The 54,676-nt window shown below is 45.5% G+C and carries 62 protein-coding genes (2 of these 62 running past the window's edge); 34 read left to right on the top strand and 28 right to left on the bottom strand.

What is annotated here, in order from left to right:
• On the top strand, positions 1–530 hold the 3' portion of the coding sequence (locus tag B5444_RS02760; protein ID WP_079654638.1) for a 3'-5' exonuclease. 46 nt of this gene lie to the left of the window's left edge; 530 of the gene's 576 nt are visible here — the last part of the coding sequence; the start codon falls outside the window, past its left edge; its stop codon occupies positions 528–530.
• On the opposite strand, the gene B5444_RS02755 is transcribed toward B5444_RS02760, so the two are convergent.
• From B5444_RS02755 to groES, 5 genes are read right to left on the bottom strand one after another with little or no spacing between them, the layout of a single operon-like run.
• A complete protein-coding gene (locus B5444_RS02755) occupies positions 520–1,584 on the bottom strand; it encodes a DnaJ C-terminal domain-containing protein (protein ID WP_079653720.1) in 1,065 nt (354 codons plus the stop codon). The genes B5444_RS02760 and B5444_RS02755 overlap by 11 nt on opposite strands.
• Entirely contained in the window at positions 1,581–2,255 is a 675-nt protein-coding gene (locus B5444_RS02750) for an N-glycosylase/DNA lyase (RefSeq protein WP_079653719.1), read from the bottom strand. The genes B5444_RS02755 and B5444_RS02750 overlap by 4 nt, the downstream gene beginning before the upstream one ends.
• Positions 2,248–3,813 (bottom strand): AAA family ATPase, encoded by a 1,566-nt coding sequence (locus tag B5444_RS02745; RefSeq protein ID WP_079653718.1) that lies wholly within the window; start codon positions 3,811–3,813, stop codon positions 2,248–2,250. The genes B5444_RS02750 and B5444_RS02745 overlap by 8 nt, the downstream gene beginning before the upstream one ends.
• Before the next feature lie 39 nt (positions 3,814–3,852).
• Positions 3,853–5,490, bottom strand: coding sequence for a chaperonin GroEL (gene groL / locus B5444_RS02740; protein WP_079653717.1), 1,638 nt, complete (start codon positions 5,488–5,490; stop codon positions 3,853–3,855).
• A 26-nt stretch (positions 5,491–5,516) separates the two neighbouring features.
• Positions 5,517–5,810, bottom strand: coding sequence for a co-chaperone GroES (gene groES / locus B5444_RS02735; protein ID WP_079653716.1), 294 nt, complete (start codon positions 5,808–5,810; stop codon positions 5,517–5,519).
• Positions 5,811–5,990: 180 nt separating this feature from the next.
• Between groES and dnaJ the strand changes: the two genes are divergently transcribed.
• From dnaJ to B5444_RS02715, 4 genes are read left to right on the top strand one after another with little or no spacing between them, the layout of a single operon-like run.
• On the top strand, positions 5,991–7,121 hold the full coding sequence (gene dnaJ, locus B5444_RS02730; RefSeq protein WP_079653715.1) for a molecular chaperone DnaJ: 1,131 nt from the start codon (positions 5,991–5,993) through the stop codon (positions 7,119–7,121).
• Complete coding sequence (locus B5444_RS02725; RefSeq protein ID WP_079653714.1) at positions 7,118–7,531, top strand: heat shock protein transcriptional repressor HspR; 414 nt, start codon at positions 7,118–7,120, stop codon at positions 7,529–7,531. The genes dnaJ and B5444_RS02725 overlap by 4 nt, the downstream gene beginning before the upstream one ends.
• A complete protein-coding gene (locus B5444_RS02720; protein ID WP_079653713.1) occupies positions 7,494–7,979 on the top strand; it encodes a cation:proton antiporter regulatory subunit in 486 nt (161 codons plus the stop codon). Before B5444_RS02725 ends, B5444_RS02720 begins: the two co-directional genes overlap by 38 nt.
• Positions 7,979–9,142 carry a cation:proton antiporter gene (locus B5444_RS02715; protein ID WP_079653712.1) on the top strand — a complete coding sequence of 388 codons (1,164 nt, stop codon included), beginning with the start codon at positions 7,979–7,981 and terminating at the stop codon, positions 9,140–9,142. Before B5444_RS02720 ends, B5444_RS02715 begins: the two co-directional genes overlap by 1 nt.
• Here the strand turns inward: B5444_RS02715 and B5444_RS02710 are convergent.
• Positions 9,039–9,725: a lysophospholipid acyltransferase family protein gene (locus B5444_RS02710; RefSeq protein WP_079654637.1), complete on the bottom strand. Its 687-nt coding sequence runs from the start codon at positions 9,723–9,725 to the stop codon at positions 9,039–9,041. The two genes, B5444_RS02715 and B5444_RS02710, sit on opposite strands and share 104 nt — an antisense overlap.
• Before the next feature lie 20 nt (positions 9,726–9,745).
• On the opposite strand from B5444_RS02710, the gene B5444_RS02705 reads away from it, so the two are divergent.
• The gene (locus tag B5444_RS02705) at positions 9,746–10,645 is read left to right on the top strand and encodes a protoglobin domain-containing protein (protein WP_079653711.1); all 900 of its coding nucleotides are present in this window, start codon (positions 9,746–9,748) and stop codon (positions 10,643–10,645) included.
• The gene (locus B5444_RS02700; RefSeq protein ID WP_079653710.1) at positions 10,642–11,370 is read left to right on the top strand and encodes a YihY/virulence factor BrkB family protein; all 729 of its coding nucleotides are present in this window, start codon (positions 10,642–10,644) and stop codon (positions 11,368–11,370) included. The genes B5444_RS02705 and B5444_RS02700 overlap by 4 nt, the downstream gene beginning before the upstream one ends.
• Here the strand turns inward: B5444_RS02700 and B5444_RS02695 are convergent.
• Positions 11,341–11,772: a phosphatidylglycerophosphatase A family protein gene (locus tag B5444_RS02695; protein ID WP_079653709.1), complete on the bottom strand. Its 432-nt coding sequence runs from the start codon at positions 11,770–11,772 to the stop codon at positions 11,341–11,343. The two genes, B5444_RS02700 and B5444_RS02695, sit on opposite strands and share 30 nt — an antisense overlap.
• Positions 11,773–11,795: 23 nt before the next feature.
• On the opposite strand from B5444_RS02695, the gene B5444_RS02690 reads away from it, so the two are divergent.
• Genes B5444_RS02690 through gcvH form a run of 3 tightly spaced genes read left to right on the top strand, consistent with a single transcriptional unit; the run spans position 11,796 to position 14,736 of the window.
• Positions 11,796–13,763, top strand: a complete 1,968-nt coding sequence (locus B5444_RS02690; protein WP_079653708.1) for an ATP-dependent helicase — start codon at positions 11,796–11,798, stop codon at positions 13,761–13,763.
• A gap of 8 nt (positions 13,764–13,771) precedes the next feature.
• Complete coding sequence (locus tag B5444_RS02685) at positions 13,772–14,296, top strand: class II aldolase/adducin family protein (RefSeq protein ID WP_231967149.1); 525 nt, start codon at positions 13,772–13,774, stop codon at positions 14,294–14,296.
• Positions 14,293–14,736, top strand: coding sequence for a glycine cleavage system protein H (gene gcvH / locus B5444_RS02680; RefSeq protein ID WP_079653706.1), 444 nt, complete (start codon positions 14,293–14,295; stop codon positions 14,734–14,736). The genes B5444_RS02685 and gcvH overlap by 4 nt, the downstream gene beginning before the upstream one ends.
• Here gcvH and coaD read toward each other — a convergent pair.
• A complete protein-coding gene (gene coaD / locus B5444_RS02675) occupies positions 14,730–15,209 on the bottom strand; it encodes a pantetheine-phosphate adenylyltransferase (protein ID WP_079653705.1) in 480 nt (159 codons plus the stop codon). The two genes, gcvH and coaD, sit on opposite strands and share 7 nt — an antisense overlap.
• Positions 15,202–15,663: an RsmD family RNA methyltransferase gene (locus tag B5444_RS02670; RefSeq protein WP_079653704.1), complete on the bottom strand. Its 462-nt coding sequence runs from the start codon at positions 15,661–15,663 to the stop codon at positions 15,202–15,204. The genes coaD and B5444_RS02670 overlap by 8 nt, the downstream gene beginning before the upstream one ends.
• Positions 15,664–15,736: 73 nt before the next feature.
• On the opposite strand from B5444_RS02670, the gene speD reads away from it, so the two are divergent.
• A complete protein-coding gene (gene speD / locus B5444_RS02665; RefSeq protein WP_079653703.1) occupies positions 15,737–16,135 on the top strand; it encodes an adenosylmethionine decarboxylase in 399 nt (132 codons plus the stop codon).
• A gap of 38 nt (positions 16,136–16,173) precedes the next feature.
• On the opposite strand, the gene glnA is transcribed toward speD, so the two are convergent.
• The 6 genes from glnA to B5444_RS02635 form a co-directional block, all read right to left on the bottom strand.
• Positions 16,174–17,583, bottom strand: a complete 1,410-nt coding sequence (glnA, locus tag B5444_RS02660; RefSeq protein WP_079653702.1) for a type I glutamate--ammonia ligase — start codon at positions 17,581–17,583, stop codon at positions 16,174–16,176.
• A gap of 26 nt (positions 17,584–17,609) precedes the next feature.
• A complete protein-coding gene (glnB, locus tag B5444_RS02655; RefSeq protein ID WP_079653701.1) occupies positions 17,610–17,948 on the bottom strand; it encodes a nitrogen regulator P-II GlnB in 339 nt (112 codons plus the stop codon).
• A gap of 57 nt (positions 17,949–18,005) precedes the next feature.
• Positions 18,006–19,280: an ammonium transporter gene (locus B5444_RS02650; RefSeq protein ID WP_154021759.1), complete on the bottom strand. Its 1,275-nt coding sequence runs from the start codon at positions 19,278–19,280 to the stop codon at positions 18,006–18,008.
• Between the two features lie 236 nt (positions 19,281–19,516).
• Positions 19,517–21,469, bottom strand: coding sequence for a 2-oxoglutarate carboxylase large subunit (cfiA, locus tag B5444_RS02645; protein WP_079654636.1), 1,953 nt, complete (start codon positions 21,467–21,469; stop codon positions 19,517–19,519).
• Positions 21,470–21,505: 36 nt separating this feature from the next.
• Positions 21,506–22,924, bottom strand: a complete 1,419-nt coding sequence (accC, locus tag B5444_RS02640; RefSeq protein ID WP_079653699.1) for an acetyl-CoA carboxylase biotin carboxylase subunit — start codon at positions 22,922–22,924, stop codon at positions 21,506–21,508.
• Positions 22,925–22,934: 10 nt separating this feature from the next.
• Positions 22,935–23,354: an OsmC family protein gene (locus B5444_RS02635; protein ID WP_079653698.1), complete on the bottom strand. Its 420-nt coding sequence runs from the start codon at positions 23,352–23,354 to the stop codon at positions 22,935–22,937.
• A 122-nt stretch (positions 23,355–23,476) separates the two neighbouring features.
• Between B5444_RS02635 and obgE the strand changes: the two genes are divergently transcribed.
• The 8 genes from obgE to pyrG are packed head-to-tail and all read left to right on the top strand — an operon-like array spanning position 23,477 to position 30,483.
• Positions 23,477–24,484: a GTPase ObgE gene (gene obgE, locus B5444_RS02630; protein ID WP_079653697.1), complete on the top strand. Its 1,008-nt coding sequence runs from the start codon at positions 23,477–23,479 to the stop codon at positions 24,482–24,484.
• Complete coding sequence (locus B5444_RS02625) at positions 24,465–25,406, top strand: DNA double-strand break repair nuclease NurA (protein WP_231967148.1); 942 nt, start codon at positions 24,465–24,467, stop codon at positions 25,404–25,406. Before obgE ends, B5444_RS02625 begins: the two co-directional genes overlap by 20 nt.
• 41 nt (positions 25,407–25,447) lie before the next feature.
• A complete protein-coding gene (locus B5444_RS02620; protein WP_079653696.1) occupies positions 25,448–25,903 on the top strand; it encodes a Fur family transcriptional regulator in 456 nt (151 codons plus the stop codon).
• A complete protein-coding gene (locus B5444_RS02615; RefSeq protein ID WP_079653695.1) occupies positions 25,887–26,393 on the top strand; it encodes a lytic transglycosylase domain-containing protein in 507 nt (168 codons plus the stop codon). Before B5444_RS02620 ends, B5444_RS02615 begins: the two co-directional genes overlap by 17 nt.
• A complete protein-coding gene (uvrC, locus tag B5444_RS02610; RefSeq protein ID WP_079653694.1) occupies positions 26,387–28,075 on the top strand; it encodes an excinuclease ABC subunit UvrC in 1,689 nt (562 codons plus the stop codon). Before B5444_RS02615 ends, uvrC begins: the two co-directional genes overlap by 7 nt.
• Positions 28,068–28,358 carry a DUF2103 domain-containing protein gene (locus B5444_RS02605; RefSeq protein ID WP_079653693.1) on the top strand — a complete coding sequence of 97 codons (291 nt, stop codon included), beginning with the start codon at positions 28,068–28,070 and terminating at the stop codon, positions 28,356–28,358. The genes uvrC and B5444_RS02605 overlap by 8 nt, the downstream gene beginning before the upstream one ends.
• Positions 28,355–28,876: an ATP-dependent protease subunit HslV gene (hslV, locus tag B5444_RS02600; protein ID WP_079653692.1), complete on the top strand. Its 522-nt coding sequence runs from the start codon at positions 28,355–28,357 to the stop codon at positions 28,874–28,876. Before B5444_RS02605 ends, hslV begins: the two co-directional genes overlap by 4 nt.
• A gap of 23 nt (positions 28,877–28,899) precedes the next feature.
• Positions 28,900–30,483 (top strand): CTP synthase, encoded by a 1,584-nt coding sequence (gene pyrG / locus B5444_RS02595; RefSeq protein WP_079653691.1) that lies wholly within the window; start codon positions 28,900–28,902, stop codon positions 30,481–30,483.
• Here pyrG and B5444_RS02590 read toward each other — a convergent pair.
• A complete protein-coding gene (locus B5444_RS02590) occupies positions 30,455–31,564 on the bottom strand; it encodes a metallophosphoesterase (protein ID WP_079653690.1) in 1,110 nt (369 codons plus the stop codon). The two genes, pyrG and B5444_RS02590, sit on opposite strands and share 29 nt — an antisense overlap.
• Before the next feature lie 16 nt (positions 31,565–31,580).
• Here B5444_RS02590 and B5444_RS02585 point away from each other — a divergent pair, with 16 nt between their 5' ends.
• From B5444_RS02585 to B5444_RS02575, 3 genes are read left to right on the top strand one after another with little or no spacing between them, the layout of a single operon-like run.
• Positions 31,581–31,784, top strand: coding sequence for a MoaD/ThiS family protein (locus tag B5444_RS02585; RefSeq protein ID WP_079653689.1), 204 nt, complete (start codon positions 31,581–31,583; stop codon positions 31,782–31,784).
• Positions 31,781–32,878 carry a KamA family radical SAM protein gene (locus tag B5444_RS02580; RefSeq protein WP_079653688.1) on the top strand — a complete coding sequence of 366 codons (1,098 nt, stop codon included), beginning with the start codon at positions 31,781–31,783 and terminating at the stop codon, positions 32,876–32,878. Before B5444_RS02585 ends, B5444_RS02580 begins: the two co-directional genes overlap by 4 nt.
• Positions 32,875–34,395, top strand: a complete 1,521-nt coding sequence (locus tag B5444_RS02575) for a DHA2 family efflux MFS transporter permease subunit (protein ID WP_079653687.1) — start codon at positions 32,875–32,877, stop codon at positions 34,393–34,395. Before B5444_RS02580 ends, B5444_RS02575 begins: the two co-directional genes overlap by 4 nt.
• On the opposite strand, the gene B5444_RS02570 is transcribed toward B5444_RS02575, so the two are convergent.
• Positions 34,342–35,187, bottom strand: a complete 846-nt coding sequence (locus B5444_RS02570) for a prephenate dehydrogenase (protein WP_079653686.1) — start codon at positions 35,185–35,187, stop codon at positions 34,342–34,344. The two genes, B5444_RS02575 and B5444_RS02570, sit on opposite strands and share 54 nt — an antisense overlap.
• A 74-nt stretch (positions 35,188–35,261) precedes the next feature.
• On the opposite strand from B5444_RS02570, the gene B5444_RS02565 reads away from it, so the two are divergent.
• Genes B5444_RS02565 through B5444_RS02555 form a run of 4 tightly spaced genes read left to right on the top strand, consistent with a single transcriptional unit; the run spans position 35,262 to position 40,978 of the window.
• Entirely contained in the window at positions 35,262–36,431 is a 1,170-nt protein-coding gene (locus tag B5444_RS02565; protein ID WP_079653685.1) for a TolC family protein, read from the top strand.
• Entirely contained in the window at positions 36,428–37,819 is a 1,392-nt protein-coding gene (locus B5444_RS02560) for a FixH family protein (protein ID WP_079653684.1), read from the top strand. Before B5444_RS02565 ends, B5444_RS02560 begins: the two co-directional genes overlap by 4 nt.
• Entirely contained in the window at positions 37,800–37,946 is a 147-nt protein-coding gene (locus B5444_RS07645; RefSeq protein WP_154021724.1) for a hypothetical protein, read from the top strand. The genes B5444_RS02560 and B5444_RS07645 overlap by 20 nt, the downstream gene beginning before the upstream one ends.
• On the top strand, positions 37,943–40,978 hold the full coding sequence (locus B5444_RS02555; protein WP_079653683.1) for an efflux RND transporter permease subunit: 3,036 nt from the start codon (positions 37,943–37,945) through the stop codon (positions 40,976–40,978). Before B5444_RS07645 ends, B5444_RS02555 begins: the two co-directional genes overlap by 4 nt.
• Here the strand turns inward: B5444_RS02555 and B5444_RS02550 are convergent.
• Positions 40,970–42,121 (bottom strand): hypothetical protein, encoded by a 1,152-nt coding sequence (locus tag B5444_RS02550; RefSeq protein ID WP_079653682.1) that lies wholly within the window; start codon positions 42,119–42,121, stop codon positions 40,970–40,972. The genes B5444_RS02555 and B5444_RS02550 overlap by 9 nt on opposite strands.
• Positions 42,118–42,546 carry a hemerythrin domain-containing protein gene (locus B5444_RS02545; protein ID WP_079653681.1) on the bottom strand — a complete coding sequence of 143 codons (429 nt, stop codon included), beginning with the start codon at positions 42,544–42,546 and terminating at the stop codon, positions 42,118–42,120. Before B5444_RS02545 ends, B5444_RS02550 begins: the two co-directional genes overlap by 4 nt.
• Before the next feature lie 77 nt (positions 42,547–42,623).
• Between B5444_RS02545 and B5444_RS02540 the strand changes: the two genes are divergently transcribed.
• Complete coding sequence (locus tag B5444_RS02540) at positions 42,624–43,295, top strand: PP2C family protein-serine/threonine phosphatase (RefSeq protein ID WP_079653680.1); 672 nt, start codon at positions 42,624–42,626, stop codon at positions 43,293–43,295.
• Here B5444_RS02540 and B5444_RS02535 read toward each other — a convergent pair.
• On the bottom strand, positions 43,292–44,092 hold the full coding sequence (locus B5444_RS02535) for a radical SAM protein (RefSeq protein WP_079653679.1): 801 nt from the start codon (positions 44,090–44,092) through the stop codon (positions 43,292–43,294). The two genes, B5444_RS02540 and B5444_RS02535, sit on opposite strands and share 4 nt — an antisense overlap.
• Positions 44,076–44,924 (bottom strand): PSP1 domain-containing protein, encoded by an 849-nt coding sequence (locus B5444_RS02530; protein WP_079653678.1) that lies wholly within the window; start codon positions 44,922–44,924, stop codon positions 44,076–44,078. Before B5444_RS02530 ends, B5444_RS02535 begins: the two co-directional genes overlap by 17 nt.
• A 67-nt stretch (positions 44,925–44,991) precedes the next feature.
• Here B5444_RS02530 and B5444_RS02525 point away from each other — a divergent pair, with 67 nt between their 5' ends.
• The gene (locus tag B5444_RS02525; protein ID WP_079653677.1) at positions 44,992–46,089 is read left to right on the top strand and encodes an RNA ligase; all 1,098 of its coding nucleotides are present in this window, start codon (positions 44,992–44,994) and stop codon (positions 46,087–46,089) included.
• On the opposite strand, the gene B5444_RS02520 is transcribed toward B5444_RS02525, so the two are convergent.
• Complete coding sequence (locus tag B5444_RS02520; protein WP_079653676.1) at positions 46,075–46,653, bottom strand: RNA ligase partner protein; 579 nt, start codon at positions 46,651–46,653, stop codon at positions 46,075–46,077. The genes B5444_RS02525 and B5444_RS02520 overlap by 15 nt on opposite strands.
• A 60-nt stretch (positions 46,654–46,713) precedes the next feature.
• Here B5444_RS02520 and nth point away from each other — a divergent pair, with 60 nt between their 5' ends.
• Genes nth through rnhC form a run of 3 tightly spaced genes read left to right on the top strand, consistent with a single transcriptional unit; the run spans position 46,714 to position 48,846 of the window.
• On the top strand, positions 46,714–47,343 hold the full coding sequence (gene nth / locus B5444_RS02515; RefSeq protein ID WP_079653675.1) for an endonuclease III: 630 nt from the start codon (positions 46,714–46,716) through the stop codon (positions 47,341–47,343).
• On the top strand, positions 47,322–48,068 hold the full coding sequence (gene rsmA, locus B5444_RS02510; RefSeq protein WP_079653674.1) for a 16S rRNA (adenine(1518)-N(6)/adenine(1519)-N(6))-dimethyltransferase RsmA: 747 nt from the start codon (positions 47,322–47,324) through the stop codon (positions 48,066–48,068). The genes nth and rsmA overlap by 22 nt, the downstream gene beginning before the upstream one ends.
• Positions 48,052–48,846, top strand: coding sequence for a ribonuclease HIII (gene rnhC, locus B5444_RS02505; RefSeq protein ID WP_079653673.1), 795 nt, complete (start codon positions 48,052–48,054; stop codon positions 48,844–48,846). The genes rsmA and rnhC overlap by 17 nt, the downstream gene beginning before the upstream one ends.
• On the opposite strand, the gene B5444_RS02500 is transcribed toward rnhC, so the two are convergent.
• The 4 genes from B5444_RS02500 to rpmB are packed head-to-tail and all read right to left on the bottom strand — an operon-like array spanning position 48,786 to position 51,407.
• Positions 48,786–49,325, bottom strand: coding sequence for a phosphatase PAP2 family protein (locus B5444_RS02500; protein WP_231967147.1), 540 nt, complete (start codon positions 49,323–49,325; stop codon positions 48,786–48,788). The genes rnhC and B5444_RS02500 overlap by 61 nt on opposite strands.
• On the bottom strand, positions 49,319–50,056 hold the full coding sequence (locus B5444_RS02495; RefSeq protein WP_079653672.1) for an MlaE family ABC transporter permease: 738 nt from the start codon (positions 50,054–50,056) through the stop codon (positions 49,319–49,321). Before B5444_RS02495 ends, B5444_RS02500 begins: the two co-directional genes overlap by 7 nt.
• Positions 50,040–51,197 (bottom strand): chorismate synthase, encoded by a 1,158-nt coding sequence (gene aroC / locus B5444_RS02490; protein ID WP_079653671.1) that lies wholly within the window; start codon positions 51,195–51,197, stop codon positions 50,040–50,042. The genes B5444_RS02495 and aroC overlap by 17 nt, the downstream gene beginning before the upstream one ends.
• Before the next feature lie 3 nt (positions 51,198–51,200).
• Positions 51,201–51,407 (bottom strand): 50S ribosomal protein L28, encoded by a 207-nt coding sequence (gene rpmB, locus B5444_RS02485; RefSeq protein ID WP_079654633.1) that lies wholly within the window; start codon positions 51,405–51,407, stop codon positions 51,201–51,203.
• A gap of 148 nt (positions 51,408–51,555) precedes the next feature.
• Between rpmB and B5444_RS07800 the strand changes: the two genes are divergently transcribed.
• Both B5444_RS07800 and B5444_RS07815 read left to right on the top strand, forming a co-directional pair.
• Positions 51,556–52,098, top strand: a complete 543-nt coding sequence (locus tag B5444_RS07800; RefSeq protein WP_079653670.1) for a type IV pilin protein — start codon at positions 51,556–51,558, stop codon at positions 52,096–52,098.
• A gap of 39 nt (positions 52,099–52,137) precedes the next feature.
• Complete coding sequence (locus B5444_RS07815; protein WP_079653669.1) at positions 52,138–52,539, top strand: prepilin-type N-terminal cleavage/methylation domain-containing protein; 402 nt, start codon at positions 52,138–52,140, stop codon at positions 52,537–52,539.
• On the opposite strand, the gene B5444_RS02470 is transcribed toward B5444_RS07815, so the two are convergent.
• A complete protein-coding gene (locus B5444_RS02470; protein ID WP_079653668.1) occupies positions 52,520–53,167 on the bottom strand; it encodes a hypothetical protein in 648 nt (215 codons plus the stop codon). The genes B5444_RS07815 and B5444_RS02470 overlap by 20 nt on opposite strands.
• A 12-nt stretch (positions 53,168–53,179) precedes the next feature.
• A complete protein-coding gene (locus B5444_RS02465) occupies positions 53,180–54,523 on the bottom strand; it encodes an MFS transporter (RefSeq protein WP_079653667.1) in 1,344 nt (447 codons plus the stop codon).
• Between the two features lie 18 nt (positions 54,524–54,541).
• On the opposite strand from B5444_RS02465, the gene B5444_RS02460 reads away from it, so the two are divergent.
• Positions 54,542–54,676 carry the beginning of an HAD family hydrolase gene (locus tag B5444_RS02460; protein ID WP_079653666.1) on the top strand. It continues 513 nt past the right edge of the window, so 135 of the gene's 648 nt are visible here — the first part of the coding sequence; it begins with the start codon at positions 54,542–54,544; its stop codon lies off the right edge, out of view.

The raw sequence follows: 54,676 nt of genomic DNA, 5'->3' as shown, positions 1-54,676 counted from the left end.
AGACCACAGGCATAAACATGGAAAAGTCTCACATAATAGAGATAGCGTGCGTGAGAGTGGAGGGCGGAGTCATAACAGAATCTTTCTCCACGCTCGTATACCCCGGTGAGTTCATTCCAGAAAGGATAAAAAAGCTGACTGGTATCACAAACGCTATGCTAGTAGGTAAGCCATCCTTTGAGGAGGTTTTACCTAGATTCTTAAGGTTCATAGGAAACTCCGTGATAGTGGGGCACAACGTAAAGAGAGATATAGGCTTCATAGACAAGTACCATAGGACTGTCTACGGAAAGCCCTTTAAGCACCCTCATGTCTGCACCCTCGAACTTGCCAGAAAGCTGCTACCAGGATTGAAAAGCTACAGACTTTATGATCTTGCAAACTACTTTGGTATAGAGCACAGTAAGGAACACAGGGCGTTAAGCGATGCTCAAACAACAGCGCTTGTATTCTTGAAGCTTCTAAACATCCTTTGGTCTAACTTTAGGATAGGAAGCTACTTGGAGGTTAAAAGGTTTTCTAAAGCTTGAAGATGCTCTTTATCCTCTCCTTCAAACTGTCCTCCACTTGCAGACCTTCTTCGCCCAGCTCCTTGGCAAGCTTTACAAGGAGCTGCCTTACTTTTTTACTCGGGTCTTTGGGTACTTCTATCTTTAGAAGTACATGTAGGTTGCCTCTTCCCTTATCGTGAGGAAAACCAAGCCCTGGGATGGTCTTCGTGGCGCCGTGTTCTGTGCCTGGCTGTATGAAGATCTCCACTTCATGTCCTTCAAGGGTTCTTACCTTGGTCACGCCCCCTAAGACAGCGAGAGGAAAGGATATGAACTTCTCCGTATAAAGGTCTTTACCCACCTTCTTAAAATGTGGATGAGGTTTTAGGATCACTCTGAGGTATAGGTCTCCAGGCTCTCCACCCCTCTCGCCAAAGTGTCCAAAACCGGTTACCTTCAAAACTTCATCCTCGTCTGTGCCCGGTGGTATGGTGACCTTTACCGCGCTCCTTCTAGCAATCCTTCCTCTTCCACCACATACGGGACATGGGTTTTTAACTATGAATCCTCTTCCCTTACATACGGAACACGGTCTTGGAAAAGAGAATATACCACTTACCCTCCTACCAGTACCACCGCATGCGTGGCAAGTCTCCTTCTGGAGCTCTCCTATGTAACCTTTAGAGTCGCACTCTTTGCAGTCTGTCCATCTTTCGTACTCTATCTCCTTTTCGCAGCCGAAGGCTGCCTCCTCTAGGGTTAGTTCTAGTTTAAGCCTTATGTCCTGTCCCCTCTTCGGTCTTGGCTGTCTTCTCATGCCCTGCCATATGCTCTCCAAAAACTCCTGGATGTACTCCATAAAGTCCCTGTACTTCTTTTCGTCCCCACTCTCTAGTATACGGTCGTACTCCCTTCTCCTTTCGTCATCAGACAGCACGTGGTAAGCCTCGTTTATCTCCCTGAATATCTCAGAAGCTTTTGGATCTGGGTTAACATCTGGATGGTACTGTTTGGCCAGTACTCTGAAGGCTTTCTTTATCTCTTCTTTAGTGGCCTTTTTGTCAACTCCAAGTATTTTGTAGTAGTCCTTCACTTTAACACCTTTCCGGTCTTTATATAGAAAATATAGAGATCCAGCTCAGCCAAAGACAACTTCATATCTCTTGCTATACTCTCTAACACTTTCTCGGCAGTAAAATACAGATTTCTTGTGATGGTCTTGTACTCTGGAATGAGTCTTTTTTCCATCAGGAATCTGAATATATGTCTGTCTATGATGGCAACGTCTTCATAACCTATGTTCCTCAAGAAATGGGATGCTTCTTTGAGACCAAATCCTTCCACCTTGTACCTAGAGTTTGCGTTGCTTAACAGATCCCTTATCTCCTTACTGTTTTTAGTGGATCTAATCAGGGATAATGTTCTCTCAAAGTTCTGCCTTGCCTTTACTATCCTTTCTGCCCTCTGTCTTGCAAATCGGTGTCCCATCGAAGCTATAGCCTTCTCTAAAGCTTCAACATCGTCAAGAAGTTGTGGGTTTTCCATCATAAGCTTTTGTATCCTTATACCAAGCCTGGCTGACGAGTTTGCAGTTAGTATGCAGAAGGCTAGCTCTGAAAAGAGATCGGCGTCAAACTCCACTTCCAAGAAGGGAGAAAAGTCGTAGTGGGTTTTCCCTGTACTTCCAAGTTCCTTAAAGGACTCTAACCTCTGCTGGACATACCTTCCAACCTTCTCCTTAGCACGGGATATGTCCTCAAACATGGCTAAGCTCCCTAATCAACTCCTTTGCACTCTGAATAGTGCTCTCAGATACTTTACCCATAAGCCTTGCTATCTCCTTCAATCTTTCCTCACCCTCGAGTTCCTCCACCATCATAATGGGCATATCTCCTATGTACTCCTTACGTACTCTTATGTGTCTGTCTGCTGCGCTCGCTAATAGAGGGGAGTGGGATATAACGATCACTTGGGTGTTCTTTGAAAGCTTCTTTAAAAGCTTTGTGAACTTAAGCAAGGATTGTCCGCTTAGACCTGTGTCTACCTCGTCCAGGATGTAGGTCTCCGCCGGTGGGGATATGAGGAAGAGACTAAGGGCAAGCCTTGACAGCTCTCCACCTGAGGGCACTTCATCCAAAGGTCCAGCGTCCCCACCGTAAGAGGAGAACTTAAACACAACCCGTTCTTTTCCGTATCTTCCTTCCTCAAGAAGCATGTCCACTGTAAAAACTGACCTCTCCAGTCCAAGCTCTCTTAAAAACCCCATCACTGCATCCTCGAAGGTCTTTTTACCTTTCAACCTCTTCTCAGTCAGGACTTTACCTAGTTCCTGGAGAGTGCGGCGAAGCTCTTCAAGAGTTTTTAAAGACTCTTCAATCTTCTCTTCACTACTCCTTAGTCTCTTCAGCTCCTCCTTAAGATCCTGTACGTATTCTAGTATCTCCTTATAGGTCTTTCTGTACCTTCTTTCAAGGATCTGAACCTGAAAGACAAGCTCGTTTAGTCTGTCTATTTCCTCCTGGCTGAGGTCTAGACGTTTGTTCTGAACTTCTCTTTGAAAACTTGTAAGGAGATCTAAAACATGTGAAAGATTTTCTGTCCAAGCTTCAAACTCTGGGTATAGCTTACTTAGATCTTCTGAAAGTTTCTTGACTTTACTCAAGCTTTCTAGCACTCCGCCTTCCTTTAGTAGCAAATCTAGTATCTTTTCCACCAACCTGTTTACTTTATCTGCCTCTGAGAGGACTTCAAGCCTGCTTTTAACTTGTAGGTACTCATCCCAAGATAAACCTATACGTTCTATGCTTTTTATTTCTTCCTCAAGAAGCTTTATACGTGTCTCTTCCTTTTCCTTACTTTGTAGGTAACTTGCTATTTCCTCTTCCAAAGACTTTACCTTCAGGTAGATCTCTTCGTAGCTCTTCCTTAACTCCAAGGCACCCACGAATCTATCAAAGAGATCCCTTTGGAAGTCTTGCCTGGTTATCTTGAGCTTCTCATCCTGACCCTGCAGGAGTATGACCTGAGAGAGAAGATCCTTCACAGTCTTCTGAGAGCTTCCTCTACCGTTTATGTAGTACCTGCTCCTGGAGTTTTTTACCTCTCGCCTTATGACAGTCTCCTCCTGGCCAAGCTGGAAATAAGCTTCTACTGCGGTCCCTTCCTGATAGTCACCATCATCACCCATCAGGAAAAGGAGGGATTTTAAAAGTAGAGACTTTCCAGCTCCAGATTCTCCTGTGATGACGTTTAAACCTGTAGAGAATTCTACCTCTTCAGCTTTAAAAAAAGCGAAGTTCTCTAAGAGGATCCTGTGAAGCATAAAAAGATAGTATAAGCCCCCAGAAGGGGGCTTAGGAATTTAGTCTAGCTCGGGCATATCGGGTGTGGGTGTCTTCTCCTTCTTGTCTTCTGGTATTTCAGCTACCAAGGCTTCTGCAGTGAGCATAGTACCAGCAACGGATGCAGCGTTCATTATGGCTGTCCTTACCACCTTGGTTGGGTCTATTATTCCAGCTTCTATCATGTCCTTGTATTCACCCGTTGCAGCATCAAAGCCCCAGTTCTTACCCTTTTCCCTGCCAAGTTGTATGACCTTTTCAAGCACCACATATCCTTCAAAGCCGGCGTTTGCAGCTATCTGTCTGAGTGGTGTCCTACAAGCCTTCTTTATGATGTCAACTCCTATCTGTTGATCTGGGTTGTCCAGCTTTAGGTTTTCTAGAGCTTCGGATGCTCTTACGAGTGCTACACCACCACCTGGGACTATACCCTCTTCTACAGCTGCCTTTGTAGCATGTACGGCGTCTTCTACCCTTGCCTTCTTCTCTTTGAGTTCAGCTTCTGTTGCAGCACCTACCCTTATTATGGCTACACCACCAGATAGCTTTGCCAACCTCTCTTGTAGCTTTTCCCTATCGTAGTCGGAGGTGGTTTCAAGGATTTGCTTCTTGATTTGTTCTATCCTTGCCTGTATTTGCTCTTTGGAACCCTTTCCACCTATTATGGTAGTGTTGTCTTTGTCTACTACTACCTTGTCTGCCCTACCTAGCATATCAAGGGTTACGCTTTCAAGCTTGATACCAAGTTCTTCAGTTATAGCTGTACCACCTGTGAGTATGGCTATGTCTTGCAGGTAGTCCTTTCTTCTTTGACCAAAACCAGGAGCTTTTACTGCACAAGCCCTTATTACTCCCTTTATGTGGTTCACAACCAGAGTAGCCAATGCTTCAGCCTCTACATCCTCAGCTATTACGAGTAGAGGCTTACCAGCCCTTACTACTTGTTCTAGCACTGGTAACAAGTCTTTTACACTGGATATCTTCTTTTCGTATATGAGTATGTAAGGATCTTCTAAAACTGCTTCCATCCTGTCAGGATTTGTCACGAAGTAAGGAGACAGGTATCCTCTATCAAATTGCATACCTTGAACAGTTTCAAGGGTAGTTTCAGCAGACTTGGACTCTTCTACGGTTATGACTCCATCTTTACCTACGGCTTCCATTGCGTCTGCGATGATCTTACCTATGGTAGGATCGTTGTTTGCAGAGATGGTAGCCACCTGTTCTATCTCCTTCCTTCCTGTTACGCTGATGGATAGCTTCTTGACTTCTTCCACCACCACCTCTACAGCCTTATCTATTCCCCTCTTGACGTCCATGGGATTGGCTCCAGAAGCTATGGCCTTAAGACCTTCGTTGAATATAGCCTGTGCGAGTACTGTTGCTGTGGTTGTTCCATCACCAGCCACGTCAGCGGTCTTGGATGCTACTTCTTTAACAAGTTGAGCACCCATATTTTCATATGGATCCTTTAACTCTATCTCCTTAGCAACGGTAACTCCATCCTTAGTAACTAATGGAGTTCCCCACTTCTTTTCTATGATCACTTCCCTTCCTTTTGGACCAAGGGTTACCTTAACGGCGTTGGCAAGCTTGTCAACTCCAGCTTTTAGTCTAGCCCTAGCATCTTCTCCGTAGATAACCTTCTTTGCAGCCATGCTTCTCACCTCCTTAACTTTAGTTTTTATTCAATCACTGCAAGAACTTCATCTTCAGACATGATCAGGTACTTTTCACCATCTAACTCTACTTCTGTACCTGCATACTTGTTAAAGACTACCTTATCCCCAACCTTAACCTTGGGGGGTACAACTTGACCGTTGTTGAGAAGCTTACCATCACCTACAGCTACTACTTCACCCACTTGTGGCTTTTCCTTTGCTGTGTCTGGTATGATTATGCCAGAGGCTGTCCTCTGCTCCTGCTCCTCAAACCTCTTGACCACTATCTTGTCGTAAAGCGGTCTTAGTTTAGCCATCCCTTTCACCTCCTTTTACGGGTTTTTCTAGTGGAATATTATATTAACATTCCTCATACTTGTCAAGAGGTTTCTTTAGTCAAGTAGGCTAAAAGTTATTTTATAGCATTACTGTAAAACTGTAGCCTAGGTAGGTTAAAAACTTGACAAAACTATACTAAAGTTTTATCATATTAAGCTATGGCGTCTGGTAAGAAGGACTATTATGAAATACTGGGTGTGAGCAGGAACGCAACCCAGGAGGAGATAAAAAAGGCATACCGGCGTTTGGCAAGACAGTACCACCCAGACTTTAACAAAGATCCTGAAGCACAGGAAAAATTTAAAGAGATAAACGAAGCTTACCAAGTCCTTTCTGATCCAGAAAAGAGAAGACTATATGACCAATACGGTCATGCAGCCTTCAGTGGTACTCAAGAGCAGTACACATCTACTGTCGAAGATATAGAAAGTATCTTTGAAGATATACTGAGAGGTTTTGGCTTTGAAGACATACTTAGCAGAGCAACAGGAAGGAGGAAACAGACAAAAAGACCAGTTAAAGGTGAAGACATATACTTACAGGTAAACATAAGCTTTGAAGAAGCTTACAAGGGTACCTCTGTAAAGGTAAGCTACACAAGGTATGTAAGCTGTGATGTATGCAAAGGCCTTGGATACGATCCGAACAAAGGAGAAAGGGTATGTCCTACATGTGGTGGAAGGGGAGAAGTTTATCAAAGACAGTTCTTTATAACCATAAGTCAGACGTGTCCCACATGTGGTGGTGAGGGAGTCATTAGAGAAATCTGTTCCAAATGTGGTGGCAGAGGAGTAATACCTGTAAAAGAGGAAAAAACCCTTAAAATACCCCCGGGTGTAGACAACGGCTCGAAGATACTCTTTGAAGGTTTGGGTCATGCTGGTAAATACGGTGGACCTTATGGAGATCTTTACCTTGTTGTAAACGTACAACCCCATCCAATTTTTGAAAGGAGAGGGGACAACCTCTATGTGGATGTAAACATAAAGCTCACGGAGGCTGTGCTTGGTACTACAGTAGAAGTACCAACACCAAGCGGAGAAACTCTAAAGGTAGAAATACCACCAGGAATCAAGGAAGGTGGTACAGTGAGAGTTCCGGGTAAAGGTATGCCAAAGTTACGCGGTTCTGGTTATGGTGATCTCATAGTACGAGTGCATATAGATATACCCAAGATAAGCTTTCTTAGCAAGATATTCGGAGATGGTTCAAAGATAGAAAAGCTCTTGAAAGAGTTAGACAAACTTCTCCCAGAACCAGAACGTATCTTGAGGAGGGATAACTCATGAAGAAGAAAAAGGTCTACTTCACCATAGGAAGCGTGGCTGAGATGTTTAACATACATCCACAAACTCTAAGGCTTTACGAAAGGGAAGGACTCATAAAACCTCAAAGGACGGCAGGAGGTACCAGAAGGTACACGGAAGAAGACATAAAGAGGATTGAGATAATAGTGACCCTTACGAGGGAGTTTGGAGTTAATCTTGCAGGTGTTGACATAATACTGCGCATGAAGGAACAAATAGAAGAACTAGAAAGTCAGATAGAAAAGCTTTTGACCTTCATAAAGGAAGAGCTAAAGAAGGGGAAAGAGGATGAAAAGTCCCTTGCCGTCCTTGAAGTTAAAAAGGTGGCAAAGTTATGGGATATAATTAAGGAGTATGAAGATAAAAGAAACAGATCTACCTGGAGTAGGTAAAAAGTACAGTATAGAGTTAAAAAACAAAAGATCCTTAGTGTTAGTTATATACCATACGGGCAAGAGAGAGCTGTTCATCATGGAGGAAGAGGAACCTTTATGCTTTTTTGAACTTACAGACGAAGAAGCTAAGGAGCTTGGTTTTTTGATAGCAGGTGCCCTTTACGAACCTGTAAGAACTGAAAGAATGGAAATGATCCTCAAACAGATGGTCATGGAGTGGATAAGAGTAGGTAAAAACTCTAATCTCGTGGGGAAGACAATCGCTGAGCTTCAGATAAGAAGCAAAACAGGAGCTTCTGTGATAGCCATATCAAGAGATGACCAGTTCATACCTACACCAGATCCTTACAAGGAAATAATAAAAGAAGGTGATCTTCTCATTGTTGTAGGTACAAGACAACAGATAAACAACTTCCTAGAACTTTGCGGACACTGTGAAATCTGATGCTATCGGACTTATTCTACGTAGGTATCATACTGTTATCCCTCTTCTTTTTTCCATTACTGCTTAGATACCTCAAGGTTCCCACGATACTTTCCTTTATGTTCCTAGGTTTACTCGCCAAACTATTTATGACGGATATACCAAAGGAGCTTTCCTTTTTTGAAAGAATAGCCATAGCTGTACTCTTTTTCTTTATAGGCCTTGAGTACTCTTTTGAGAAATTAAAAGAGAATCTGAAAAAGATCCTTTTACCAGGACTACTAGATTTTGGTCTGAACTTCATACCAATATTCCTTATATCTTACGGCTTTACTAGGAACCTAATTCTTTCTGTAGCATTAGCCTCTGCTCTGTACCCCACTAGTACTGCTATAACCTCTAAGCTTCTCATGGACTATATGAGACTCGCCAACCCAGAAATAGATCTTCTCTTAGGAATACTAATCTTTGAGGACGTAGTGAGTATAACACTTCTGTCTGCTATCATACCACTTTCCGCAGGAGATGAAATAAACCCTATTAGGCTAGGTTGGTTTATACTACTCATGGCCCTTATAACGATAAGCTTTTACATTCTAGATTACTTTCTTTCACATAAGCTGATAAAACTCTACGATGTATTGGCTGAAGATAATCTTTTGATCTTCTTATTCCTGGGAACTATAAGTCTTACTGTCTACATTGCCCACAGTTTTAACCTATCTGAAGCTTTAGTTGCCTTTCTACTTGGAGTCATAGTATCGACAGAATCTAGACTATATGAACGTATAGAGAGATACATGGTTGATATAAGGGAGCTCTCCATAGGCATATTTTTCTTCTCCTTTACCCACAAAATTGAGTTAAAAGCGTACGACAATATCCTTCTTTATGTGCTACTCGTCTTTGCAATGGTTTTCTTCAAGATACTATCTACGTACCTGGCAAGCCTGTACTACGGTCTTAGTAGAAGGGCTTCCCTCAGGGCTAGTCTATCTTTTGTTCAGAGGGGTGAGTTTTCTGTAATTTTTGCTTCTGTGTACCCCCCCATGCAGGCCATAGTAGTTCCACTGGTCATGCTTAGCATTTTCCTTGGAATACTTCTCTTTGCGAAAGCCCCTTACGTAGCGGAAAGGTTTTTCCCACGGAGGATATCCTCAAGAGTTCCTCCTCCACCTCCTTAACCTTTTCCTCCACAGAGTCCTCCTCCGACACACAGATAGGATTTCCCACGAAGATCCTACCCTTAGTAAAGGGTAGGGGGATTAAAAATCTGTCCCATGTGTTTAGCAGGATGAACCTGTCAAAATCGGCGTAGGCGGGCAGTATACATGCTTTCGTCTTCTGAGCCAGAAAGACTACGCCCTCTTTAACCTCAAAGGCTGGACCCTTCGGTCCGTCCACGGTTATAGCCACGTTGTTGCCTTCTTTTACAGCTTGTATGAGTTTGAGCAGTGCCACTCTTCCACCTTTGTGAGTCTTCCCTTCCTCGGAAGAACCCCTTACCACCTTGTAACCCAGCTTTTCCAGTATGTAAGATGCCACGTCTCCATCCCTAAAGCGGCTAACCATGGTGTATATTCCCCTGTCCATACCAAACAGAGCTATGCCTAAGGCATTCCCGTGCCATATGGCATAGATCTTTCCCCTATCCCTCTCAAAGTCGTACCTTCTTTCCCACCTTATGGTCCTACCTAAAAGTCTCACAAGAAAGGCAAGCAGTGGCAGGCTTAACCTTATCACAAACCAAAGAAGTTTTTTCTTCATCAGAGTTATCATTTTACTCCGTGGAGTCCATAGAGGAACTGAAGGTTCACTACAGGTGGACGGCCGAAGATGAAGAAAACCTAAGGAAGGTCTCTAAGTACTTTGAAGAGCATGCTGAAGAGTTTATGGATGAGTTCTACAGGTACTTGGAAAACTTCCCAGACACCAGCAAATACCTTCCCAGCCAGGAAGTGAGAAAGAGACACAGGGAAAAGGTAAAAGACTGGTTTATAAGCCTCTTTAGTTCAAGGTACGATGCGAGCTACCTTAGAAGGCTCTACCGTATAGGAGAAACCCACGTGAAGATAGGGTTGCCTCCCCATTACGTCAACGCTTCTATGAACTTTGTCAGGGAGTATATAGGCAAAAAGCTTACCGAGCTATATGGGTGTTCGGAAGAAAGGGACAGGATACTCTCGTCCGTAAACAAAGCCTTGGACTTAAACCTAGACGTGATGGTAAGCTCCTTCAGGGAAGAGGAACTAAAACTTTACTTGGGTAGCGGAAAGTACACCAGGGTAGTCATAGAGACCTTGAGGAGGATCTCCTGGTTCTTTGATGCCTTCATAGTGCTCAGCCTTACAGTTGTAGGTATGTTCTTGATATACTGGGTGGTCTATGAGATCCTTCTTGCTTTTTCAGGAACGTACACTTTGGAAAAGCTTGGCATAAGTATACTAGGCTCTCTGCTTGTACTGTACGCCGTATCGGAGCTCCTGTACGAGGAGATAAAACACATAAGGGGAGGAAGTATAAGCATAAGCGTCTTTGTGGGAGTTGCCCTCGCGGCCATAATAAGGAAGATCCTTATAGTGTCTTTAACTCCCGAAAAGGTGTACGAGCTGATTACTTTAGGTTTTGTTGTACTGGCCCTTGGCCTTGTGTACCTCATAGTGCGTAAGGTAGAGACAAAAACATGAACTACCTTAGAGACATCTTCTCAAGGGACTATCTGTATCATGCGGGTGCACTCACCTACAACTTTCTCATGGTTATGAGTTCTTTGATCTTCTTGCTGCTAACTTTAGCTTCTTATCTACCTTTTTTGGACTACGAGAGAGTTCAAACATTAATCCTTGAGCTGTCTCCAAAATATGCAGACCGAATTCTAAAAGAACTATCTAAGATATACAAAAACAGACATTATATTTCCATACTGTCTGTAATCATAGCCTTTTATTATTCAGTAGGCTTTTCTAAAAGCCTATACTCAGCCTTCTGCTACATTATTGGTACTGATAAAAAACATAAAATGTGGGACTTTTGGATAAAAACAGCTGTTTTTATAGTTTTATTATCCTTTTTTATCTTTACCGCCTTTTCCATTACACATTTGATACACCACTCGGAGATACTTCCCTACTTATCCTTGTTTATGGTTTACCTTCTCCTTTACAGGATATTCTTCCCCAATAAGCCTAGTTATAAAAATCTTGCGATTGTAAGCCTACTGCTGGCGGGTGTAAGCTTTTTAGTAAACAAGCTCTTCTCCGCTTTCATGGTAAAGCTTATAAAGTTGAATCCCCTTTACGGCACTTTTGGCTCCGCCCTCGTGTTCTTAGTGTTAGTGTACTACTCTTTTGTACTCATCTTATTCTTCGGCCATGTGCTGTACCTATTGGATCAGAAAGAAAAGGAGACCTGATACCAAAAAACCAGCTGCAAGATCATCTGCTATGACCCCATGAGCTCCGGGAAACCTTTCAAAGAGGTTTATAGGGAAGGGCTTTAGCACGTCAAAGATCCTAAAAAGGACAAAGGCTAAAACCATGCTCCTCAAAGACGGTTCAACGAAGGTAAAACAGGCTAAATATCCTAAGATTTCGTCCACTACTACCTCTTCGGGGTCCTTTTCTCTTGTTCTATTTAGCATATCCTGAACGCTCGTGTAGGCTATGGGGTAAAAGAGTACTATAAACACCAGTAGAAGGTATGTCTTGTAGCCAAATAAGTACGCTAAAGGGGTGCCCAAGAGGGTACCAAGGGTACCAGGTGCATACCCAAGTTTTCCTATACCAAAACCTGTAGCTATAAGCTCCTTGAACACTTAGGTTATTTTAAACTATATGCATGCTAGACCCATCTCAAAAGAAAGCTGTAGAACACTACGGCAAACCCTTGCTTCTGGTAGCGGGTGCAGGTTCAGGAAAGACAAGAACTTTAGTACACAAGATAGAGCATCTTATAAGTGTGAGGGGTCTAAACCCTAGTAGGATACTTGTGGTCACCTTTACGAGGAAGGCTGCCAACGAGATAAGGGAGAGGATTCTAAAGACTGTGGGGGCAAGCTTGGAATGGGTGGAGACCTTCCATTCCTTCGGGCTTAAGGTTATAAAGCAGGACCATAAACTCCTTGGGATTTCAAAGGACTTTACACTCCTTGAGGATGACGACAGGGATAATCTTCTCAAGAAGATACTAAGGTTTAAAGGAAGCGATGAGGTATCCCTAGAAAGGTTAAAGAGCTACATCTCTAAGAAAAGAGAAGACTTGATTGAGGAGACAGACCCGTTACTAGAAGAGCTATACATGGAGTACGAAAAACTGCTTATATCTCAAAATCTTCTTGACTTTAGTAGCATTCTCTACCTAACGCTAAAAGCCTTTAGAGAAAACCCAAGATGGCGTGAGAGCTTTGACTTCATACTGGTGGACGAGTTTCAGGACACAAACACAGTACAGTACGAGATGCTAAAGTCTATAGCCAAGGATAAGATATGCGTGGTGGGTGACCCGAACCAGTGTATATACGAGTGGAGGTACGCAAGACCTGACAACATTCTCAGGTTTGTGGAAGACTTTAGACCAGACGTGATAAAGCTTGAATACAACTACAGATCTCAAGCATACATCATAAGGATAGCCAACGCTATCCTTTCAGCTTCTAAAGCAGCTTGGAAAGATCTGGTACCTGTGCTAAAACCCACAAGAAGCGAAAGTCACAGACCTGTGGTAAGGAGGTTTTTAAAAGAAGAAGAAGAGGCCAAATGGATATCACAAGAGATAAAAAAACTAAGAGCATATTATCCATACGAACAGATGGCCATACTTGTAAGGGTAACCTACGTAACAGATTACATAGAGAAGGCCCTCTTCCAAGAGGGAATACCCTACAGGGTGGTGGGTGCTGTAAAGTTCTTTGAAAGAGCTGAGATAAAGGATGCTCTAAGCTTTTTAAGATTTCTGGCAAACCCAAAGGACTCTCTCTCTTTCGAGAGGTTGCTTAAGGTTTCAAGACTAAAGCTAACGCAGAGGCAGATGGACCTTATCCTAGGTATGTCAGGTAACAACCTTCTTGAAAAGTCTTTGATGGCCCTCAAGCACTTGCCACAAGAAAAAGCCATAGGCTTACACAACCTCCTTAAGACTCTCTCAAAGCATCGTGGAGATAACTACCACCAAACCTTAGAGGCTATACTCCAAGAAGTAGGCTTTGAAACATACCTAGAGGAGAACTACACAAACTTTACAGAGAGGCTGGAAAACATCAAAGAGCTTATGAGGTTCTTGAAAGAAAGATGGGAAAGAGGCATATCTCTAGAGGACCTTTTGGCTGAAGTAGACCTCCTTGCAGATGTAGACGATAAGGGAAGAGGAGTTAGCATAATGACAGTACATTCAAGCAAGGGACTTGAGTTCCCTGTAGTGTTTCTACCAAGGCTAGAAGAAGGAATCTTTCCGCACGAGAAGGCTCTTGAGGATGAAAGACAGTTGGAAGAAGAAAGAAGACTCTTCTACGTTGCTATAACCAGGGCAAAAGATATGCTCTACCTGACTTACACGAGAGGTTCAAACAGAAAACCTAGCTCCTTCCTGTCCGACATACCCAAGGATCTTCTAGACCTTTCTGCCTTTAAGAGGAAAACTTCCTACATGCCAGAGCTAAGATCCGTAAAAACCTTAAAAGAAGGACAGCTTGTAAAACACAAAGAATTTGGATTAGGAAGGATAATAAGCCTGCAAGAAGAGAAAGCTCGTGTAGACTTTGGAAGCTTTGTAAAGACCATCTACCTCGGCTTTTTGGAGCCTGTGGAATGAGGTACCATTTGAGAAAGCTTATACATGTAGGAAGGTTAATGTTCCAAGAAGGGCTTGTGGACGCGAGGGCTGGAAATCTATCAGTCAAGGTATGCAACGGAATGCTTATAAGCAGAAGGGGTTCTCACCTGGGGAACCTTGGTGAAGAAGACTTCGTGTTTGTTAGTTTTGAGGGTGGTGTCCTATGGGAAAGGGCTTCTTCTGAGCTTTTGGTTCATAGGGCTGTGTACCTTCATACAGAGAAGAGCGCTGTAGTACATGCCCATCCTATTCATACAGTAGCCTTATCTCTAAAGGTGGACGTAATAAGACCTGTAGACTCGGAAGGTATGGACCTGCTGTGTGAGGTACGCGTGATAGGACCTTACAAACCTGGAAGCGAGGAGCTGGCTCAAGCTGTAGCAGAAGCACTCAAGGATAGCCACATTGTGGTAGTCAGGGGTCATGGTGTTTTTTCGGCGGACAGGGACCCCTTTTATGCTTACAGTCATATATCTGTCCTTGAGCATTCCTGTAAAATACTTATGCTATGAAGTATAAGGGGTGTAACATACCTGAGGATCTTTACTACGATATAGAAAACCAGGTCTGGTATAGGATAGAACCAGATGGAACCGTAACAGTCGGTGCTACAGATGTAGGCCAGACGAGGGCAGGTAGAATGGTAAACGTCAGGATAAAGCAGGCTGGTAGGCATGTGCCCAAGGGCAAGCCCTATGCGAGCTTGGAGAGTGGCAAGTGGACGGGTCCAGTACCGGCTGTCATAGAGGGTACAGTCGTAGAAAGAAACGAAGAGCTCTTTGACACTCCTGACCTTATAAACGATGATCCATATGGGAGAGGATGGATAGTGAGAATAAAGCCGGACAACCTAGAAAGGGATATAAAGGACCTAGTTACAGGGCAGGAGGCCATCCAAAAGATGAAGGAGTACATAGACAGAGAAGGAGTGGAGTGTAAGGGAGATCAGTAGCAACCAAACTTTTCCCTAAGCTTCTTTCCTACGTATGGATGAACTAGGTTTTCCAGATTTCCACAGTACGAGGCTATGTCCTTTACTATGCTAGAGCTTATATGTATGTACTCCTGAGAAGGCATCATAAAAACCGTTTCTACTCCCATTAGTCTATGGTTGTTCATAGCTATAAGAAGCTCGTACTCAAAGTCTGTAAAGAGTCTTACGCCTCTCACTATCACCCATATATTCTTCTGCTTCATGAAATCTACAAGCAGACATTCAAAACCCTCCACACTGACCCTTTCCATTCCTTCAACCATCTTTTGAAACATGTCTACCCTCTCCTCAAGGGTGAAGAGGGTCTTCTTCTGAGGATTCTTAGCGACAGCCACTAGGACTTCATCAAAGAGTCTTAGGCTTCTCTTTACTATGTCCAGGTGGCCAAGGTGTGGTGGGTCAAAAGTACCCGGGTAGACTACCCTAACCATCTTCCTTCCTCCACAGAGATAGGACCGTATCACCGTACGTTTTCATCTTATCTGCACCGAAGTTCAACTTTTTTGAGTGTTCTAGTACAAATATTCCTCCATTTTTGAGCTTTTTTAATGCCAGATGTATTAATTTATCGTAACTTTCAAAGGAATAAGGTGGGTCTGCAAAGATGATGTCGTAGTAGGACTCAGAGGTTTCTAAGAATCTAATGGCATCCATACAGACCACCTGTCCACAGGAAAGATGTTTTATTTTTTCTGCTAAAGTCCGGTTTTTTTCCACAAAAGTTACCTTTGCTCCCCTTTTACATGCCTCCAGGCCCACCTGTCCAGTACCGGCAAAAAGATCCAGGAAGCTTAAGCCTTCTATGTCTCCTAGCATGTTGAAGAGTGCTCCTTTTACCAGGGAAGAAGTGGGACGAAGTTTTTGTTTTCCTCTTGAGTTTTTCATAAAAGCTATTATAATTTAGTATTCTGTGTTTTAGGAGGTGTATCATGCTAAAACTTGTGAAGGAGGAGAGAAGATGGCAAAGACCCTCGGACTGCATATCTTAGCGGACCTGTACGGTGTCAACCCGGAGCTTATAGACCGGGTTGAAGACGTGAGGCACCTGCTTGAGACCGCCGTCAAGGTGGCCGGCCTGACCAAGATATCTTCCCACTACTACCAGTTCCAACCCCATGGGGCCACCGGTGTAGTCCTGCTGGCCGAGTCTCACATATCCATCCACACGTGGCCCGAGCACGGACTTGCCACAGTGGATGTCTATACATGTGGGGATCCGGCCAAGGCTTACAAGGCCATGGACTACATCATCTCTACCCTTGAACCCACAAGGGTAGACAAGCAGGTGCACGAGCGAGGTTATGTAGAAGAAGGTATGCAGTCTGAGGAGTTTCGAAGTACACTGCTTAAAGTCTAAAAAAATGGGGGGGCGCAAGCCCCCATCTTATAAATCAGTTATATATCAAAGTAGAGTTCAAACTCTTTGGGGTGAGGGATAAACCTTATTTGGTCTATCTCCTTCCTCTTGTAGCTTATCCAGGTTTCTATAAGTTCTTCAGTGAAGACTCCACCTTTGAGGAGGAACTCGTAGTCGTTCTCTAAGGCTTTCAGGGCTTCTTCAAGAGAACCAGGTAGCTGTGGTATGTCTTTGAGTTCTTCAGGTGGTAGGGAGTAGATGTCTTTGTCAAGAGGTTCTCCTGGATGTATTTTGTTTTCTATTCCGTCTATGGCAGCCATAAGTATTGCTGCGAAAGCGAGGTATGGGTTGCACGTGGGGTCTGGAAATCTTATCTCTATCCTCTTTGCCTTTGGAGACTGGGAGTACATAGGTATTCTTATGGCGGCGGATCTGTTCCTTGCAGAGTAGGCAAGTCTTACAGGTGCCTCAAAGCCAGGAACCAGCCTGTGGTAGGAGTTGATAGTTGGGTTTGTGAAAGCTGTAAGCGCAGGACCATGCTTGAGTATACCACCTATGGCGTAGAGGCACAGTTCAGATACTCCAGCGTACTCAGAACCGGCAAAGAGGTTCTTTCCATCCTTCCATATGGAGAAGTGAGTATGCATACCTGAACCGTTATCGTCAGGGAGTACCTTGGGCATGAAGGTGGCATACTTACCATACTTGTAAGCAACCATACGTACCACGTACTTGTATACAAAGAGCTTATCCGCTTGGTTTAAGAGGGAGTCATACCTTATGTCTATCTCTCCTTGACCTGCTGTTGCTACCTCATGGTGATGAAGCTCTACGATTATACCGAGCTGAGACATTATAGAAACCATTTCGTTCCTTAGGTCGCTCATTTTATCCAACGGTGGTACTGGGAAGTATCCTCTCTTGTTGGGTATTTTGTAACCAGATGAGGCTATCTCTCTGTTCCACCATCCCTCTTCAGAGTCTACCCGCCAGAAAGCGTAGTTGGAGCCTGTACCAAACTCTACAGAGTCAAATATAAAAAACTCAGCCTCCGGACCAAAGTAGGCGGTATCTCCTATCCCCGTTTGCCTTAGGTACTGCTCTGCTTTCTGGGCTACGTACCTTGTGTCTCTCCCGTACCTTTCCCTGGTTACGGGATCATAAATATCGCATATCATTACCAGGGTTTTAGGTTCCATAAAGGGGTCTATGAAGGCTGTAGAGGGGTCTGGAATGGCTATCATGTCAGACTCGTGTATGGACTGCCAGCCCCTCACAGAAGACCCGTCAAAGCCTCTTCCCCCTTCGAAGGTCTCAAGGGAGATCTCGTAGGCTGGTATGGTAAGGTGCTGCCACTGACCCAAAAGGTCAGAGAACCTAAGGTCCACAAACTGAACGCCCTCCTGTTCTATGAGGGTTAGTACTTCTTCTGGTGTGCGTTTGTGCATCTTTAAACCTCCTTTATAAAGATTTTTTAGATTGCTTGTTCACCTCTTTCTCCTGTCCTTATCCTTATTACATCTTCTACAGGTATTATGAAAATCTTCCCATCCCCCACTCTGCCCGTTTGAGCTGTCTTTATTATCGTCTCTACCACCTTTTCCACATCTTCATCCTTTACCACCACCTCAATTTTTACCTTGGGCAGGAAATCTATCACGTATTCTGTGCCTCTGTATATCTCCGTATGTCCTTTCTGCTGTCCAAAACCTCTGACTTCCGTTACTGTCATACCACCTATGCCTATCTCTACGAGAGCATCCTTTACCTCATCCAGTTTGAAAGGCTTTATTATGGCTTCCACCTTCTTCATAGTTTACCTCCTCCTACAAGTTTTGGAACATGATGCCAGAGTGGCACAAGTCCCCATTTACAGATTATATGCTTTCTCACCATGCTGGCTCTCATCAAGTCCTTCCATTTCATTTTCAACATCAACCCTAAGACCTAGAAGCGCTTTTACGATCATAAAGATTATAAGGGTAGTAATCGCTACATACACTATAGTCACGGCAACTGCTAGAAGCTGGATCAAGAGTTGTTTGGGATTACCGTAAAGCAGGCCCTTTCCTGCCTCGTTTATGGAAGGATCCGCGAATATGCCAGTAAGTATTGCACCGAGTATTCCTGCAATACCGTGAATTCCAAAGGCATCAAGTGCATCATCATAGCCAAGCTTTGGTTTGAGTACTGCCACCGAAAAGAAAGAAACTATACCTGCCAGGAGTCCTATGATGACAGCACCTAGAACGTTTACAAAACCTGCTGCTGGAGTTATGGCGACAAGTCCAGCAACTGCTCCTGATGCAAGGCCAAGAACAGTTGGTTTTTTGAAGAGCAACCATTCGGTAGTCATCCATGCAATCGCTGCGATTGCTGCGGCAGTGTTGGTGTTTATAAAGGCTACACCTGCAAGTCCGTTTGCAGCCAGAGCAGAGCCCGCATTAAAGCCAAACCATCCGAACCACAGAAGACCCACACCAGTAACCACCATCGTCAGGTTGTTTGGTATAAGAGTCATCTCGCGCCTTTTGCCTAAAATCAATGCCCCAACAAGCGCTGCGATACCAGAATTAATATGAACAACTGTACCGCCTGCAAAATCGAGTGCACCCAAACTTGCTAAGAAGCCTCCACCCCATACCCAGTGTGCAACAGGCAGATAGACAAAAGTCATCCACAGTATTGAAAAGAGCACCCATGCAGAGAACTTCATCCTCTCAATATACGCACCGCTTATAAGGGCGACGGTGATGGCAGCAAAAGTTAGCTGGTATGCAACGAATATGTATTCTGGGATTGTTTTAGCAGCATCTGCAACACTGTTAACACCAACACCACGGAGGAAAAACTTCGCAGGGCTACCAATGACTCCTCCAATATCAGCTCCAAAGGCAAGCGTATATCCGTAGACAATCCATAGCACGCTTACAATACAGAATGCCACAAAGGACATAGCTATGGTATTGAGAGTATCTTTGCGTTTTGAAAGACCTCCATAAAAGAGAGCTAGCCCCGGAAGGGTCATTAACATAACGAGAGCAGTAGCCGTTATCATCCACGCCGTATCACCCGTGTCAATTTTAGGTGGGGTTTTTTCTTCTGCAAACGCAAGTCCTGTAGATTCCAGAAGTCCAATCAGCATTAACAGATTTAAGGCCTTTGATAGTCTTCCCACGGTTTTAAACCTCCTATTCACGGTTTTCTATCAGTTTGTTTTGCAAACTTGATGCCAAGTGGTCCCCTTCTTCCGATGCACGTTTATTACTCATCTGTGGTAGGTAGACGATGAGTGGCTTGGTAAGTTTGTTAACAAAAGTGTAAATTTGTTAACCTTATTTTGTTGAAAAAAGAAAAAGGGGCCCCTCCCCCAGAGAGGCTTTATCCGTAACTAACTTCTTCTACCTTTGGTTCTATTCTCATTATGGCATCGTCGGGTGTTACATTATCACCGGGCTTGGCGAATATCTTCTTTACCACACCGCTTATGGGTGCGTGTATCTCGTTTTCCATCTTCATTGCTTCTACTATGGCTACCGTTTGACCTTCCTTTACTTCTTGGCCTTCTTCCACAAGGATCCTTACAACCCTACCGGGCATAGGTGGGGTAACGTCCCCGGGTTGTGTTGCCTTTGGTATGCCTCCCTGTGCTGCAGCAGGAGCCTGTGTCTGTACTCCACCCACTGGTATGGCTTCTACTATGGGTGTTAGTTGAACTTCCTCCAGCCTACCATCCACTCTTACGTAGTACTTCCTGGGCTTGCCCGGTTCCTGGTGTGCGCTTACACCTTCTATCTTTACCTTGAACTTCTCTCCGTGGTAGACTATTTCAAACTCTACAGGTGCAGCTCCTGGGACTGTGCCAGGCTTTACCTCTGCTGCCTCTTGGAGCTCCTCTATAGGTTCTGGTACGAGTTCTCCTTTTTCCCTGGCTATGAAGAAGTCTTTTGCCTGCATGGGGAATAGAGCATACAAGAGCACTTCTTCGTCGGTGGGTTCTCTTCCAAGCAAGGCCTTAGTCTCTTCGTAGGCCTTGTCCCAATCGTTGGGGTCTGCCAGGTCTGCGGCCCTAATGGAGAAGTCCGGTTCCTTTCCAGGACCGAGGATCTTCTCGGCGAGCTCTTTGGATATAGGGCCTGGAGGTCTTCCGTACTTTCCTTCCACATAGTCCCTTGTTTCCTTTGTGATGACCTTGTACCTCTCACCTGACAGTACGTTTAGGACTGCTTGCACGCCTACTATCTGAGAGGATGGTGTAAGGAGTGGTGGGTATCCTAGGTCTCTCTCCACGTTGGGAACTTCCTTTAGGACCTCCTCTATCCTATCAAGGGCGTTGGCCTCTATGAGCTGGGCTACCATGTTGGATATCATGCCGCCTGGTATCTTATGTATGAGAACTTTTGCGTTAACTCCAGCGTACTCTGTCTCATACTTCTTGTACTTCTTCTTTATCTGCCTTGCTATCTCTGCACACTCATCTATCTTCTTGAGGTCAAGACCGGTGTCAAAGGGTGTACCTTCTAGCATGGCTACTACAGACTCGGTGGCTGGGTGAGAGGATCCGAAAGCCAACGGCGATAGGACTGTGTCTAGCATGTCCACACCGGCCAGAACTGCCATCATGTGGTTTACTATGGCCGTTCCGCTCATGTCGTGGTTGTGAAGCAGGACGGGAAGCTTTCCACCCGTTGCTTCCTTTATACCCTTTATGATGGCATAGGTCTCAAGGGGCATTATTATTCCAGTGGCATCCTTGAAGGATAGCCAGTCTGCACCCATCTCGGCTATTTCAAGAGCGTACTCTATCCACTTTTGGTATGTGTGTATAGGGCTTCTTGTGTAGCTTATCTCGGCGTGGACTTCTCCACCGAACTCCTTTATGGCCTTGACGGCCGTTTGTATGTTCCTGTTGTCGTTGAGGGCATCAAAGACCCTAAAAACGGTTATACCGTTTGCTATAGCCCTTTCTACGAATTTATACACGAGCTTGTCAGATTTAGGTCTGTAACCTACTATGTTCTGACCTCTGAAAAGCATCTGAAGTTTGGTGTTGGGCATTACTTCCTTTATACGCCTCAACCTTTCCCACGGGTCTTCTTTGAGGTACCTAAGACACACGTCGTAGGTTGCTCCCCCCCACACTTCCACTGCGTAAAAGCCAACCTTGTCCATCTTCTCGCACAAGGGCAGAAGGTCTTCAGTCCTTACCCTGGTTGCCAGCTTACACTGCTGACCGTCCCTCGGGGTGAGGTCCGTGATGAGTATCCTCTTCTTTATACCACCTTCTTGGACCTTTTCAAGCTGCTCCTTTAGATCATCAAGTACATCCGCCATGCTTTTAAACATCCTTAAGACCTCCTTAGTGAATTTTTATAGCCCATGATAGTTGGCTATAGCTGCAGCTATCATAGCTGCAAAGTCCTCTTTGGACTTGACCTCTTCGTATTCAAACAGGTAGGGATGTTCCTCCAGGTACTTGGTGGTAAACCTACCTTTCTTGAAGTCTTCGTCCTGCATTATCCTTATCAGGAGTGGTATTGTGGTCTTTATACCCGTTATCTCATAAGTTTCCAAAGCTGCCCTCATCCTTTCCACGGCCACTTCCCACTGGGGAGCCCAAACTATAAGCTTTGCTATGAGGGAATCGTAGTAGGGGGTTATCTCGTAACCTCTGGAGGCTGCATGCTCTACCCTTATACCAAAACCACCTGGTACGTAGTACCTTTCTATCACACCTATGCTGGGTGCGAAGTTTTTCTTAGGATCCTCGGCGTTTATCCTACACTCTATAGCATAACCGTTAAACTTAATATCCTCTTGCTTGTACCTTAGTGGTTCTCCGGCTGCTATGCGTATCTGCCACTTTACTATGTCTACACCCGTTATCATCTCAGTAACAGGGTGTTCCACCTGGATACGTGTGTTCATCTCTATGAAGTAGATGTTTCCTTTTTCGTCGGCTACGAACTCCATAGTACCCGCGCTGTAATAACCAATCTCCTTGGCTGCATTAGCTACTATCTCGCCGTAGTATGCCCTCTTTCCTGGCGTGAGTATCAGAGATGGGGCTATCTCCACGAGCTTTTGGTTCCTCCTTTGTATGGAGCAATCTCTCTCACCCAGGTGTATTACGTTACCGTACTTGTCTCCAAGAACCTGGAACTCTATGTGCCTCGGGTTTTCTATGTACTTCTCAAGGAGTAGGTCTCCCCTTCCAAAGGCTTTGAGAGCTTCGTTGTAAGCACTCTCGTAGTTCCTTAGGAGCTCTTCTTCGTTCCTGCATATCCTTATACCTCTACCACCACCACCGGCGGATGCTTTTAGTAGTACTGGATAGCCTATCTCCTTTGCTATCTGCTTGGCCTCGACTTCGTCCTTCAGGATTCCGTCGCTTCCTGGTACGGTGGGGACTCCCAACTTCTTCATTATCTCTTTGGACCTTGCCTTATCACCCATGAGCTCTATAACCTTCCAGTGGGGACCGATGAATGTGATACCCTTCTCCTCGCACAGCCTTGCGAAGTGTTCATTTTCAGCCAAGAAGCCATAACCTGGATGTATGGCCTCAGCTCCCACCTCAAGGGCAAGGTCCACTATCCTCTCAGCGTTTAGGTAGGTGTCCAAGGGGTTTACACCTATCATGTAGGCTTCGTCAGCCATCTTTACGTGTCTTGCAGTGGATTCTATCTCGTTGTAGATGGCTACAGTCTTTATACCAAGCTCTTTACAAGCCCTTATTATCCTACATGCTATTTCTCCCCTGTTGGCTATCAGGACCTTCTTAAACATACCAACCTCCTCAGGAGATGAGTTCTATCTTGTACTCTATAGGAGCTACTTTGTTTATCATGTAAGCTATAGAACACGTACCAGGGTTGTATATTGTTTTGTCAAGGGCCTTTTTGACATCTTCCTCTGAAACATGACCCTTTACCTTAACAAACAGATATATCTTGGTAAACACCTTCGGGTAGCCTTCGGTCACCCTCTCTGCATCCGTCTCTATCTCTATGTGTTCCACGTGCTTGCCTTCTTTGTGCAACGCTTCGTACAGATGTATACCTACGCATCCGGCTATGGAATGGAAAAGGAGTTCTGGTGGTCTTATACCTCTTCCCTTTCCACCTACGTAGCCCGCAGCGTCTATTGGTACTTCTCTACCAGCTTCACCTATACCTACAAAGTGAAAGTCTTCCTTCTGAACCACCTTAACCTTCATAGACTACCTCCCTAAGGTTGGACCAATATTATAAAATAAAAAACTGCTAACATCTATCATACCTTTTTAGAATACCGTCGTAGAGGGTGTAAAGGGTAGTATATTTTAGAAATCTGCTAGAGATGTTTGTTGACCTTGTAAAGATCTACGTAAAAGCTGGTGATGGTGGTGATGGAGCTATAGCCTTTCTAAGGGAGAAGTACAGACCCTTTGGTGGTCCAGCTGGTGGAGACGGTGGTAAAGGAGGGGATGTAGTCCTTGTAGCTACATCAAGGAAGCATACCCTGTACGACTTTGAAATCAAGAGGCATTACATAGCCCAAAGGGGTGAACACGGAAAGGGCAAAAACCAGCACGGGAAAGATGGTGAAGACCTCATCCTGTACGTACCCGTAGGTACTGTAGTAAAAGATGCGCAGACTAACGAAGTTATATGTGAACTTCTCTACGAAGGTCAAAGGTGTATAGTGGCAAGAGGTGGAAGAGGTGGAAGGGGTAACGCACGGTTTGCTACTCCCACAAACCAGGCACCAAGGTATGCGGAGAAGGGACAGAAGGGAGAAGAAAGGTGGATAATCCTAGAGCTTAAACTCATAGCAGACGTTGGCATCATCGGTCTTCCTAACGCCGGAAAGTCTACCCTGCTTTCAAAGCTTACAAGGGCAAGACCAAAGATAGCCGACTATCCCTTCACTACCTTATCTCCCAACCTGGGTGTGATGGAAATTGACGAAGAGAGGAGGCTAGTTTTAGCCGACATACCCGGCCTGATAGAGGGAGCTCATGAGGGTAAAGGTTTAGGTCTTGAGTTCCTAAGGCACATAGAGAGAACCAAAGTGCTTTTACACCTAATAGATGTATCCGATAGTAGGACTATGGATCCTATAGAAGCCTTTAGAGTAGTAAACCAAGAGATGGAAAGCTACTCACAGGAGCTTATGAAAAAACCACAGTTAGTAGTAGGCAACAAGATAGACAGCCTTTCAGATAGGAGCCTCTTGGACCACCTTAAAAAGACCTTTGAGGACATGGGTTACACTTTTCTTGCCATCTCCGCGGTCACCGGGGAGGGTTTGGACAAACTAAAAGAAGAGCTATGGAGGTTGTACCTTGAAGCTGAGGGACGTTGAGCTAGCTATAATGCCTTGGGATTTACCGGATGTGGAGAGTGTGGAAATAGAAGAATCTCCTCAGGTTGTGGATCTTGCTGAAGAACCTAGAGCTTACAAAGGTAAACCTCCTGAAGAACCTATAAAGATAGCCTTTGTTGATGGAGTGCGGAGGACCGAGTACGCAGTCTACCTGGTAGACAGGGAGGGTTCTAGTTATTCGGGAGCTTTTGTTTCTTTGGCTTCTGGTTCCATTCTGCTTGAGCTCAGCAGCATAAACCACGTACGAGATAGCTTGGACTACATCATGGAAAAGTATCTAGTAGTTAACTACCCTGGGAGCTTGCAGGAAGAGGAGGTTTTGGGTTTTAAGGTCAGAAATACAGAGGGGGACGTTTCAAGCTATATCAATTACATACTCAGAGAGGAAATGGAGGTTCAGAGTACCAAAGAGGTGTTAAAGCAGAATCCCGATCTGGTCATATGTGACGGAAGCCTAAGCTATAAACTCAAGAACCTTTCGCATCCTATTGTGGGCTATGTAAAGACCATAAAGAAGTTATTCATACCAAAAGAGCACACGAATCTTATACAGGAGCTTAACGTGGGTGAGAGGACTCCCATAGTCAAGGTTCACTACCAACGAACACACGAAGAGGAGGAAAAGGTAGAAAGGTATACATGGTACGTAAAGCTATCCGAAGGTACAGGTATATCCACCGTAGCCAGGCTTGAAACCTTTAGCACCTTACCACTAGAAGAGGTAGTGCGAATAGCAAACCTTACCACGGGCATACTCTACAGGTTTGCGAGCAAACCTTTCCAAGATGTAAGGTCTCCTCAAAACCTCTTACCCATAGGCAAGCTGGAGAAGTTTTTAAGAAGCCACCTTGGAAACCACACCTTCATAAGGAGGGTTATAGAAAGAGCTTTCCACATGTAAGCTGTTGAAAATGATTTTCGTTTAGGCTATTTTATTAGCCTATGGACATACAGGAACTCAAAAGGAACTTTGAACAGTTCCTAAAACAGAGGGGCTATAAGGTAACCAAAAGCAGGTTGAACCTTGTGGACAAGATAGCAAGCTACGGTTCTCACTTTGAAATAGAACAGTTGGTCCATTACGTGGTAGGTTCCAGCAAAGATGGTGTTTCCAGGTCCACAGTCTACAGGACGGTGAAGCTATTACAAGAGTTCGGGGCCATAAGGGAGGTTATAAAACTCGGCAACAGGACCATATACGAGTTCTCTGCAGGAAAACCTCACCATGAACACCTCGTATGCGTAGAGTGTGGCAAAATAATAGAGTTCTATAAAGACGAGATAGAAGAGCTCCAGGATAAGGTATGCCAAGAGATGGACTTTACACCTCTCCATCACAGGCTTGAGATCTTTGGCATATGTTCAGAATGCAAGTCTAGCCATGAGAATAGAAGATGAACTTCCCCTTAAGGTAACGAGGGACAAGCACATAGCTTCAAAGCCACAAGAGGATTTTCAAAGTATTCTGTCCGAAACCATACAAAGTTTGCCCAACAACCTCACCCTAGAAGATAGGATACGTGTCAAAGTGTCCGAAGTTTCCGCCAAGTACTCCATACCGCCCAACATACTCCTGGCCATGATTAAAAAGGAGAGCAACTTCAACCCAAGTGCTTATAACAGGAACAAGGATGGCACACAGGATATAGGTCTTATGCAGGTAAACTACGAGCACAACAGAAGTCTTATGCAAGAGTACGGTATAAAGGATCCTAAGCAACTTTACGATGTGGAGCTGAACATAGAGCTGGGAGCTCGTATACTCTACGAAAACTACAAAAGGTATAAAAGCTGGCCTCTTGCCATAAAGGCATACAACGGCATAAGCGCAGACAACTGGGATTACGTAAAGTCTGTGCTAGAGCTAGCAAACAAGTTAAGATGGTAAGCCTAGAGTATATTAAAAAGGCTCCAGAAAGCTGCGGAGTTTACCTGTTTAAGAGTAAGGGAAGACCCATTTACATAGGAAAGGCAAAGAACATAAAAAGTAGGCTTCTGCAACACTTTAAAAACTCAGAAACCGACCCTAAGGAAAGGTCCATAGTTACCCACTCGGACAGTATAGAGTGGATAGTGACCAGGAACGAGTACGAGGCTATCACTCTTGAGATAGATTTAATACAGCTATACAAGCCCAAGTACAACGTGATGCATAAGCACGGCTCTGGTTATCCTGTGCTTGTGATTACGCAGGACACGTACCCCACCGTAAAGGTAGTGAGAGGTACTCAACACGAAGGGATAATCTTCGGACCTTTTTTTAGCATGCACAAGGCTTACAAGGTTAAGAAGCTCATCCACAAGCTTTACAAGCTGAGGACATGCGACCCAATGCCACAGAGGAGCGAGCCGTGCATGGACTACCATATAGGTCTCTGCAGTGGACCTTGTTGCGGACTCATCTCCAAACAGGACTACAGACTTATGGTAGACTGCGCCGTGAGTGCTCTATCGGGAGAGGTAGGAGATGTGCTAGACAGACTCTACAACCTCCTTGAAGAAAACATGAAAAACCTAAACTTTGAAAGGTGTGCCCTCATAAGGGATCAGATACTCTCCCTGGAGAGATTGGCCCAGGGTCAAAAGGTCTCCGGTCTAAGCCTAAAGCACGCGGATGTCTTCTACTCTATGGGTAAACTCCTCGGTATCTTCCTGATAAGATCCTCCAAGCTAGTGGACAAGAAGGTCCTCCAACTGGACAGCCAGGAGGAGATTTCCGAAATCCTTCTAGGTTTTTACTACTCTAACCCTGTACCGCCCTATCTGGTAGTGAACTTTCCCCTCGAGGATGAGGTGAAGGAGTGGCTGCAAAGGAGGGGAGCCTTGCAGATAGTCCAGGATATGGAACCTGAACTTAAGGAGTTGATAGAGGACAACATGGGCAGCCATGTAGACATGGAGGTCTTTAAAGAGGAGCTTGCAAGGGTGCTGAAGATCCCACCTCTCTATGTGATAGAAGGCTTTGATGTGTCCAACTTTTACGGTGAGTTTACAGTAGGTTCGTGCGTTGTGTGGGAAGAGGGTCTCTTTAACAAAAAGAGGTACAGAAGGTACAGGATAAGGACCGTGGAAAAGGTTGACGATTATGCTTCCTTGGGGGAGGTACTTACAAGGAGAGCGAGGAGACTAAAAGAGGGTCAGGAGAGGATGCCAGACGCATGGCTCATAGACGGAGGTCTAGGTCAACTCAGCGTGGCCATAAGGGTAAAGGAAAGGTTTTCTTTACCCATAAGGGTGTTTTCTCTAGCAAAGGGAGAAGAGGTACTCTTCTGCGAGGATGGAAGACAGGTGAGGCTAAAGGAGCATCCCGTGCTTTACAGAGTCTTTGGTTACATTAGAGACGAGGCACATAGGTTTGCCATAAGCTACAACAGACATCTAAGAAGGAAGGAATTCATGACGGACATCCTAGACAGGATAAAGGGCATAGGGGAGGTAAAGAAAAAGCTCATATACAGCCATTTTGAAAACCTGTACGAATTTATAAAGGCAAGAGATGAAGAACTCAGGCGCCTTGGCATAGATCCGGCCATAAAGCAAGAGGTGGAAAGGTACATAAGCAATGGGTAGGCACAGGGATGGAAAGGTAAAGGTGGAACACCACCTTCTGGAAGGACTTGAAGAGCTGCTGCTAGAACTATCTAAACTTGACTCTGTAAAGTCCATAATCCCTGGTAGGATAACGAGGCAAAACAAAGGAAGAGGTTCGAAGGGCCTATTCCTAAAGTACCCTACCAGAACAGGCTACAAGATACTGTACAAAAACGGCACATCTGTACAGGAGATCTTTGTAGTGTGCGACGGAAGGTTCAAAGAGGATTTTGAAAGGCTCTTTGGTAAAATCAACTCATGACTACCGTACTCGCTGTGAGAAGGGATGGTATAACGGTTATGGGTTCCGACGGGCAGGTCACCCTGGGCAGCTCTGTAGTCAAACACAAGGCTAGGAAGATAAGAAGGCTTTACAACGGAAAAGTACTTGTGGGCTTCGCAGGCTCGGCAGCCGATGGCCTTGCACTCATGGAAAGGTTAGAAAACAAACTGGAGGAGTTTAGGGGAAATCTCCTCAGAGCGTGTGTAGAGCTTGCAAAGGACTGGAGGACTGATAGGTACCTAAGGCGGCTTGAGGCCTTTATGCTAGTGGCAGACAAGGAAAGCATGTTCTTGCTGTCTGGTAATGGTGACCTCATAGAGCCGGACGAGCCCATTCTAGCCATAGGTTCAGGGGGTGACTATGCTAGGGCTAGTGCACTTGCCCTGTACAGAAATACCAGTATGTCAGCGGAGGAGATAGTAAAAACCTCCCTCCAGATAGCCTCTGAGATATGCATCTACACTAACTCAAGCTTTGTGATAGAAGTCCTCTCCTGAATGCTATAATAGAAAAACGTCCCATGTCCACAAAGTTCATCTTCATCACGGGTGGTGTCCTTTCGTCCTTGGGTAAGGGTGTCACATCAGCATCCATAGCCTCTCTGCTTGAGGAGATGGGCTATAAAGTTACCCTCCAAAAGCTAGACCCTTACCTCAATGTAGACCCAGGAACCATGAACCCATACCAGCACGGAGAGGTCTATGTGACAGAAGATGGTGCCGAGACAGACTTGGATCTAGGTCATTATGAGAGGTTCACTAACTCTGTGATGTCTAGGGAGAACAACATCACTGCAGGTAAAGTTTACTACAACGTCATAACTAGGGAAAGGAAGGGCGAGTACCTCGGAGCTACAGTACAGGTTATACCACACATAACAGACGAAATAAAGAGGCTCGTGATGCAAATAGAGAAGGATAACCATATAGCCCTCGTGGAGGTCGGAGGTACAGTAGGGGACATAGAGAGCCTTCCCTTCCTCGAGGCCATCCGTCAGTTAGCTATGGAGCTAGGAAGACAGAGGTCTCTCTTTGTGCATGTAACATACGTGCCTTACGTCAAGAGTGCAGGAGAGCTAAAAACTAAGCCTACACAACACTCGGTGAAGGAGTTGAGGGCCATAGGTATACAACCAGACATAATAGTTTGCAGGTCCGAGATGGAAATACCAGAAGAGATAAGGGAGAAGATAGCCCTTTTCACCAACGTAAAGAAGGAGTGTGTTATATCTGCTCAGGACGTGGAGTACATATACGAAGTCCCTCTTCTCTTTAAAAAACAGAACTTGCCCAAGCTGATAACAGAAAGGCTAGGCCTAGAATACAGGGATGTTCCCACAAGATGGGAGAAGGTGGTACATGTACTAAAAAACACCCAGAAGGAAGTGACCATAGCACTGGTAGGTAAGTACGTAGCCCTGAGGGATTCCTACAAAAGCGTACAGGAAGCTCTCATACACGGTGGTATAGCTAACGATGCTAGAGTGGTCATAAAGTGGATAGATTCCCAGAGAGTAGACCAAAGAGACCTAGAAGAGGCTGACGGTATACTGGTACCCGGTGGTTTTGGAGAGAGAGGGATAGATGGTAAGATATCAGCCCTTACCTACGGCAGGGAGAAGTTAAAACCTACCTTTGGTATATGTTTGGGTATGCAACTTATGTGCATAGAGTTTGCCAGGAACGTGATAGGGCTTGAAGGTGCCAACTCTACAGAGTTTGATCCAAACACCCCTCACCCCGTGATAGATCTAATGGAAGGTCAGAAAGGCATAAAGATGCTAGGGGGAACCATGAGGCTTGGAGCTTACCCGTGCATACTTTTAGAGAACACAAAGGCAAGACAGATCTACAACAAGGAGCTCATCTACGAAAGACATAGACACAGGTACGAGTTTAACAACCGGTACAGGCAAGTTTTTGAAGAGAAGGGAATGGTCTTCTCGGGTCTATCTCCAGATGGCAAGCTCGTGGAAATCATGGAACTAAAAGACCACCCTTGGTACATAGGCGTGCAGTTTCATCCAGAGTTCAAAAGCAAGCCTTTTGACCCACATCCCCTCTTTAAGGATTTCATCAGGGCCTGCCTACAATCTCAACGATAGCCACGTCTGGAGGAGATAAGAACCTCATGGGAGGACCTCCCGTACCCACACCCATGCTGACGAACAGGTAGCTACCTCTACCAAGGTACTTTAGACCCCTGTCCGTCTCGAAGAGTTTGGTCAGTATTAGCTTGCCAACAGGATAGTAAACACCCCCATGGGTATGTCCCGACAGCATAAGATCAAACTCACCCACAAGAGAAGGATCAAGTTTAGGCCTGTGCTTGAGAAGCAGCACGTAACCTATCTTTGGAGTTTCCTTGAGCAGTCTCACCTCATCCACACCTGTGCAGGCATTTACTAGCTTGCAGTCCTCATCGTCCACGCCTACGATGGTCATAAGCCCATCCAATTGAAAGTAAGAGTCCCTAAGCACCACAAAACCAGCCTTCTTTGTAAACTCCATGGCCTGGAGCCAACCTCTGTAGTACTCGTGGTTTCCAAGGACTGCGTACTTGCCAAGGGGTGGCTTCATCTGAGCAAGAGCTTCAGCGAGCTCTTCCTTTCCCTTCATGCTTCCATCCACCAGATCCCCTGTAGATACAACCATGTCTGGCCTTTCCCTGTTGTAAACGTCCAACACAAGCCTGACTTTGTCCATACCCATGACAGGCCCTAGATGAAGGTCGGATATGTGGAGCACCTTTATCCTACTACCCTTTGGTATCTTGTCCGTGTAGAAAACTATCCTCTCAACCCTGAGCCTCAGAGTCTCGTAGTAGCTGTAAACAGAAAGCAGAAGGGAAAGAACAAACACAGCTAAGGCTGTACTTTTTGCCGAAAGCCTAGGAAGCTTTAGCATATTTGCCATTAGCTTGTAGAGGTCAAAAAGCATGGAGAAGAACACCACGTACACTACAAAACCCATCCAGAGAAGGCTCGTAAAAGCCAAGCTAAAGGTTACACCAGCAGACAAGTTGCCATCTGCCCATCTCCAAAGGATAGGAGAAAGCCATCCGTAGGAGACAAGCATAAGACCAAGGACCTTAAAGCTACCACCCAAAGGTGAAAAGAGCCTTTTGTACGCGTAGATGTTCATAAGCATGTACACACTTAGGAAGACAAGGACAAACCAGAGCATTAAATTAAATCTATTGATGAAGCTTACAGTTGAGTTCAGAGGAAAGCAGGTAGAGTTAGAGTTTGAAAAGGATAAGGTAACGGCCTTAGACGTGCTTAAGGCCCTTGGACTCTCTAGAGAGTATGCATTTGTGGTCAAAAACTCTCAGATAGCAGATGAGAAGGAATCTATAAGCCCTGAGGATAAAGTAAAAGTAGTAAGTGCCATATCGGGTGGATGAGAAACTTCTTCAAGGATGTACCAGAACACCTTTGGAGAGACTACAAGTGGCAGGTGCAGAACAGGATAAAGACCAAAGAGGAGTTAAAGAGATACATAAAGCTCCTGCCTGAAGAAGAGGAAGGAATAGATAGGACGAAAGGCATCTACCCTATGGCCATAACACCCCATTACCTTTCCCTCATAGACCCTGAGGATCCACAGGATCCCATAAGGCTCCAGGCCATTCCACGCGCTGTTGAGATGGATAAAGAGCTGCAAGAAAAGGGCCAGGAGAATCCTTTCAACGAGGAGAGTCTAATACCTGGTCTTACCCATAGGTACCCTGACAGGGTGCTTTTGAACCTCACCACCTTCTGCGCAGTGTACTGCAGACACTGCATGAGGAAGAGGATCTTCTTGGAAGGTGAAAGGGCAAGAACAAAGCAAGAGATAGATCTAATGCTGAACTACATAAGGGAAAATCCTCAGATAAGGGAAGTTATACTATCCGGCGGTGAGCCCCTCTCCCTTTCCAACGAAAAGCTAAACTACATCCTTTCGGAGCTAAGGAAAATAGACCATGTAGAACTCATAAGGATACATACAAGGCTTTTGGTGTTGGCTCCTCAGAGGTTTTTTGAAGAAGAGCTTTTAGATATCCTTGAAAGACACTCCCCCATATGGATCATGACCCACTTCAACCATCCCAGGGAAATAAGCCCAGAGTCTGAAGAAGCTGTAGAAAAACTTCTAAGACGTGGAGTGCCTGTGAATAACCAGGCTGTCCTTCTCAAGGGTATAAACGATGACCCCGAAGTGATGCTCAAGCTTTCAAGAGAGCTTTTGAGGATAAAGGTAAGGCCTGTGTACCTCTTCCACGCGGACCCTATAAAAGGTGCTATGCACTTCAGGACTAGCATAGAGGCTGGCCTTAGGATAATAGAGTACATGAGGGGGAGGATATCGGGTATGGGTATACCTACCTACGCAGTGGACTTGCCAGGCGGTAAAGGTAAGGTACCTATACTACCTGAATACCTGGTGGAGAAAAGACAGGACAACGTCTACATCTTTAGAAGTCCCTTTGGATCCTTCGTGGAGTACAGACTGTGAAGGAGATCCCCTTCCACGAGAGTATAACTCCGTTGGAAAGAGTAATACTTACCTTCAGCCTTGTAGTGGGCGTCTTCATGGCCATTCTAGACACCACCATAGTGGACATAATAGTCCCAAAGCTTACAGCTCCCCTAAGCACAGACATATACGGAGCTCAGTGGGTGATAACCTCCTACATGACAGCTTCAGCTGTAGGTATACTCATGGTGGAGCATCTGGAAAGACTGCTGGGGCTAAAGAAGGTCTTCATCCTTGGGCTTACCTTCTTTACGGTAGCTTCCCTATTCTGTGGTCAGGCCAACAGTCTGGAGTTTATGGTCTTTTGGAGAGCAGTGCAGGGACTAGGAGAGGCCTTCATAGTCATAAGCGCCGAGAGCCTTCTCTTTAGTGCCTATGCTCCTGAAAAGAGGGGAGTGGCCATGGGTATATATGGGCTAGGAGTTAGCTTCGCTCCGGCCCTAGGTCCTACCTTAGGAGGTTGGCTCACAGAGCATCTAAACTGGAGGTTTGTCTTCTACATAAACGTGCCCATAGGTATACTGAACATCTTACTTACCCTTCTATTTGTTAAGGAATACAGGACAGCAAACAAACACCAACCTTTTAACGTAGTGTCCTTTCTGTTTTTGGCCACTGCTACCGTAAGCCTGCTTATAGTCCTGTCTAAGGGTCAGCAACTTGGTTGGTTTTCTTCAGACTTTATCCTCTGGATGGCCTGTCTGAGTACCCTTTCTTTCCTGCTCTTTCTACTAAGCGAACTATCCTCAGAACATCCACTGGTGGACTTTTCCACGCTTAAGGTAAAGGAGTTTTTAGTCTCTCTCTTTGTCTACTGCTTTGTGCTTGGCTTTTCTATGTACCAAGTCTTTTACCTTATACCTCTTTACTTTGAGAACCTAAAGCAGATAGGTACTTTTCAGACGGGTCTGGCCATACTTCCTATGGCCCTAACCATAGGTATGTCTTCTCCCATAGCTGGAGCCTTGGCAGACAAAAAGTCTCCACTCATACCTCTCTCTATAGCCATACCCGTGTACCTCTTTTCCTCCCTCTACCTCATCCCAAAAGCAGACTTCTACATGCCTACGGCTCAGACAAAGGTCTACCTGGTGATACTAGCTGTAGGCATGGGCTTCTTCTTTGCACCCATAACCTTGATGGCCCTCAACAGGGTGGGAGAGGAGAAAAGAACTCTTGCCGTGAGCTTCATGCACTACATAAGGTTCGTAGGTGGTTCCTTCGGTACAGCTATGGCTACCAACCACCTTCAGGGCTACATGTGGGAAAACTTTCAAAGAACCTCAGAGATACAGGAGCACTTTTACATACTTGAGTACCTAAAGGCTGTTCCTGAGACCATCTTTTACAACTTGCAGGTGCTGTTTGCCTATTCAAATGCTTTTAAGATGGCCTTTACCTTCGCTGGCCTGTGGGCGGTGCCAGGGCTTTTGGCCCTACTTTTACTCTTCAAGCCTAAGTCTGTGCTCTCTGGCCTCCTTAAGGTAAGAGGTTAGCTCCTCTTCCCTGCCTTCCCTTATGAGGTCTACAAGCTTCTGTAAAGAGCTGATATACACATCAATAGCCGTAAGAACGTTTTCCTTGTTTTCTAGGAATATGTCTCTCCACATGATGGGGTCCGAGGCGGCTATGCGCGTAAAGTCCCTAAAGCCTGCACCAGGATACTTAAAGAGATCCACATCTTTTTTAAGGTTTATGAGGGCGTCTATAAGGGCAAAGGCTACAGCGTGGGGAAGGTGGGAAACACAGCCAAAGACGTAGTCGTGGACGTAAGGGTCCATCTCTTCAACGTAGGATCCTAAAAGGCTCCAGAGCTCGGATACCTTCCTCTTGGCTTCTTGGTCTGTATTGGGTGTGGGCGTTAGGATGAACCTTTTACCTTTGAATAGATCTTTCCTACTGTTCTCCACCCCAGACTTCTCTGTGCCCGCTATAGGATGCCCACCCACAAACTTTTTTCCTAGTATGTTTTCAAGCTCATAGACAAGCTTCCCTTTAACGCTTCCCATGTCCGTTACTATAGTCTGATCATCTAGAACTTGTTTAAGGCTTTTGGCTATGTTGTAGAAGGTCCTAACAGGAGAGGCAAGCACTACCAGGCCAACGTTTTCTAAATCGTCAAGTCTTTCGTAGGCCCTATCTATCACTTTAAGATCTAGAGCCTTTTCAAGAGCCTTTGGGTTTATGTCCACGCCGAGGATCTCTACACCCTTTACAGCTTCCCTCAGGGCTAGAGCAAAGGAGCCACCCATGAAGCCAACTCCAACGATGGCAACTCTTTTAAACATAACAAAATTTTACTTTATCTTTGCGTTAAATAAAAGACTTGAATCCAAATTTCAAAAACACAAGTATATATTACATGCTGCTTTTAGTACTATTATTCTTGGGAATTTCGTATGCAGGACAGCTGGAAGAGCTAATAAATACAGCTCTTGAAAACTCACCAAGACTAAAAAGGTATGATTATCTTGCGTCATCAGCAATAAAAAGGGGAAAATATTCTCTGTCTTTGCCGAATCCTGTATTTTACTTTGGTCTTAGCAACCTTCCCACCAGTAAGCTATACCCCACGAGCAAGGAACCCATGAGTGGTTACACCATCGGTATATCCCAGATGTACACACTTCCAATAAAAAGACAACTGGAGAACAGTGTTTACAAAAGCCAAAGGGAAGAGATAAGAAAAGACCTTGAAGTAGAAAAGAAGGAACTCATAAGGGACCTAAAGGTTAAGTACCTTGAGTGGCTATACACCTTTAAGAGAGAAGAACTCTTGAAGAAAAACCTCTCAGAGGCAGCCTTCCTGATAAGACTGGCTGAGGAGAACTACAGGTACGCCAAAGCCACCCTGTCAGACGTGATACTGGCAAGGACCAAAAGGATAGAGCTTGAGAGCATGCTAGTAGGCCTTCAAGAGGAGAGGAAAACCCTTGAGGAGGAGATCTCCTACCTTGTGGGGAAAAGGGTAGACCTAAGGCCTGAGGAGGTAGACTTCCATGCACCGAACACAGAAGACTTATCCCATAGCCCTTACCTTGAGAGGATAAAAGCGCAAGTAGAAAGGCTTAAAGCAGAACTACAGAGACTAAAAGTAGAACACTACCCTGATCTGGAGCTCATGCTTGAGTACATGGTAAGGCCGGCCATGGATAACCTAGTAAGCCTAAGGGTGGGCTTCACCATACCCGTGTGGAAGGGCAAGAAAGAAGACCTTGCTGTGCTTTCAAAGGAGGAGGAGATAAGGTCCAAGCTCGAGGAGCTAAAAGATACGCAGCTTAGACTCATAAGGGAGATGAACGAGCTAAAGGTCCAGCTGGAGGCAAAGAAAAGGATCCTTAAGCTCCTTGATGACCTCCTTAAAGAGAAAGAGACAGAAGCGAAGGCCCTTGAGCTCGCTTACACATATTCAAAAGCAGACCTAAGGGATGTTGTGAAACTCTATCAAGAACTTTGGGACCTGAGGATGAAAAGGCTGGAGGTTGAGCTCTCCATCCAGAAGCTTTACCCTGCCTTGGAGGCGCTGATATGAAGTGTTGCGAAAACGGTGGAAACACCAGCACAAAGAAGTGGGTCTTTCTGACTTTGATGATACTTGTAATCGCTCTCGGTAGTCTGTTCGTATACCAACAGCTGAAACATAGAACTGCGGACCAAAGCCTAGGCACACCCTTGTTTACTTTAGAGGATCAAGGGGTAAAGGTAGAGGTTTTCTCTAAGAAAGGAAGCATAGACGTAGGAAAGCAGGACCTCACTATTAGGGTGAGTGGTGGAGATCTGAAGAGCCTTTACCTGTACATGCCCCCTATGCCAGGCATGGGTGAGATGAGGGAAGACGCAACCATACAAAAGGTCTCAGATGGAGTATACAACGCCACGTTAAACGTAAGCATGGCAGGTTCCTGGCAGCTTTTCGTACAAGTAGACGGAAAGGTTCTAAAGAAGGACATCTCTGTACCCTTCGCAGGACAAAGGACAGCAGTAGATGATCAAAGCCAGATAGTCGTGAATACAAAAGCTATGCAGCTCATAGGCATACAGACGCACGAGGTCTCATACATGGACCTCTCGGAGAGCTTTTCCGTAGTGGGATACGTTTCCTACGACCTTTCACATGTGCATCAGATAACCTTAAGGTCAGACGCTTGGGTACTGGACACCTTCTCAAGGTTTGAAGGAGAGCTTGTGAAGAGGGGAACACCCCTTATGAAGGTACTAAGCCCAGAGGTCCGAATAGCCCAAGAGGAGTTAAACTTAGCCAAAAGCCTAGGAAGACAAGATATAGAAAGGCTTTCAAAAGAGAAGCTCTCTTACCTCCATGCTGGCCAGGTGGTAACCTCTCCTGTCAACGGGCTCATACTGGAGAAGAAGGTAAACCCAGGAGGATTTTTGAAGGCTGGAGAGGTGGCCTACACCTTGGTAGACCTTTCCAACCTTTGGGTAGTGGCGGAGGTTCCCTTAGAGTTTTCAAGCTACCTAAAAAAGGGTATGAAGGTTCTCGTTAAGCCCGTAGGTGAAGAGAAACTTTACGAAGGTAGGGTGGATTACATATTCCCAGTGGCTGACAAGGAGGCCAGGACCGTAAAGGCAAGGATAAGCCTAAGGGGTGCGAGCCTTAAGATAAACCAGCTCGTGGAGGTCATTTTTGAGACTCAACCTGTTAGGGTTTTGGCTGTACCAGAAAGTGCAGTAGTGGACACGGGCAGGAGGCAGGTGGTCTTTGTCCAAAAGGGAGAAGGTATGTACGAACCAAGGCAGATAAAGCTTGGAAGAAGGTTCCAGGACTACTACGAAGTCCTGGACGGACTATCGGAAGGTGAAAGGGTGGTAGTAAAGGGCACCTTCTTCTTAGACTCGGAAGCACAGATAAAGGGCCTCTATGGAGGAGAGGAGAAATCTCATGAACACCACCATCACTAAATTACCCGCCCATAAACTTCCCGTACTTGTAGACGATGTAAAGCACCAGAAGACTAAAAATCACAAGAAGGAAAAGGTACAGAAGAAGGTCCATAAGGAAAATTCTAGCAAGAGGTTTTCCAGATGAAAGCTTTGACGGAGACCATCCTGCGCTATCGCTTTGTGATTCTGGCCATGATGGTCTCAGTTTTCCTCTACGGGCTTTATTCCCTTAGGAAGATACCCCTTGATGCCATACCAGACCTTACAGACACCCAAGTCATCATCTACTCCGAATGGATGGGACAGGTACCTCAGGTGATAGAGGACCAGCTTACGTATCCATTGGTTTCCAGTATGCTCGGGCTTCCAAGGGTGAAGGCAGTGAGGGGCTACTCGGTCCCCAACTACTCTTTGGTCTACGTCATATTTGAAGATGGTACAGATGTATACTGGGCAAGGTCGAGGGTTCTGGAAAAGCTTTCAAGCGTGAGGTCTTTACTGCCAGCTCAGGCAAAGGTAGAGCTTGGTCCAGACGCCACAGGTGTAGGGTGGGTCCTTCAGTACGTCCTTTACTCTCCTACCAGAAGTCTCGATGAGCTATGGAGCCTCCAGAACTTCTACGTGAGGTACGCCCTCCTATCCGTACCAAACGTGGCAGAGGTGGCATCGGTGGGAGGCTTTGAGAGAGAGTTTAGGGTAGTACTAAGGCCTGAACACCTTATGCATTATGGGATCTCCCTTGAGGATGTGGCCAGGGCTGTAAATGGTTCTAACCTAGAGACTGGTGGCAAGTATGTGGAGATAAACTCAAGGGAATACTCAATAAGGGCAAGAGGGTACGTAAAAGACAAGAGGGATATAGAGGAAGCAGTTATAAAGGAGGTAAACGGTGTACCCATAAGGGTAAGGGATGTAGCCCAGGTGGTCGAAACTCCAGCGCTCAGGATGGGTACAGCAGACTACAACGGGCTTGGCAACACGGTGGGTGGTATAGTGGTGATAAGGTACGGAGCGGACGCCTACCATACCATACAGGAAGTGAAAAAGAAGATCCAGCAGATACAGGCAGGACTTCCTCAAGATGTAAAGCTCGTAGTGGTCTACGACAGATCAGACCTTATAGAGAGGGCCATAAAACACCTATGGAGGGTGTTAATAGAGGAATCCCTAATAGTTGTCCTCATAGTGGGTCTTTTCCTGTTTAGCCTCGGGCTTAGCTTCTCTGTAGTCTTATTCTTGGTGCTTTCTCTGTTTGGAACCTTTGTACTCATGAAACACTCAGGGATAAACTCCAACATCATGTCCCTAGGTGGTGTAGCCATAGCCATAGGGACCATGGTGGATGCCGGTATAGTACTCGTGGAAGCATACTCGAGGAAGAGGGAGGAGGGTAAAGAAGTGGTTGAGGCCCTAGTGGAGGCCACGCAGGAGATAGGAAAGCCCATATTCTTTGCCCTTCTTGTGGTAGCTGTTTCCTTCGTACCCATGCTGGCACTAAAGGGACAGACGGGTAGACTCTTCGGCCCCTTGGTCCTCACAAAAACCTATGCTATGCTCGTTGCTTCTGCACTTTCTATCACCGTGTTTCCAGTCCTCATCTATTACCTAGGTAGGAAGAAGCCCATCCCCGAGGAGAGGAACCCCATAGTCAGGCTTCTGGTGAAACTCTACACACCCTTGTTTTACATGTCCATCAAGCTTAGGTATCTCATGTTGCTAGCAGCCATCTTTGCTGTACCTGCCTCTTACCTTCTGTTCGTTACGCTCGGTAGGGAATTTATGCCAGACCTGAGGGAGGGCTCAATCCTTTATATGCCCACCACCGCACCCGGCATATCCATACAGGAAGCTCAAAGACTTTTAACCCTACAGGACAGGATCATAAAAAGCTTTCCTGAGGTAGAGGCAGTCTTTGGGAAGGCAGGAAGAGCAAACACACCAACAGATCCAGCTCCTCTCTCCATGATAGAGACCACCATAGTCCTAAAGCCAGAAAGCCAATGGAGAGAGGGAATGACCTACGAAAGACTCATAGCTGAGCTGGACAAAGCCCTCCAACTTCCTGGAGTAGTAAACAGCTGGACCATGCCAATAAAAGGCAGAATAGACATGATAAGCACAGGCATAAGGACTCCCCTGGGTGTAAAGGTATTCGGAAAGGACCTTCAGACCTTAACGGAGCTAAGCCTCCAGATAGAACAAGCCCTTAAGGGTGTTGATGGCATAATGAGCGTGTACGCAGACAGACCAATGGGTGCCACTTACGTGGAGATAATACCAGACAGGGAAAAACTCTACATGTATGGCCTCTCCCTTGAGGAAGTTACCAAAGCCGTTGAAATGCTACTGGCCAACAGCCCAGTGTCTGTGTACGTAAGTGGAAGGGAGAGATACTCCATAACCCTAGGAGTACCAAGGGACTACAGACAGGACATAGAAAACCTTTTCCTACCCTTAAAGGACAAGCTCGTACCCATAAAGGCCATAGCTAAGGTAGAGAAAAGGGAAGGACCCATGGAGATAAAGTCGGAAAACGGCCTACTTGTAAACTACGTCTACGTGACCCCAAAGCCTAACGCCAGTCTGGGCAAGGTAATAGAGGAAGGAGACAGAAGGATAAGGCAGATGGTGGATCTTCCAAAGGGCTACTATTACCAATGGAGCGGCCAGTGGGAGTACTGGAAAAGCGCAGTGGAGGACCTTAAGCTCATCGTCCCCCTCGTACTCATCAGCATAGTTGTCCTTGTGTACATAAGTCTTGGAAGGCTCTTTGAAACCCTTCTAGTCCTCTCTACACTACCCTCATCCTTGCTAGGTGGCCTCATCCTCATGCACCTCTTTGGGCACAAGCTCTCCGTTGCCTCTATAGCAGGTTTCTTGGCCCTGCTGGGCATAGCTGCAGAGATGGGTATAGTCATGGTGGTCTACATAATGAGGTCTATCGAGGAGGGAAAGGGTATATACGAAGGTGCTGTAAAAAGGATAAGACCAAAGAGCATGACCATGCTGGCAATAGTGGCAGGCCTCCTACCCGCCGTCTACCTTCCTGGAACAGGCTCTGAAGTCATCTCCCGCATAGCCATACCCATGCTTGGTGGTGTCATAAGCAGCTTTCTAACAGCCCTCTTTGTGATACCAGCCGTATACTCCCTCGCAAGAAAAGACAGACTAAGTTAGTTCAAAGTAAAGTAGACCCCCTCTTACAGTATGATAGGCTAACCAGAGGGTAGAGACTACAAACACCACAGAAGCCAATTTAAATAGACCTAATGTACATAAAAGACAAAAGACAGAATGAAGGAAAAAGCTTACCCTTATCCTCTCTGGCTTGATCACATCCGACATGAGTGGAGCTTTCTGTGGGTTGAGGTTGCTAAGGTGAAACCATACGAGAAAGGGTATTATCCTGTAAAGCATGGCTGCTATTATGCTGGAAAAGAAGAGAACAAAAAGGAGTAAAAAGGTCATAAACCTGTCCATAAGGAAAAAAACAAGTGAAAGACACAGCATCAAAAGCCCCAAGTACCAAAAGTATATGGTGTAGTCTGTAGCCTTTCTCCTCCTTGTGTAGAGTCTTTTTAACGTCATGAAAGACCAAGTAAAGAAAAGTAAAGATAGGGGAAGTTTGAAGATAAAGCCATCCATGAACACAGCTAAAAGCATAGAGAAAGAGAGCATGTAGGGGAAGTTCATGGAAAAAATTCTTGGATAGGCATCCGTAGTAAAGAACATCTCTATGACTTGGAAGGAAACGGAAACTATCAAAGCTCCTACCCAACCAAAGAGCATAAAAGTATAGTGAGTTTTAAAGATCCTAACGTCATAAGGGAAAAAGAGCCAAAGAACACCAAAGCTAACACCCACTACAAGAAAGAACAAGGAGAACTTAATACCCCTTGAAGTAGGTATGTAGCTCTTTACCTTCAGAGCATGAAAAAGCATCAGAAGAGCTCCGTACATGACGGAGGCATAGAGCAGCAGGGCCCCAGTCTTTGTTATAGCAGTCTTGTGTGTAAAAAAGCCAGAAAGGAAAATAAAGGCACCCAGAAGCATGGGAAAGTAGAAGATAAAGGCCTTTGGTATAGGGTTCTCTATCACGGCTCCAACGACCACAGGAAGCATCTGGAATAGGGCCCCAAACATCACAAAGAGGGCAAAGAGTACCGTCTGAGAGTGCAGCAAAAAAGGTAGGTTTATACCCCCTCTAAAGGAAAAATAAACTGCAAATAAGGAAGATAGGAACCAAAAAGAAACTCCTGTAGCAAAGAAAGTAAAGGGTATGACAAAAGGGGGAGCTTGTAGGAGGGACAGACCCCTCATACACTCTCCATCTTTGGTATTACCTCTGCAGGATCAAGGTGCTGGTCGCACATAGGGTAGAGTATCTGTTCTTCTTTCATGTTGTGCTGCTGTATAAGTATCATCAAGGTATCCGCTATCGAAAAGAAGCTCTTTTTATCCCTCTCCTGTAGAGCCTTTTCCATCCGCTCTATGAGATCCCTAGCTTGTGCATGCTCCATCCTCATAACCTGCGTAGGACCATGTATTATGCCCGTCCTTGCCTCAAACAAGGGAAAGAGAACATCCTCTTCCCTCATGAAGTGCTTAAGGGTCTCTTCCTTGAATGTAGCAAAGCTCTTTTGAGCCTCTTCCCATCTTTCTTCCTTTACGTAGCCTTCGGCTTCTGCAAAAATCCGGTCGCATTCTCTGTGTTCTTCAGTCAAATACTCGGTGATGCTAAACATATTCCTACACCTCCTTTATGTAAGTATATAATGACTCACATAAGACTTGTCAACAAAGCCTTATACTTATATGACACATGAGAGTTTTAGCTTGCGGAATTACGCACATAGGTAACGTTAGAGCTTTCAACGAGGATGCCTTTTTGCTAAGCGATGTGATAATCCAAAGGGATTTAATGGAAAAGCCCATCTGCATAGAGAGAAAAGGTAACTACTTTGTGTTTGCAGTGGCCGATGGAATGGGAGGGCATCCAGAGGGAGAAAAAGCCAGCCTTATAGTGCTGGAAGAGCTAAAAAGGTGCTCACCATCCGACGAGGAAGAAATAAACAAATGTTTACATGCTGCAAGGGATAAACTGGAGGAATATGCCCTAGAGAATCCACACGCCCTTGGGCTTGGATGCGCCGTAGCGGGTTTGGTTATATCCAGTAAAGGCCTTTACGCTTTCAATGTAGGTGATTGTAGGGTTTATGGTATAAAGGATGGGAAGCTTTTCTTGCTGACACAGGACCATAGGATAGCCTATTACCTTACGTCAGCTCTCGTAGGTGATCCTAACTACAGGGAGTTTGAAGTGTTCATAAAGCGCGCAGAAGGTTTTGAAGGATTTTTGATATGCTCGGACGGTCTTTGGGAGTACATAGAGGATGAAACAGACAAGGACCTTCAAACCCTCCTTAGTATAGCCTTAGATAGAGGTGGTGCCGATAACCTGACAGCCGTGAAGGTGAGCATAATGGAAGTTTAAAGAGTTCTGTTAACCACTAACGTACCACAACCGCCCAAAGGATCCTTCCTAAAGCGCGTTGAAAGGGTAACCCTTACACCCATGGATCTCAAAAGTAAGAATGCTCTTTCGTACTCTTCCTGACCAGTTTCCTCAAAGGCGCTTACAGTGTTGTTGTAGTACAGAAGGGTTACAGACACATCCAGACTCTTGGCCAATCTCGCAAGCTCAGTAAGGTCTTCCTCCGAGTCGTTCACTCCTTTTAGAAGTAGATACCCAAGGGAGACCTTCTTTCTCTTCTTCTTAGACACGCTTGAAAGAGAATCTCTTAGAGCCTTTAGGAGTTCCGATAAACTACCTGCATGCGGCAGCAACCTTCTCCTTACCTCATCCCTAACTGCATGAAGGGATACGGTAAGGCCACTGTGGGGCAGTGTAAGGACATAGGGCAGGTGCCTTACAGGGTGGCCTGAGGTGTAGAAGGATACCTTAAGGCCCTCCTTCTTAAACATCCAGAAGGCCTCAACCACGTTCCTGATGTTCATAAGCGGCTCGCCTATACCGGCTATAGCTATTCTTCTTATGGGCAGCGCATCCTTAAGGAGGGCATACTGTAGGTATATCTCTCGTGAGCTTAGGTTCCTAAGAAGACCATCCTTGCCTGAGAGGCAGAAGGGACAACCTACAGCACAACCTACCTGTGTAGAAACACAGAGGGTATCCCCCCTGTAAAAGACAGACTCCACCCTGTAACCATCCTCAAGTTGGTAGACAAAGACTCTGTTCAAGGGGCTTTTGCGTTCAGAGAGCAACTTCATCTTCCTTCAAGTTTCTCCTGCAGCAGGAAGAACACCTCTTACAGTTTTCAATGGCTACCTTGTAATCGTTGGGCAGTAAGCTCTCCAAAGGAATCTCTATTCTCTTTCCATCAAGTTCTAGGATACTTTTACCATGAGGAGGGTCTATGTGGAGGATTTTATAAACCTTACCGTTCAGACAAATCTCACTTCCTACCTCTGGCAGTATGTTCTTCACCAGGTAGTTTTCCCTTTCAAAGGCTAGGCAACACATAAGCCTACCGCACAGACCTGTAAACTTTGTAGGAGACAGCGGTAAGTTTTGCTCCTCTATGTCCCTTAGGGATATGGATTCAAAGTTCTCTATAAACCTGTAGCAGCATGCCATTTCACCACATGGACCTATCCATCCCATCATCTGGATAGCATCCCTTACACCCACCTGCCTCATCTCTATTCTTTTCTTGAATACACGGGCCAATGCCCTAACAAGCTCCCTAAAGTCTACCTTTTTTTCAGACAGGTAGTAGAAGAAGTACTTGCTTCTATCTAAGGGTATGTAAGTCTTTATAGGCTTCATGTCAAGGCCAAGCTCTTGGACCTTTTCCTTGCACACAACAAGGGCATCCTCGGCAAGCTTCTCGTTTTCCTTGGCTATCCTTAAGTCTTCTTCGTCTGCCTTCCTAAGGAAAAGAGCTTTAAGCTGTGACTCTTCCTTAGAAACACCAAGGATCTGTATGAGTTCCTGCCCTCTATCTGAAAGGACCACCACTAGGTCCCCTTTCTTCACGTCCTGTGCATTCTCAACCTCTAGTATCTTCCGCGTATCTAAAAAACGAGCTTTTACATGCATAGCTTAAGAAATTATATTTCAAAGCCCTTGACATGTTGTCTAAAACCTTTAAAATTAACTAATTCTGATGTTAGATGCTTCTTTGGTAAAAGAGGCCCTAAAGAAAAGCAAGGTCAAATCTGAACAGTTCAAAGACTTAGAATACCTTAGGTTTACCGATGACTACAAGAACATCCCACGGGGGACGGTTATCTTCCAGGAGTTTACCATATTTGGCTATCCTCACATAGGTAGGATATTCCAGCTTTCTACAGGCCTCAGAGAGCAGTTTACAGAGCCCTTCTGGGTTGAAGAAAAAGTAGACGGTTACAACCTTAGGATCTTTTACCACAAGGGAGAGGTATATGCCCTTACCAGGAGCGGTCTTATATGCGCCTTCAGCACGGACAGAGTCCTTGATTTCATAGACAAGAGGTTCTTTGAAGATAATCCAGACCTGGTGTTGTGTGCTGAGATGGCTGGCCCAGAAAACCCTTACGTGGAAGAAAGTCCTCCCTACGTGAAGGAAGATGTCAGACTTTTCGTCTTTGACATAATGAGGAAAAACGAGAGCACCTTTTTACCACAGAGAGAGAAATTGGAGCTTATAGAAAAATACTCGCTTCCTTCGGTGGAGGTCTTCGGAAGGTTTACCGTAGATCAGGTAGAGAAGATAAAGGACCTTCTAAGAAAATTAGACCAAGAGTGCAGGGAAGGTGTGGTTTTCAAGGAAGACTCGGAGAGGAACAAAAGGGTTAAGTACATAACCAGGTACGCAAACTTAAACGATATAAGGATAACATCCCTGAACATAATGGGCCTTCCAGCCGACTACTACACCAACAGGCTTTTAAGGCTTGCCCTCTTTATAGAAGAGGAAGGTCTAGAGAAAGATGATAGTCTCTACACAGAACTGGGAAAGGCTTTCCTTGAAGGTATCTTCCAAGCTTGCAAGCTATCAAGGGAAGAAGGAAAGGTCTACAGAACCTTCAGATGTAGGTTCCACAGCAAGGAAAACTTACTCATATTTTTAGAGCAGATAAAACACAGCTCGGCACACATACAGATAATAGAGAGAGGCATAAGGCAAGAAGGAAACATGTACGTGCTTGAGTTTGATAAGGTGTTCCTTAACATGACAGGCCTTCTGGGACACGTCCTTAGGGGCGGCTCAGTGTTTGATTAAGCTCTCCAGTATATTCCTAAGGTTCTTCGGGTTTATGAGCTTGATCCCTACTCTATCTGCCCACTTTCTAAGACCTTCATCACCAGACACTAAGATGCCATCGAGCTCGTAAGCTAACAGAAGTACATCAAGGTCTTCTTTGCTGTCTATGATCCCAGTCCTTAGAGCCTCTCTGTACTTTTCCCTTAGTCTGTTTATAAGCTTCCCCGTCTCTTCTTCGGATAGCTTACCAGCTTCCTTGGTGTGTTCTTCTGCTATACGAAGGCCCTTGTTTATCCTGTAGCGAATCTCCTCTATAAACTCGTACAGAAACTCGGCAGGAACCATAAGGTTGAACCTTCTTGGAGACCTTATGCGTACTGTAAGCTCAAACTTGGCACTGAGCTCACCGAGATCTACCATATGTCTCATTTCTTCGTAGACAGATGAAGGCATGTAAAACTTGGCATCCGAATGGTATGCAAGGGACAAGAAGTTCTCTATGGCCCCTAACTGATCCTTTTCAAACTGAGAGTAAATGTCTGGGTTTGTGAAGATGCTTGTGTCAAGGACGAATATCAACATCCTTCACCTCTTGTTTGTTAGTATGTTAATATTTTAATTTAATCAGTATAGGGTGTTTGAATGACCAAAGAAGAGCTAGCCAAAGAAACCATAAGAAGGCTTGAGAAGGTTTTTCCTAACAAGCTTGAGCTTGAGTTTTCCAATCCCTTTGAATTACTTGTAGCCGTAGTGTTGGCTGCCCAGACTACAGACAAGAAGGTGAACGAGGTCACTAAGGAATTTTTCAAAAGGTTTAAAAGCCCAAAGGACATAGTAGAAGCCGACATATCTGAAATAGAGAGCTACATAAGGAGCATAAACTACTACAGGAAGAAGGCTGTATACCTGAAGAAGATCGCCCAGATTTTGGTAGAGAAGTACGGCGGAGAGGTACCAAGAAGTATAGAGGAGCTTACAAAGCTACCTGGCATAGGAAGGAAGAGTGCAAACATAATACTTTACAATGCTTTTGGTATCCAAGAGGGCATAGCAGTTGACACCCACGTGGCTAGGGTAGCCCAAAGGCTAGGCCTTACCAAGGAGAAGGACCCAGAGAAGATAGAGCAGGACCTTATGCGGATAGTTCCCAAGGAAGAGTGGGGTAAATTCTCCAACTTGGTCATACTCCTAGGTAGGTACGTTTGCACAGCTCAGAATCCCAAACATTCTAAGTGTCCGCTAGTAGATATATGCCCTTCGGTGAGCCTGTAAGGTTAAAAAAGCACCTAGGTCAGCATCTTTTGGTATCGGGAGGAGTCATAAAGAAAATAGTGGAGTATGCCCAGATAGAGGCAGGGGATAAGGTTGTTGAGATAGGTCCAGGTACAGGAAACCTCACAAAAGCACTACTTGAAACTCCTCTTTCTGAGCTACACCTTGTGGAGATAGACAAGCAGATGGTAGAGAAGTTAAAGCAGTTACAAGACCCAAGGCTACACATACACCATGCAGATGCCACAAGCTTTGACTTTTGCCTTCTAGGTAAGGACCTTAAAGTCTTGGGAAACCTCCCCTACAACGTGGCGAGCCTCATACTTGAAAGGATAGTTTTCTGTAAAGAGTGTATAAACTTTGGTCTCTTTATGGTACAGAAAGAAGTGGCCCAAAAGCTCATAGAGGGTCCTTCTTGGCTGGGTAGCTTTATCCAGACTTTTTACCGCATAGAGTATCTCATGAGTGTACCCCCCAAATTCTTCGTTCCACCACCAAAAGTGACCTCTGCCCTCATAAGGCTGACAAGAGAAGAAAAGGCAAAGATAGAAGATCTTGAGGACTACAAGGGTTTTCTCCTAAAGCTCTACTCCCAGGGAAGGAAGATGCTAAAGAACAAGCTCGATGTATCCATCCTTGAAAGGGCAGGCATAGACCCCAAAAGGCGCACGGAAGAACTAAGCTTAGAAGAGATAATAAGGCTTTACCATGAATATCACCCTTAAGCTTCCCGTACACTACTGGGAAACAGTCAAGGACCTCCTCATAAGCCATGGCTTTACACCCATACGGAAGGATTACACCCTTTGGGCTCTTGAGAAGAAGGGACAGTATGTACACCTCTATCCTTCTGGAATCCTCCTCATACAGGGAAAGGATCCACAGGGACTTAAGGAGTTTATACTCGGTAGTCTACCGGAAGAGAAGGTATACAGGGTCGGATGCGACGAATCTGGTAAAGGGGACTTCTTTGGACCCATAGTCTTTAGCTGCGTATTGGTAAAGCCTGAGAACTACAAAAGGCTTTGGGAGCTTTCACCAAAGGACTCTAAGGACATAAAGGAAGAGGAAGTCTTTAGAAAAGCTGAACTTTTAAGGCCCGTGGTGGATGTGTTTACAGAGGTCTTAGAACCCAAGGAGTTCAACAGGCTCTACAGGGAACATAGGAACCTAAACACCCTTATGACCATCACCTACAGGAAACTCATAAGTAGTATCAAGGAGCTCCTTAAAGACAAGGAGCACACTATAGTGATAGATGGTTATAGACTAAGATCTCCCTTTGATGGAGGTGTTATCTTTGAACCTGATGCTGAAAGGCATTATCCAGAAGTGGCAAGCGCTAGCATATTCGCGAGGGAGAGTCTTTTAAGATGGCTAAAGGAAAGGAATCTTCCAAAGGGATCAAGCAGCCAAGCAAAGATAAAAGCCTTAGAGATCTATCACAAAGACAGAAGGTTGGCAGAAGAGCTCCTTAAAATAAGCTTCCTGGAAAGCAAGTAAGAAAATATGCCAATAAGGGCACCTACAAACACATCAATGGGGAAGTGCACACCCGAGTACACCCTCCCATAGGCTATAAGTAGGGCATAAGCAAGTAGAAGAAGCCTTATGTACCTGTTAACCCTACCGTAGAAGAAAGCCAGCACGAGAAAGGCCGTAGCAGTATCACCAGAAGGAAAGGAATGATGGTAGAGTCTTTCCGAAAGAGTGTAGACATCGTTAAGCAAAGACAGAGGTCTCTTCTGGTCCAGGATGTACTTAAGGGTGCCCACCAGAAGCTCCATGATGGCTGCAGAAAGTAAAAAGGTCTTTGTACATTCCCTGTAAAAAACCAAGACTGCCATAAAGGCAGGTATGAGCACCCAACCCTTCCCAAAGATGTAGAACCAGGAGAAGAAGCCATCAAGCAGTGGATGCCTTGTATGATTTATCAGATAGAATAGCCAAACGTTAACAGTGTTTGTTTCCAAGTTCACCATATTATAGCCGTCAGGAAGTAGTCGGATATGAGTATGAGCATAGAAGAGACTACCACACTGTTTGTAGTAGCCCTCCCCACGCCTTCTGTTCCACCTTCTGTGTAGTAGCCAAAGTAACAGCTCACGGAGGATATGAGCAGGCCAAAGAAGAAAGCTTTGTAAAGGCCACCTATAAAATCTTTTAGTTCTGCGAGATCTACCATCTTCTGCCAAAAGAGGTACTCGTTTACGTGGAAAAGCTTTACAGCCACGAACCATCCTCCAAATATACCAGCTAGATCCGAGAGAACGACTAGCATGGGTACACCTACAACGCCTGCAAAGATTCTAGGGCTTACCAAATAGCTTATGGAGTTTATGCCCATGACTTCAAGGGCATCAATCTGTTCCGTTATCCTCATGGTTCCTATGTTGGCCGTCATGGCCGAGCCTACCCTTGCCACCACCATGAGGGAGGAAAGCACAGGGCCGAGTTCCCTACCCATGGATATGGCTACCACAGCACCTATCAAGAATTCGGCGTTGAACCTATGAAAAGTGCTGTAAGTCTGGAGAGCTATAACGCCCCCCGAGAATATGGAAGTTATGATGACCACAGGTACCGTTTCGGCCCCCAAATAGGCAAGCTGCTTTATAAAATGTCTCAGCTTGGGAGGCTTTGTGAACATAAAGTAGATACCCCATAGGGTCAAAAGAGTGGCCTTACCAACCTCCTCAAAAATTTTTAACATACTCTAAGTACCTTTGATACCTTTCCTTTATCTCTTCCATAAAATCACCACCTAGTTTTTCAAGGAGAGCATCTGCTAAGATTATGGCAAGCATGGCCTCCCCTACTATAGAGGCGGCTGGTACAGCAACCACATCGCTCCTCTCCTTACCAGCCCTGACCTCCTGCTTTGTGTTTATGTCCACGCTTCTTAAAGGCTTTGTAAGAGTGGGTATGGGTTTCATGGCACACCTCACTATTATAGGCATGCCGTTGGTTATACCCCCTTCCGTACCACCCAGGTTATTGGAGTACCTAAAGTATCCCTCGTTCCAACCTATTTCATCGTGTACCTCAGAACCAAACCTCCTTGCGCTTTCAAAACCCAGCCCTATCTCCACCCCTTTTATGGCCTGTATGCTCATCATAGCCTGGGCTATCCTTCCATCTATGCGCTTGTCCCATTGGACATGACTCCCAAGGCCTGGAGGGACCCCCACGGCAAAGACTTCAAAAACACCCCCCAGGCTTTCACCCTTTTCCTTTGCTTCATCTATGAGCTTTATAAACTCATCGTCCATTCTTGGATCTGGAAAGCGTACCTGAGAGCTTTCTGCAAGCTCATGTCTCTTTAACAGATCCTCCTCTTTTATATCAGGCGATAGCCTACCTATACTGATCACGTAGCTACCTATTCTTATACCAAACTCTTCCAAAAACCTCTTGCACACAGCACCAGCAAGAACTCTACCCACCGTCTCTCTTGCTGAAGCTCTCTCCAGTATGTTCCTTAGATCTCTCTGGTTGTACTTTATACCACCCGAAAGGTCTGCATGTCCTGGTCTTGGTCTTGTAAAAGGAACCACAGAATCTGGAACTTCTCCCTCCGGAGCCATCTTCTCCTTCCAGTTTTCCCAATCCTTGTTCCAAACGGCCATACAGATGGGACTCCCAAGGGTCCTGCCAAAGCGTACGCCTGCGAGAAACTCCACCCTGTCCCTCTCTATGGCCATCCTCCCACCCCTTCCATAACCCCTCTGCCTCCTCTCCAGCTCTCTGTTTATGTACTCGGATGATATATCAAGGTTTGCAGGAATACCCTCCAAAAAGCAGAAAACACCCCTTCCGTGGGATTCCCCAGCTGTAAAGAACCTTATGGGCATAAGCTAGTCTTGACCTGTCCTGACAACCTTTACCACCTTACCAGCTTTCAAACACTTGGTGCACACGTAAACCCTTCTGACAGAGCCATCCTCCAACCTTATGCGCACTCTCTGAAGGTTTGGCTTAAAGGTCCTGCTGTTCCTCTCCGCCGAGAAGGTAACACTCTTGCCAAAAACCGTTTTTTTACCACATACATAACACTTGGCCATGGCTTCTCTCCTTCTTCTATATTTTACCATCTTTTGTCTGTGAAGCTTTTGTGAAGCACCTTGACAGTGTACCAAAAATGTGGAAAATTAAAACTTAACCTCCTGAAGGGCGCCCTAAGGGAGGGAAAACTTAAAGGGAGGTAGTACCATGAGGAACCTTTACGAAGCTACAAGCAGAGCCGCAAGGCTAAACAGCTCAAAGGGTTTCACACTCATTGAGCTGCTCGTAGTCATAGCCATCATAGCCATACTGGCATCCTTGGCCATACCCCAGTACCTGGCATACCAAAGGAAAGCAAGGGTATCCTCCTACGCAGAACCCATAGCAAGGGGTTGTATGTTGGACATAGTAGCCTTCTGCCAGGAAAACCCAGGCCAGCCCATACAACCTGCTAACCTAGCAAACTGTCGTACTGCAGCAGTACAAACTGCAGGTGGTCAGGTGAACCTTCAACCTAACGGCCAGCTTGCCAACGGTGCCTGCGGGCAAGATGGAACACCACCAGCACTGCAGGCTGCAAACTTCCCACAAAGACTTGCTGATGCAACAGCTGATAACACAGTAACGGCCACACTAGCAAATGTACAAGACTTTGCTGTTGCATGTGCTTTTGTAGGCGGTCAAGGTGGTCAAGGCGGTCAAGGTGGTCAAGGCGGTTCTGTAAGGTGTAGCGTAATATCTGGACAGTAATACACACGCTTGCGGGCCCTGTAGGGCCCGCCTTTGAACATGAAAAAGGGCTTTACCCTTGTAGAGCTTTTGGTAGTTATATCCATCATAGCCATCCTTGTATCCCTTGCCATACCTGCTTACCTTAACTACGCAAGGAGGGCCAACGCCACCTCATACGTGCTTCCCATCCTAAGGGGCTGTATGATGGACATAGTTTCCCATTGCTCTTCAGAGCCAGCTGATGAAGCCTATACGGACCCTCTCACAGATCCAAGGTTTCCCAACTGTAGAAACGTGAACACCCAAGCGGGAAACCTTCAGCTTACAGTCGTGCAGATTCCAGTCTGCACAGCTCGAGGTGTACTCTCTCAGGGTAGGATAGAGGGGAGGCTGGGTGGATCGGACGTGCTGGTGGTCTGTACCGTTGATACAAGACCCTTCAGGTGTTTCCTGCAGTAAGTAACAAGCCATACCTCTCTTTGAAAAAGTTCTGAAAGAGGCTTGCCACGAAGAAGCCAAAGAGGAAAAGTCCAAGGAGTTTAAGATAGAGTGTGAAGGGAGAGGAGATTAACAGCAGGGAGGCAAAGGGCAGAAGGTAAATTGTGGTGAAAAGGCCAACCTGTGAGTCTTGTCTTAGCTTGAGTTTAAAAAGGTATCCAAAGGGAGTGGTAAGCAGGTTTTCCACAAAACCCCTGTAGAAGGCATAAGCAAAGGCAAGCTTAAGGATGGATTCAATAGACCAGAGCAGGGTAGGGTTTGAAATGTAAAGGTTTAGGAAGTCCTTCACTTTTAAGCCCTCTACTAGCCACTGGGATGTATGAAAGACGAGGAAGGTATCCAACATGGCAGTGGAGAAGAAACCCCAAGGGCTTACCTCTTTAGTGTCCTCTATGGAAGCTTGGAATACGCATTCTTTCTCGAGCAACGGAAGGAGATCCTGGTAGTCTTTCTTATCCAGGTAAAAGGTAAAGCTTCCTTTGGAGTTTAAGCTCCTGAAAAGATCCTTCACGCTCACACCAAGCTCGGAAAGTTTTTCAACTATACTGCCAGCCTCCTCCTTCAGTTCTAGTATGGTTACCTTTACCATGATTAAGGTATTTTATGCTATCTCTTCCAAGGGCTTGCCCTTGGTCTCCTTCCCGAACATGTTCCAGAGGAGAAAAGCCAAGAAACCCACAAACCACAGAGCACTGAAAGCTAGGATGCCATAAATGTAATCCTTAGTGGCCAAGTACGTAACCACAGGCGGCACAAAGGCCCCACCGACCCTACCCACCACAGACAACAGGCCTATGACGTACGCCCTTATGTAAGAAGGGTATATTTCTGTGGCCACCACGTAAGCCACAGAGGGAAAGGAGAAGGCCACGAGCGAGTAGAGGGAAAGCACCCAAACAAAACCAGCACCTGAAAGGAAGAAAAGAGAAAGCAGCAGAGAGAAAAAGGAGATAAAAAGACCAAGCCTCTTCCTGCCCACAGAGTCCACCAGCAAGGCTACAAAGAGCCCACCCACAAGCCCTGCTACGTTTATGGCCGTGTAGACCAAAGTTATGCTATGAGGGTCCAGGTCAAACCTCTTGGCAAACCCCGTAGGTATAAGGCTTATAAAGCTGTAGTAGGTAGTAAGGATGGTAAAGCTGATAGATGCGCTAAAGAGAAACCTCCATCGGTATTTAGTTAAAATCTCTCTCGTGGCCTTAAACATACCACCTTCAAAGACAGGAACCTCGCAGGCTTTGGCATCCTCAGAGGTCCTACAGTACTTCTTTTCCAGGCTTTCCACGATCCTTTCTGCCTCTTCCGTCCTTCCCCTGGAAAGGAGCCATCTCGGAGAGTCTGGTAGGTTTCTCCTGGCGTAAACTATAACGATAGCAAACAGGGCTGCTACCCAAAAACCAAAGCGCCAGGCAATACCCTCACCCAAGAGGTCTATGAGCAAGTAAGCAGTCAAGGAAGCGGACAACCCACCAAAGTTCCATAGAGCGGCTATTATACCGTCCACCTTTCCCCTATGCTTTGCCGGCATGAACTCGTCTATGACTGACTGTATGGCGGCAAACTCTCCCCCAAGCCCAGCACCCGCAAGGATCCTAAAAAGGACGGCGCTGTAAAAATCCCAGGCAAAGCCAGTAAGGAAGGTAGACAAAGCGTACAAGAAAAGGGTAAGGAGGAATAGCTTTTTCCTTCCGTATCTATCTGCAAAGTAGCCAAAGAGGAGAGAACCTACCAAAGCACCCACTAAAAAGGAGGTTATAAAAAAGGAGGTCTGCACATCGACAAAGCCTAAGGTTTTAGCCATGGGCTTTGCCACAGCTCCAGCCATCACCACTTCAAAAGCATCAAAGACCCACGTTATACCCAACACGAGCACGAGCTTTGTATGGAAGGGCGTCCAGCCTAAAGATTCCAGCCTGTATGGTAAATCCGTCTTTATCTTTTCCATGAGCCTATAATCAAATATATGTTTAAACTCGTCATCTTTGATCTTGACGGAACCCTCATAGACTCGTGTCAGGACATAACCCTCTGCCTTAACATGACCCTTAGGGACTTTGGAAAACCACAGGTAGAAAGCCAGACAGTCAGAAGGTACATA

The organism is Thermocrinis minervae (assembly GCF_900142435.1).
Lineage (GTDB): Bacteria > Aquificota > Aquificia > Aquificales > Aquificaceae > Thermocrinis_A > Thermocrinis_A minervae.
The sequence above is the reverse complement of the archived record's forward strand: the minus strand, read 5'-3'. Positions and strand labels throughout refer to the sequence as shown.

Bases quoted from the DNA above. Each gene is read 5' to 3' on its own strand.
- B5444_RS02635 (WP_079653698.1), bottom strand. From the start codon at position 23,354: ATGAAGGTTAAGGTGGTTCAGAAGGAAGACTTTCACTTTGTAGGTATA.
- B5444_RS02715 (WP_079653712.1), top strand. From the start codon at position 7,979: ATGCTATCGGACTTATTCTACGTAGGTATCATACTGTTATCCCTCTTC.
- coaD (WP_079653705.1), bottom strand. From the start codon at position 15,209: ATGGTTAGGGTAGTCTACCCGGGTACTTTTGACCCACCACACCTTGGC.
- glnA (WP_079653702.1), bottom strand. From the start codon at position 17,583: ATGCACAAACGCACACCAGAAGAAGTACTAACCCTCATAGAACAGGAG.
- B5444_RS02530 (WP_079653678.1), bottom strand. From the start codon at position 44,924: ATGCATGTAAAAGCTCGTTTTTTAGATACGCGGAAGATACTAGAGGTT.
- B5444_RS07645 (WP_154021724.1), top strand. From the start codon at position 37,800: ATGAACACCACCATCACTAAATTACCCGCCCATAAACTTCCCGTACTT.
- hslV (WP_079653692.1), top strand. From the start codon at position 28,355: ATGACTACCGTACTCGCTGTGAGAAGGGATGGTATAACGGTTATGGGT.
- B5444_RS02670 (WP_079653704.1), bottom strand. From the start codon at position 15,663: ATGAAAAACTCAAGAGGAAAACAAAAACTTCGTCCCACTTCTTCCCTG.
- gcvH (WP_079653706.1), top strand. From the start codon at position 14,293: ATGAAGTATAAGGGGTGTAACATACCTGAGGATCTTTACTACGATATA.
- cfiA (WP_079654636.1), bottom strand. From the start codon at position 21,469: ATGGCGGATGTACTTGATGATCTAAAGGAGCAGCTTGAAAAGGTCCAA.
- B5444_RS02620 (WP_079653696.1), top strand. From the start codon at position 25,448: ATGGACATACAGGAACTCAAAAGGAACTTTGAACAGTTCCTAAAACAG.
- B5444_RS02525 (WP_079653677.1), top strand. From the start codon at position 44,992: ATGTTAGATGCTTCTTTGGTAAAAGAGGCCCTAAAGAAAAGCAAGGTC.
- B5444_RS02745 (WP_079653718.1), bottom strand. From the start codon at position 3,813: ATGCTTCACAGGATCCTCTTAGAGAACTTCGCTTTTTTTAAAGCTGAA.
- B5444_RS07815 (WP_079653669.1), top strand. From the start codon at position 52,138: ATGAAAAAGGGCTTTACCCTTGTAGAGCTTTTGGTAGTTATATCCATC.
- B5444_RS02720 (WP_079653713.1), top strand. From the start codon at position 7,494: ATGAAGATAAAAGAAACAGATCTACCTGGAGTAGGTAAAAAGTACAGT.
- pyrG (WP_079653691.1), top strand. From the start codon at position 28,900: ATGTCCACAAAGTTCATCTTCATCACGGGTGGTGTCCTTTCGTCCTTG.
- B5444_RS02545 (WP_079653681.1), bottom strand. From the start codon at position 42,546: ATGTTTAGCATCACCGAGTATTTGACTGAAGAACACAGAGAATGCGAC.
- B5444_RS02535 (WP_079653679.1), bottom strand. From the start codon at position 44,092: ATGAAGTTGCTCTCTGAACGCAAAAGCCCCTTGAACAGAGTCTTTGTC.
- B5444_RS02590 (WP_079653690.1), bottom strand. From the start codon at position 31,564: ATGCTCTGGTTTGTCCTTGTCTTCCTAAGTGTGTACATGCTTATGAAC.
- B5444_RS07800 (WP_079653670.1), top strand. From the start codon at position 51,556: ATGAGGAACCTTTACGAAGCTACAAGCAGAGCCGCAAGGCTAAACAGC.
- nth (WP_079653675.1), top strand. From the start codon at position 46,714: ATGACCAAAGAAGAGCTAGCCAAAGAAACCATAAGAAGGCTTGAGAAG.
- groES (WP_079653716.1), bottom strand. From the start codon at position 5,810: ATGGCTAAACTAAGACCGCTTTACGACAAGATAGTGGTCAAGAGGTTT.
- B5444_RS02470 (WP_079653668.1), bottom strand. From the start codon at position 53,167: ATGGTAAAGGTAACCATACTAGAACTGAAGGAGGAGGCTGGCAGTATA.
- B5444_RS02650 (WP_154021759.1), bottom strand. From the start codon at position 19,280: ATGCTGATTGGACTTCTGGAATCTACAGGACTTGCGTTTGCAGAAGAA.
- B5444_RS02560 (WP_079653684.1), top strand. From the start codon at position 36,428: ATGAAGTGTTGCGAAAACGGTGGAAACACCAGCACAAAGAAGTGGGTC.
- uvrC (WP_079653694.1), top strand. From the start codon at position 26,387: ATGGTAAGCCTAGAGTATATTAAAAAGGCTCCAGAAAGCTGCGGAGTT.
- B5444_RS02580 (WP_079653688.1), top strand. From the start codon at position 31,781: ATGAGAAACTTCTTCAAGGATGTACCAGAACACCTTTGGAGAGACTAC.
- aroC (WP_079653671.1), bottom strand. From the start codon at position 51,197: ATGCCCATAAGGTTCTTTACAGCTGGGGAATCCCACGGAAGGGGTGTT.
- speD (WP_079653703.1), top strand. From the start codon at position 15,737: ATGGCAAAGACCCTCGGACTGCATATCTTAGCGGACCTGTACGGTGTC.
- rsmA (WP_079653674.1), top strand. From the start codon at position 47,322: ATGCCCTTCGGTGAGCCTGTAAGGTTAAAAAAGCACCTAGGTCAGCAT.
- B5444_RS02565 (WP_079653685.1), top strand. From the start codon at position 35,262: ATGCTGCTTTTAGTACTATTATTCTTGGGAATTTCGTATGCAGGACAG.
- rpmB (WP_079654633.1), bottom strand. From the start codon at position 51,407: ATGGCCAAGTGTTATGTATGTGGTAAAAAAACGGTTTTTGGCAAGAGT.
- B5444_RS02725 (WP_079653714.1), top strand. From the start codon at position 7,118: ATGAAGAAGAAAAAGGTCTACTTCACCATAGGAAGCGTGGCTGAGATG.
- B5444_RS02605 (WP_079653693.1), top strand. From the start codon at position 28,068: ATGGGTAGGCACAGGGATGGAAAGGTAAAGGTGGAACACCACCTTCTG.
- B5444_RS02700 (WP_079653710.1), top strand. From the start codon at position 10,642: ATGAACTACCTTAGAGACATCTTCTCAAGGGACTATCTGTATCATGCG.
- B5444_RS02540 (WP_079653680.1), top strand. From the start codon at position 42,624: ATGAGAGTTTTAGCTTGCGGAATTACGCACATAGGTAACGTTAGAGCT.
- B5444_RS02690 (WP_079653708.1), top strand. From the start codon at position 11,796: ATGCTAGACCCATCTCAAAAGAAAGCTGTAGAACACTACGGCAAACCC.
- glnB (WP_079653701.1), bottom strand. From the start codon at position 17,948: ATGAAGAAGGTGGAAGCCATAATAAAGCCTTTCAAACTGGATGAGGTA.
- B5444_RS02570 (WP_079653686.1), bottom strand. From the start codon at position 35,187: ATGTTTAAAAGAGTTGCCATCGTTGGAGTTGGCTTCATGGGTGGCTCC.
- B5444_RS02465 (WP_079653667.1), bottom strand. From the start codon at position 54,523: ATGGAAAAGATAAAGACGGATTTACCATACAGGCTGGAATCTTTAGGC.
- B5444_RS02520 (WP_079653676.1), bottom strand. From the start codon at position 46,653: ATGTTGATATTCGTCCTTGACACAAGCATCTTCACAAACCCAGACATT.
- B5444_RS02550 (WP_079653682.1), bottom strand. From the start codon at position 42,121: ATGAGGGGTCTGTCCCTCCTACAAGCTCCCCCTTTTGTCATACCCTTT.
- rnhC (WP_079653673.1), top strand. From the start codon at position 48,052: ATGAATATCACCCTTAAGCTTCCCGTACACTACTGGGAAACAGTCAAG.
- B5444_RS02495 (WP_079653672.1), bottom strand. From the start codon at position 50,056: ATGTTAAAAATTTTTGAGGAGGTTGGTAAGGCCACTCTTTTGACCCTA.
- dnaJ (WP_079653715.1), top strand. From the start codon at position 5,991: ATGGCGTCTGGTAAGAAGGACTATTATGAAATACTGGGTGTGAGCAGG.
- B5444_RS02500 (WP_231967147.1), bottom strand. From the start codon at position 49,325: ATGGTGAACTTGGAAACAAACACTGTTAACGTTTGGCTATTCTATCTG.
- accC (WP_079653699.1), bottom strand. From the start codon at position 22,924: ATGTTTAAGAAGGTCCTGATAGCCAACAGGGGAGAAATAGCATGTAGG.
- B5444_RS02615 (WP_079653695.1), top strand. From the start codon at position 25,887: ATGAGAATAGAAGATGAACTTCCCCTTAAGGTAACGAGGGACAAGCAC.
- B5444_RS02710 (WP_079654637.1), bottom strand. From the start codon at position 9,725: ATGAAGAAAAAACTTCTTTGGTTTGTGATAAGGTTAAGCCTGCCACTG.
- groL (WP_079653717.1), bottom strand. From the start codon at position 5,490: ATGGCTGCAAAGAAGGTTATCTACGGAGAAGATGCTAGGGCTAGACTA.
- B5444_RS02585 (WP_079653689.1), top strand. From the start codon at position 31,581: ATGAAGCTTACAGTTGAGTTCAGAGGAAAGCAGGTAGAGTTAGAGTTT.
- obgE (WP_079653697.1), top strand. From the start codon at position 23,477: ATGTTTGTTGACCTTGTAAAGATCTACGTAAAAGCTGGTGATGGTGGT.
- B5444_RS02750 (WP_079653719.1), bottom strand. From the start codon at position 2,255: ATGTTTGAGGACATATCCCGTGCTAAGGAGAAGGTTGGAAGGTATGTC.
- B5444_RS02555 (WP_079653683.1), top strand. From the start codon at position 37,943: ATGAAAGCTTTGACGGAGACCATCCTGCGCTATCGCTTTGTGATTCTG.